Source organism: Ditibartonella apis, assembly GCF_001952075.1.
Classification (GTDB): domain Bacteria; phylum Pseudomonadota; class Alphaproteobacteria; order Rhizobiales; family Rhizobiaceae; genus Bartonella; species Bartonella apis.
The window spans coordinates 1-57,671 of the sequence record NZ_LXYU01000003.1 but is presented as its reverse complement, the minus strand read 5'-3'; the positions used below and the strand labels follow the sequence as shown (position 1 = coordinate 57,671).

The 57,671-nt window shown below is 44.6% G+C and carries 26 protein-coding genes and 1 tRNA gene; 4 read left to right on the top strand and 23 right to left on the bottom strand.

Annotated features, from left to right (window positions below):
* Positions 1-311 precede the first annotated feature (311 nt).
* A complete protein-coding gene (locus tag PEB0122_RS11735) occupies positions 312-4,634 on the top strand; it encodes an autotransporter outer membrane beta-barrel domain-containing protein (RefSeq protein WP_158025424.1) in 4,323 nt (1,440 codons plus the stop codon).
* 574 nt (positions 4,635-5,208) lie between these two features.
* On the opposite strand, the gene PEB0122_RS07145 is transcribed toward PEB0122_RS11735, so the two are convergent.
* Positions 5,209-5,841 (bottom strand): hypothetical protein, encoded by a 633-nt coding sequence (locus PEB0122_RS07145; protein WP_075916402.1) that lies wholly within the window; start codon positions 5,839-5,841, stop codon positions 5,209-5,211.
* Between the two features lie 708 nt (positions 5,842-6,549).
* On the opposite strand from PEB0122_RS07145, the gene dapB reads away from it, so the two are divergent.
* From dapB to PEB0122_RS07130, 3 genes are all read left to right on the top strand, one after another.
* Positions 6,550-7,356, top strand: coding sequence for a 4-hydroxy-tetrahydrodipicolinate reductase (gene dapB / locus PEB0122_RS07140; protein WP_075916400.1), 807 nt, complete (start codon positions 6,550-6,552; stop codon positions 7,354-7,356).
* A gap of 34 nt (positions 7,357-7,390) precedes the next feature.
* A complete protein-coding gene (locus PEB0122_RS07135; RefSeq protein WP_075914011.1) occupies positions 7,391-8,008 on the top strand; it encodes a 2,3-bisphosphoglycerate-dependent phosphoglycerate mutase in 618 nt (205 codons plus the stop codon).
* A 577-nt stretch (positions 8,009-8,585) separates the two neighbouring features.
* Positions 8,586-8,670: transfer RNA gene (locus PEB0122_RS07130), tRNA-Leu, on the top strand.
* 99 nt (positions 8,671-8,769) lie between these two features.
* On the opposite strand, the gene PEB0122_RS07125 is transcribed toward PEB0122_RS07130, so the two are convergent.
* From PEB0122_RS07125 to PEB0122_RS07020, 22 genes are all read right to left on the bottom strand, one after another.
* A complete protein-coding gene (locus PEB0122_RS07125) occupies positions 8,770-13,647 on the bottom strand; it encodes a DEAD/DEAH box helicase (RefSeq protein ID WP_075916398.1) in 4,878 nt (1,625 codons plus the stop codon).
* Positions 13,648-14,294: 647 nt separating this feature from the next.
* The gene (locus PEB0122_RS07120; protein ID WP_075916396.1) at positions 14,295-14,885 is read right to left on the bottom strand and encodes a hypothetical protein; all 591 of its coding nucleotides are present in this window, start codon (positions 14,883-14,885) and stop codon (positions 14,295-14,297) included.
* A gap of 3 nt (positions 14,886-14,888) precedes the next feature.
* Complete coding sequence (locus PEB0122_RS07115) at positions 14,889-16,415, bottom strand: YfjI family protein (RefSeq protein WP_075916394.1); 1,527 nt, start codon at positions 16,413-16,415, stop codon at positions 14,889-14,891.
* The gene (locus tag PEB0122_RS07110; protein WP_075916392.1) at positions 16,412-17,347 is read right to left on the bottom strand and encodes a DUF7146 domain-containing protein; all 936 of its coding nucleotides are present in this window, start codon (positions 17,345-17,347) and stop codon (positions 16,412-16,414) included. The genes PEB0122_RS07115 and PEB0122_RS07110 overlap by 4 nt, the downstream gene beginning before the upstream one ends.
* A gap of 102 nt (positions 17,348-17,449) precedes the next feature.
* Complete coding sequence (locus tag PEB0122_RS07105; RefSeq protein ID WP_075916390.1) at positions 17,450-17,650, bottom strand: helix-turn-helix transcriptional regulator; 201 nt, start codon at positions 17,648-17,650, stop codon at positions 17,450-17,452.
* 297 nt (positions 17,651-17,947) lie between these two features.
* Entirely contained in the window at positions 17,948-19,150 is a 1,203-nt protein-coding gene (locus tag PEB0122_RS07100) for a tyrosine-type recombinase/integrase (protein ID WP_075916388.1), read from the bottom strand.
* A gap of 706 nt (positions 19,151-19,856) precedes the next feature.
* Positions 19,857-22,040, bottom strand: coding sequence for a DEAD/DEAH box helicase (locus PEB0122_RS07095; protein ID WP_075916386.1), 2,184 nt, complete (start codon positions 22,038-22,040; stop codon positions 19,857-19,859).
* A gap of 2 nt (positions 22,041-22,042) precedes the next feature.
* Entirely contained in the window at positions 22,043-23,662 is a 1,620-nt protein-coding gene (locus tag PEB0122_RS07090) for a HamA C-terminal domain-containing protein (protein ID WP_075916384.1), read from the bottom strand.
* A 460-nt stretch (positions 23,663-24,122) separates the two neighbouring features.
* Positions 24,123-26,900 (bottom strand): type ISP restriction/modification enzyme, encoded by a 2,778-nt coding sequence (locus PEB0122_RS07085; protein ID WP_075916382.1) that lies wholly within the window; start codon positions 26,898-26,900, stop codon positions 24,123-24,125.
* A 361-nt stretch (positions 26,901-27,261) separates the two neighbouring features.
* Positions 27,262-28,212 carry an MrcB family domain-containing protein gene (locus PEB0122_RS07080; RefSeq protein ID WP_075916380.1) on the bottom strand — a complete coding sequence of 317 codons (951 nt, stop codon included), beginning with the start codon at positions 28,210-28,212 and terminating at the stop codon, positions 27,262-27,264.
* Positions 28,213-28,727: 515 nt separating this feature from the next.
* On the bottom strand, positions 28,728-31,010 hold the full coding sequence (locus PEB0122_RS07075; protein ID WP_075916378.1) for an ATP-binding cassette domain-containing protein: 2,283 nt from the start codon (positions 31,008-31,010) through the stop codon (positions 28,728-28,730).
* A gap of 63 nt (positions 31,011-31,073) precedes the next feature.
* Positions 31,074-38,183: a calcium-binding protein gene (locus tag PEB0122_RS07070; protein ID WP_075916376.1), complete on the bottom strand. Its 7,110-nt coding sequence runs from the start codon at positions 38,181-38,183 to the stop codon at positions 31,074-31,076.
* 115 nt (positions 38,184-38,298) lie between these two features.
* Positions 38,299-39,588 carry an HlyD family type I secretion periplasmic adaptor subunit gene (locus PEB0122_RS07065; RefSeq protein ID WP_075916374.1) on the bottom strand — a complete coding sequence of 430 codons (1,290 nt, stop codon included), beginning with the start codon at positions 39,586-39,588 and terminating at the stop codon, positions 38,299-38,301.
* The gene (locus PEB0122_RS07060; protein WP_075916372.1) at positions 39,563-40,234 is read right to left on the bottom strand and encodes a hypothetical protein; all 672 of its coding nucleotides are present in this window, start codon (positions 40,232-40,234) and stop codon (positions 39,563-39,565) included. Before PEB0122_RS07060 ends, PEB0122_RS07065 begins: the two co-directional genes overlap by 26 nt.
* A gap of 2 nt (positions 40,235-40,236) precedes the next feature.
* Positions 40,237-41,709 (bottom strand): TolC family protein, encoded by a 1,473-nt coding sequence (locus PEB0122_RS07055; RefSeq protein WP_075916370.1) that lies wholly within the window; start codon positions 41,707-41,709, stop codon positions 40,237-40,239.
* Positions 41,710-41,712: 3 nt separating this feature from the next.
* Positions 41,713-43,230, bottom strand: coding sequence for a methyl-accepting chemotaxis protein (locus PEB0122_RS07050; protein WP_075916368.1), 1,518 nt, complete (start codon positions 43,228-43,230; stop codon positions 41,713-41,715).
* A 1,016-nt stretch (positions 43,231-44,246) separates the two neighbouring features.
* Positions 44,247-47,819: a hypothetical protein gene (locus PEB0122_RS07045; RefSeq protein ID WP_075916366.1), complete on the bottom strand. Its 3,573-nt coding sequence runs from the start codon at positions 47,817-47,819 to the stop codon at positions 44,247-44,249.
* Between the two features lie 266 nt (positions 47,820-48,085).
* Entirely contained in the window at positions 48,086-49,255 is a 1,170-nt protein-coding gene (locus PEB0122_RS07040; RefSeq protein ID WP_075914287.1) for a beta-barrel domain-containing protein, read from the bottom strand.
* A 2-nt stretch (positions 49,256-49,257) separates the two neighbouring features.
* Complete coding sequence (locus tag PEB0122_RS07035; protein WP_143238812.1) at positions 49,258-51,654, bottom strand: type I secretion system permease/ATPase; 2,397 nt, start codon at positions 51,652-51,654, stop codon at positions 49,258-49,260.
* Positions 51,655-51,664: 10 nt separating this feature from the next.
* Positions 51,665-53,233 carry a TolC family protein gene (locus PEB0122_RS07030; protein ID WP_225867822.1) on the bottom strand — a complete coding sequence of 523 codons (1,569 nt, stop codon included), beginning with the start codon at positions 53,231-53,233 and terminating at the stop codon, positions 51,665-51,667.
* Positions 53,217-54,899, bottom strand: a complete 1,683-nt coding sequence (locus tag PEB0122_RS07025; protein WP_075916362.1) for a tryptophan 7-halogenase — start codon at positions 54,897-54,899, stop codon at positions 53,217-53,219. The genes PEB0122_RS07030 and PEB0122_RS07025 overlap by 17 nt, the downstream gene beginning before the upstream one ends.
* 100 nt (positions 54,900-54,999) lie before the next feature.
* The coding region (locus tag PEB0122_RS07020; protein ID WP_143238811.1) for an FG-GAP-like repeat-containing protein at positions 55,000-57,671 on the bottom strand (2,672 nt) is incomplete at its 5' end.

Below are 57,671 nucleotides of genomic sequence, written 5' to 3'. Positions count from 1 at the left end.
AATTACTAAGTCTGGTAATTCAATAAAATTATAATACTGTTTTTTAATATTAAAATATAAAAATATAAATATTCTTATTATTAATATATTCTGTTATTTAAAAATAAGATTTCAAATACAACTTTTTTTATTTTATGAATTAAAATTTTTTTGTTTTATTTTCTATTTAATATTTATTAAATTATTTTGTATTTTTCTCCTTTTAAATTTCATTAGATCAAGATAGACTATATCCGATTCATGCGCCGCTAATTGATCAGCTATCTGCCGATAAAGAGCGCTTTGTATTTTTTGCGACTCCGGCCTTGTCCATGAAAGAGAGAGGAGATCTTATGCGCCTGTCTTCTAATCAGAGCTGCCTGTCAAAGGTCTTGTTAAACACTGCCTCGTGCATTGTTCTTTCAACTGTGGCTCTTTCGGGTATGACAATGCAAGCGGTGATAGCTGAAGAGCTTACCTATGACGGCACTGACCCTAGCGTTTTAACCGCGGATCCGACCGATATAAACGCTTCCCGCATGAGCCTTCTCCCGCGCACGGGTGATGAAACCAATACAATGACCGTTAAAGGGGCCGTCGCAGGGCAAAGAACGCATTGGGAAAACACTGTTGCTCCCTATAATGTCTACGGCTTTGCTTCTGTGCAAGATAATGTCACAGGCAATAATGGCATTGACGGCACCTCTAACACAGGGGCGATCGTGTCGGTCAAAGATGTTGAATATGACTGGAGCGGTGCCGGAAACCAAGCAACAAATGCCGAACAAGCCGGTCGACTTGGTGGCATGGGAGGCGGCTCGGTTTTTGGTGGCCTCAGTGCAGGCGCCCCGGGGAGTACCGCCTATGATGGTACGAATGTGGCCTTGGGAGGAAATGGCGGTTACATCAAGGGCGTTCATGTTACCCTTGATAATGTCGCCATTCATGGAGCCGATGCCGGTGACGGAAATAGTTCACTTGGTGACAACCATCGTGGAAGCACTGTTGGCGGCATGGGGGGTGGTTCGGTTTTTGGCGCTATCAGTATCGGTGGTGCCGGAGCCTGGTCAACACGTTCAACCGTCGATGGTTCAAATGGTGGCAGCGGAGGCGACATAAGCGGCAATTATGTTACTTTGAACAAAACCGACCTTTATGGTGGCAAAGGCGGCAATGGTGGTGCGAAAGCCGGTGGAAGTGCCGCGGGCTTTGGCGGTGCAAGTGTGTTGGGCGGTGTTTCTATCGGTGGTGCCGGCGGCATCAGTTATAGCGGAACCCAACATAATAGTCAGGGTGGATCAACGGGTGTCATCTCCGATAACCACGTTATTTTAACGGATGTAACTTTGACCGGTGCCGATGGCGGTAATGGCGGCTCGACCACTAGCGATAACGGGAGTGGCGGAACGGCTGGTTTCGGCGGCGGTATAATCGGAGGCGGCCTGGCAATTGCCGGCGGGGGTGGTTTTGCCGGAAATAGCGGCGCCTCGAATGCTGATGGCGGTAATAGTGGCGCCATCCATGACAACGAGCTCACCCTGACCCACGTAAACATCAAAGGCGGAAATGCCGGTAAAGGCGGTGACGGCGCACCCAATAGCGGCGGTGGCGTTGGTGGCATGGGCGGTGGTCTGATTTTTGGCGGCATGACCATCGGTGGTGCCGGTGGCTCCGGCTATGTGGCTGATACGTCGAGCGGTAATGGAGGTATCGCCGATTATGTAAAATCCAATAGCGTTACATTGGTCGAAGTCACGATCGACGGAGGCGCTGGCGGCGCTGGTGGCTCGAGCACAACAAGTGGTGGTGGTGCCGGTGGCGCTGGCGGCGGTACGATCTTTGGCGGTCTTTCCATGGGCGGTGCCGGTGGTGCGGGTGACGCAAAATCAAACACGCAAAATAGCGAGAGTAGAGGCGGTAATGGCGGCAGTAGCGGAGTTGTCAGCAACAATATTATTTCTCTCGATCACACAACACTGAATGGTGGTATTGGCGGCACAGGCGGCCAGGGTGGTGGCATTGGCGGCATAGGCGGCGGCAGTGTTATCGGCGGTTTGAGTACCGGCGGCGGCGGTGGCAACGGTTCGAATTCAAAAAAATATAATGGCAATGGCGGCGATAGCGGTGATGTTACCGATAACCGGATAAAGATTGTCGATTCCACATTGAATGGCAATGCTGGCGGCACCGGTGGGGCAATTTCCCATACGATTACAATCCAGGACGAAGAAGGCGGCAAGAGCGTTAGTATGGGTGGCAGCGGCGGCGGCGGCGCTGGCGGCGGCAGCGTTTTTGGCGGGATCAGCCTTGGTGGTGCCGGTGGCTATGGTTCGCAAGGGGGATTGAAAAATGGCACTGGTGGCAATGCCGGCACTGTCAGTGGCAATATCATTATACTTGAACGGGTAGAACTTCACGGTGGTGCTGGCGGCGCTGCCGGAAATATCAACGGCGAAAACAATGGCAATGAAGGGTCCGGTATTCGCGGTACGGATGGCGGAAGCATCTATGGGGGTGCAAGTGTCGGTGGTGCTGGCGGAATAGGATATGACGCGACACAAACCAATGGTAATGGCGGCAAAGGTGGCAATGTCACCAATAACCGTATCAGTTTGACCGACGTGACACTTTATGGCACGCAAACGAGCGGAAATGGCGATCATAAATACGGGGTTTATGGCGGCGTCAGCATTGGCGGAGACGGTGGCTTTGGCGACATTAGCAACAGCATTAACAAAAACGGCGGCAAGGGTGGTGATGCCGGCGATGTCAGTGGCAATACAATTGAAATTTCCGGAAAATCCGCAATCAATAAAGATATTTATGGCGGTCTTTCACAAGGTGGAAAAGCCGGCACTCACTTTAATGACAAAAATCAGCTCATCAACAGCGAGGTCGGTTTTGGCGGTAATGCCAACCACAATACCGTAACTCTTAACGGCGACCAGATCGTCATTGGCGAACGCGATGAGGAAGGAAATGTAACACAATACGGCTCGATCTGGGGTGGTCGCAGCCTTAGTGGTGATGGTCAAGACTGCCTTACAGCCGATGTTTTTTCCGGCAATACTCTCAATCTCAACGGTTACCGCGGAACCGTTTCCGGTATCTATAATTTTGAAAATTATAACTGGACTTTGCCGGCGGGTGTAAAAAATGGCGATACGGTGATAAAAATTGCCGAAGGCGGTACACCGGTTGATTTAACCAATACGAAACACACTATTGCCGGTCTTGACCCGAATGGTCCGCAATTTATGGCGGGCGATATGGTGACCATGATCGATAAATCCGGCGGCAACTGGACACCGACAACCTATACACTCAAACAAGGGCAATTTATCTTTTACGATACAACCCTCGAGCAAAAGCAGGCTGGCGATAACACCGCTTTCGTTCTGCAATTTAGCCAGAAAACCGATAATACTCCCGGTCATGATCATACCGGTGATAACACTGGTGGTGGAGATAATACCGGCGGGGGTGACCACAATGGTGGCAATACCGGTGGCGGCGGCGACAACACCGGTGGTGGCGATCATAACGGTGGCAGCAATAATACCGGAGGCAATGGCACCGATAGTAATGGCGGAAATAATCAAGGCACAGGAAACAACAATCCGGGACAATCAGCGGCACAATTGAACCCGCAGTCGAAAACTTATTCGGAAGGGCGTGCAGCAAGCCTCGCCTTTGTTTCGCAAGGCTCCGATGTTATTGCCAACAGCATGGGCACAATCGCAGGCCTCGCAGCAAGGACGGATGCCCGCTTCAATCATCCGGTCTATGTTCCCTTTATCATCACCGGCGGTTCTTCATCCCGTTATCAAACCGGAAGCTATGTCAGCGTTGACGGTTTCAATATGATTGCCGGCCTTGCTTTCGGCTTTAACCTTGAAAGTGGTCATAAAGTCACAACCGGCGCATTTTTTGAATATGGCCGCGGCACTTATGACACCTATAACAGCTTCGACCGTTTCGCTTCTGTCCATGGTGATGGCGATAGCGATTATAAGGGCGGTGGCATTCTCGCCCGTGTCGAATTTGCGGGCACCGGCCTTGGCCGGGTTAAAGATTTGAAACCCGACGAAACTGACGGGCTTTATCTTGATGCATCCTTGCGTTTCGGCCAGTTGGATGGAAAGTTCAGTGCCGGTCGCAACTTCAGCATTGACGGAGAGGACGATTATCACGGTTCTTATGACAGCACGGTCAATTATTTCGGTGGCCATGTCACAGGCGGTTATGTGTTCAACTTTGATGATAAACGTGCCCTTGATGTCTATGGCCGCTATTTATGGACACGCATGGAAAGCGACACGGTCAAGATCGACGCTGAACAATTGCATTTTGACAGGTCCATTAGTTCGCGCATGGAGCTTGGCTCCCGTTACTCTTATCAATATAATGACTGGTTCAAGCCTTATATCGGTGCAACCTATGATTACGAGTTTGATGGTGATATCGGTGCCAAAGCTTATGAATTCGATTTGAACAAACCGTCACTTGAAGGCTCGACCGGTATTTTTGAAGCAGGCTTCAAGATGAACCCGTTGAGAGACAACAAGGCCTTGACAATCAATGTTGATGGTCAGGGTTATGTCGGCGCCCGCCAAGGTGGCGGTGGCGGCGTTAAACTCAAATACGAGTTCTAATAAAACACGCTTTGGCAGAGCCGTGCATTCTGCTTTGAATGCGCTTCAATCTCAAAAAGACAGGCTTTGCCAAATTGATTTTAACAGACAGCAAATTCTTGTCTTATAGATTTTGACCGGTAACGAATTAAGGCCTTACGAAAAAACACTCCGCAAGGCCTTTTATGTTTGAAACAAAATCAACACAAACGGCGGCAAACGTGGAAAACACGAAAACCGATGGATGCATAAAGCTTTGAGCTATTCAAAGCCTATGCTAGACCAATGAAGCTTCTGTCGGATTGCATCTTAAAACTCGGAACGTAAAACCGTTCCGTTCAATTATCCGGACAAAGTCGCATCTATGAAATGATAATATAGGATTGTTTCAGTCAATTTCCGAACAGGATTACATCTCTAAATTGCCAAAGGAAACCGCGCCTGTGAACCGCCACAGTTTTGCACACATCCTGACTTCCGATTGATTGCTTGATAACATCCCGCCTCTACCCGACAATTAAACCGGAAAATACACAACAGAGCATGAGACAATCAAAACAATTACAACTTCTGCTAATGAAGACATGAAACCGGCTCACACGGTAAATTTGAAGCCGGTTCTGTTTTCCGCATAAAAATCCGATTTTATCTTTTTATATTCCGGATCACCGTAAAGATCAGGCATTTCCCGACCAGCGAGAAAAGCAATAGAACTTTCGTTAGACATGCGAATATAGAAAGCTTTCAACTTTTTATAGAGACTGTTTCCGATGTCATAATCCTTGGCAATAACACCATCGCTTCGAGCATAGTTCTCGTAAATGACAACCGCATTCGCGCGCCTTTTTGCCCATTGAAACGTCTGCTTTTCTAAAGGACCAGCTTGATCTTCAAACTTTATCAACGCCTCGAAACCAGCTCTATGACTACCAGTCGCCTGATAGACCCTCGTATATTCATCCATGCCCATCTCATAAATGAAGAACTCTGCTGTATCCTGCTGGTCTTCTGTATAGAGGCCATCTTTATTGGCCATGATTTCAGCAAGTTGATTGCGCGAAAGCCCTTTAAAACTTTCAGCATCATCTGTCACGTTGATACGGGCAGGTTTCAACTTTTCGGCCGTAACCGAGTTTGTTGCATCTGTTCCCTTACCTGTGGACGTTGTCGTCGTATTCTGATTGGAAAATTGATTAATGCCATAAGCGGAATAGGATGTGTTTATCATTTTACTCACCTCTTATGCACCACCCCACCTGATGCATAAATAAAGGGGGAAATGACAGCCATCATGTCTGCCTTTATGGACCCGATTGACATTATTCATTAATGCCATTTTGAAATATATTATATTTCACATATAAATTCAAATAATAAAAAAATATCGTTATGTTATCATATATATTATTGATGATATTATCTCTTTAAAACTGTAAATCTCTATAACCCGATTGTGATATTACTAGCATAAATGTTCAACAAATTCGTCAATTTTATTCGTCTGATTGAACGGTTTACGCTTTCGAAAGCCTAATACATTTTTTTATTATTTACAGAAACAGAAATATTATTTCTGATTGAACTAAACGATCTTTCGCACATAGCTAAAAAATTTCCGCACGATTGCTCATGAATAAAAAACCGGCAAGCCGTGCTTGCAAGCTTTACAAAAACACTATTCTGCCAAGTTTTCCTAATCCCCGAACGCCACTTCCTAAAAAACAGAAAGTGAGAAAACCGGAATTGAAAGCACTATAGATGCACGTAACGGAAAGACATAGAAGACAGAATTCGTCATCAGAAATTTGCAGCAGGCTATTTTTTAAAAAGCGTGATGCCGCTTTATTCACCGGTTAAAGCTCTTCTCATTTTCCTGCCGATCAGATAAAACATTAGAAAATGATTTCCCGATGATAATGTTTGACAGGAGAAAACGATGCGTTTGGCTGTGGTTGGTGCCGATGGTAGAATGGGAAGAGAGCTTCTTTCCGCAATCGGGCGGATTGACGGTGTCGAGCTTCAAGGTGCCATTGTCAAATCGGGTTCTCCGTTTATTGGAAAGGATGCAGGCCTTCTTATCGGTCAGGCAAATCTTGGCGTCACCATTACCGATGATCCTTTGCCGGTTTTTGCAAAAGTCGAAGGTGTGCTTGATTTTACCAGTCCGGTCGCAAGTGTGCTTTATGCAGGCTATGCCGCGCAGGCACGCATTGTCCATGTTATCGGCACAACCGGTTTTTCCGAAGATGATGAAAAGAAAATCAAAGCGGCTGCCGCCCATGCAACAATTGTCAAATCGGGCAATATGAGCCTTGGCGTAAACCTGCTCGCAGGTCTGGTCAAAAGAGCCGCCAAGGCCTTGGATATGGAAGATTACGATATTGAAATTGCCGAAATGCACCACCGCAAAAAGGTTGATGCCCCTTCCGGTACAGCGCTGCTTTTAGGCAAGGCAGCCGCAGAGGCCCGCAATCAGAATTTGGCAGAAGTGAGTGTGCGCGGGCGTGACGGGCATACTGGCGAAAGAAAAACCGGTACAATCGGTTTTTCGTCGCTACGCGGTGGCACTGTGGTCGGCGACCATTCGGTGATTTTTGCCGGCGATAACGAGCGCATTGTTCTTTCGCATCTTGCACAGGACCGTTCGATTTTCGCCGATGGTGCAGTGAAAGCTGCGCTCTGGGCGCACAAACAAAAGCATGGACTTTATTCCATGGCCGATGTTTTGGGCCTTAATGATTAATTGACTTGAGTAAACCCCTATCAAGGAGGAAAGAATGTCGCGAATATTGGTTTTGGTTCGACACGGACAAAGCGAGTGGAACCTGAAAAATCTCTTTACCGGATGGAAAGATCCCGATCTTTCTGAAAAAGGATTGGAAGAAGCAATCTCTGCCGGAAAAAAATTGAAGGCAGCAGGATTGAAGTTCGACATTGCCTTCACATCCGCTCTGCAACGTGCACAACATACCTGCCAGCACATTCTGGATGAAATGGGGCAGCCAAAGCTTGAAACAATCAAAAATCAGGCTTTGAACGAACGTGACTATGGCGACCTTTCCGGCCTCAACAAAGATGACGCCCGCAAGAAATGGGGCGAAGAGCAGGTTCACATCTGGCGCCGCTCTTACGATGTTCCACCTCCGGGTGGCGAAAGCTTGCGCGATACAGGTGCACGCGTTTGGCCCTATTACCTTCACAACATCCAGCCGCATGTATTGCGTGAAGAAACTGTGCTCGTTGCAGCCCACGGCAATTCATTGCGCGCACTCATCATGGCATTGGAAGGCTTGAGCGGCGAAGAAATCGTCAAGCGTGAGCTCGCAACAGGTGTCCCAATGATTTACGAACTCAATGCCGATTCAACCATCGCTTCCAAAAAAGTGCTGGAATAGATCGACCTCAATTTAAACTTAAGCCATGCCGGAACAAATCTGCTCCGGCATTTTTTATGATTACTGCTTTCTATCAGTCAGCACCATGAAAATTGATAGGTAACACCTAAAGCCATAAATTCTGAAGCTGAGGCACGCAAAAATGCAACGCGCACAATATTAAAGGCGGGATTAAAGGCGGGGGCGGCGTTGAAAAGGTCAAGACAGCACCACCCGACATCACACTGCCTTACATTACCTTGCTCAAGACTTCATACTACTCGACATTCCACCGTCTGACATGACTTTGCGTGATATTGCACCGTCGGCATTACTTCGCCTGACTCACCCTGCCCGACATCACTCTATTCGACAATTACTTTTCATGGCGTTACATTGCCTGAAATCACACTACCCGACATTTTTTCGACGACATTATACTACCTTGCATTGCTGGTAGAAAAATTACGTTATTTCCGTTTCGGCTGAATTTTCATCAATCGGCGAAATTGTCTTCGAGATAAATGTCATGTTGGCTTGTGGGCTAACCAAAATTCGGGTTGACAGTTAAAGATTGCCAGCTTAGATGAAACGCAATGCCCAGATGGCGGAATTGGTAGACGCGCAGGTTTCAGGTATCTGTGCTGCAAGGCGTGGAGGTTCGAGTCCTCTTCTGGGCACCAAAATATTCCTAAAAATACAATAAAAACAATAAGTTAAGAAATTTTATTTCCTTTCAGTCCACCCCACAGCCCACCTTTCGGCGGGCGCTTGCGATGCTGTTAAATATCCAGTTTCGGCAGATTGCGAACAATTTTCATCGTTTCCAGTGAAACTGTGATAACTCTTAATAAGAGTTCCAGCGGATAGGCAGGGTTATGCATGGTCTCTATTGCCCAGTCATTGGCATCATTAACAATACCGCTGGCTTTATCTGTCTTGACTCCCTGACGCTCCACCACCCAATCAATGGCAGATTTGCCATTGACGATATAGTCATAAGCTTCCAACGGAATATCTTTGATGGTGATCTTGTCATTATAGATAATTGTTGAAAGATCTTTATCCTTACCATTGCGACCATATTTCATTTTTTGAACATAATAGTCAGAATCTTGCAATTTTTTATTTTTGGTAATGATATTGGCTGGGTATTTCGCCACTGTTTCATAATTCAAATGCAAATTGGCCAAGGCGCGGCCCGCCTGTGAAAATGCCTTGAAGTCATCAAGCTTTTTAACGGCTGGTATACGCGGCAATTCTTTCATCAGATTATCAGCAAAACGGGTGCGATAATCTTCCGAATGTAGCAGCCCATAAATATAATAAAAAAGGTCTTCCTTGCTGATGGTATTGTCTTGATAGGCCTTCTGGAAATGTTGCAAGCCCGCATCTGTTATCGCATCGCGACGCTTTAATTTTGGCTTATCATCACTGGCAAACAAGCCTTCTCCCGCCTGCTCCTGATCATAAAGATAAAGTGGAAAACATTGACTGTCACCATTACAATGCAAGTCAGCAATATAATTGCTTATAAGTGCAAGGTTACTATCACCATTATAGTTTTCGTTTATTTGTATAACAGTATTTTCTGCTTCTGCATTAGGAAAAATAATAGGAATTTTGTATATACTGTTATTAAACAATTTATCAAAATATAAAAATTCTTTAGTAAATGGCCTATACAGACTAGATTTAATGTTATCTACTGAATAAATTCCCTTAAATTGTTTCCTAAATGCATCTTTTAAATCACCTGACCAGCTTATTTTTGTTGTGTCGAGATTAATAAAATCATCTATTTTCAATTCTTTAATATTTGAATTATTGAAACGGTTAATTTCAGAATTATAAAAATCAATCATGCTTTGCATGTTATTTGACAGTTTGCTTTTAGAAAAATTATAAGCCCAAGCATCTCGGTTCGTTTTCACACCGGAAGAATAATTATCAAAAATGGCTAAACTATTTTTTTCCTTTTTATCTCCTATGCTAATAAATTCATTAAAACTATCATCACGTTGGTTAAGCCAATCATTATGGACATCAGGAGTGATGATTTGCCATTGATCTTTTAAACCTGAGATGGATGTAAGATCGGCGAGTTTTTCAAGCTTTTGCTCGGTGGTGAGATAGTCGCCAATATCATGAAAGAAAATCTGCCCATGCTGCTTGGCCGCAGGGTTTTTCACAAATATCGAAATGGCAATTGGCGCGCGGGAACCTGAACCAAAGATTTTCCCACCTTCTTTGCGGGAACGCTCACCGGACGTACGCTGGTTACCACGTAAATGGAAAATATAAATATTGGAAAACTCTTCTGCCAAACATTTTCGCAAGCCGTCTGCCGATGAAGATTCGATATAACCAGCATTGGTGACAAAACCGATGACACCGGCCTCGCCAATCCGGTCTGAAGCCCAACGAATTGCACGAATATAGCTGTCATATAACGACGTTCTTAATTTAGCATTTGAAAATTTCTCATAAGTGTCGGCAATGCGCTGATCTAATTTCAAATATGATAAGTTTTGATTATTATCATTTTCACTTTTTTGCCCAACCGAATAAGGCGGGTTGCCGACAATAACTTTGATATCCAAGGCCATCTGGTCTTTGCGACGCTGGCTATTATCAACCAGAATGTTGTCAATCAAGTCGCCCTTTTCGCTCATCTGGAATGTGTCGGTGAGCAAAATACCGGAGAAAGGCTCATAGTCTCCCCCGACAAGGGCATGGTAGGCCGATTCAATATTGACGGCGGCAATATAATAAGCAAGCAGCACCAGTTCATTGGCATGAAGTTGGTGTTTATAAACGCGCGGCAAATCTTGCTTGGCTATTAAGCCACTTTGCATCAGCCTTGTAATAAAGGTGCCTGTGCCAGTGAAAGGGTCCAGAATATGCACGCCCTCGCTACCCAAGCTCTGGTTGAATTCAGCTTTTAGCACATCATTGACGCTGTGCAGGATAAAGTCCACCACCTCGACCGGTGTATAGACAATACCCAGTCGCTCGGTCATTTTTGGGAATGCGTTACGGAAAAACTTGTCATAAAGTTCGACAACCAATTTCTGGCGGCCCTCTGCCGAGTTGATACCCCCGGCACGCATGGCAACCTTGTGATAAAATTCATCCAGGCTTGTCGATTCTTTATTAATGTTGAATTCACTTAGCACATCCAAAACTTTCTGGATCGCTTGCGACATCGGGTTATGAGCTGCAAAGCTATAGTCCGAAAACAAAGCATCAAAAACCGGCTTGGTGATGAGATGTTGTGCCAACATCTCGATGATTTCGTCGTCGGTGAGAGCATCATTCAAATCATCTTTCAATTCGGCGGAAAATTCCTTGAATGTTGCAATGGCCTTAGTGTTTTTAGGGTTTTCCAAAATGGCCTTGATGCGGTCAATATGAGTACGGGCTGTCTTGGCAATCTCATCGGTGAACTCTTCCCATTGGCGTCGATTGCCGACCTTTTCAACTACTTTGGCTATGATAGCCCTTTCAAACTCTGTTACCTCAAAAACAAATTCGCCTTGATGTTCTTCTGCCGCACCTGAAGAGGGTTGGGCTTTACCTAAATTATATTGACGCTTTGCAAGACCTGTTGCTTCTTTCATTACTTTTTTACGTCTCTTACCAATATCGGTAACAGCAATGACTTCCATTTTTTGCGGATCAACACCATTTAAAGCTATTTTATTGATCATCGCATCGAATTGATCGTCATGCGAACGTAGTGCCTGCAAAACCTGCCAGACGACCTTGTAGGTCTTGTTATCATTCAGGGCTTCATGCGGCTCTACACCCGAAGGGATAACCACCGGCAGGACGATATAACCACGGGTTTTACCTGGCGCATTGCGCATAACACGCCCGACCGATTGCACCACATCAACCTGACTATTGCGTGCAGTTAAAAACAAAACCGCATCCAGGGCTGGCACATCCACGCCTTCAGACAGACAGCGCACATTTGACAAAATGCGGCACGTGTCTTTGGGAGCCGGTGATCTAAGCCACTGGATTTTTTCTTCCTTTTCACTGGCATTCATGCCGCCATCAACATGGCGCGCCTCGCAATGCAGCTTAACGGACGTTTCTTCCTCATCAGTTGCGGTGCGCTGGTATTCTTCCACCACCGCCTGAAACATGCTCGCAATCTGGAGGGATCCAACCTTATTGCTTTTTTTCCGGTCAATCACCTGACAAAAGGCAACAGCGCGTTGCATCGGGCTGACATCACCTTGAAGACTTTCACACGAATCCTGCTTCGACAGCGCCTTCCAACAACCGATAATCTTGGTCGCATCATCCACCCGCAATTCGTTATTCTCGTCTTTGAGAAGATTTTGCAAACGGCGGTTGATCAGGCGTTCTTCAATTGACAACAAAATCACCTTGTAGTCAACTAAAAGGCCGCGCTCTACCGCTTCCGAAAAAGTCAAAACATATAGGTCTTTGCCATAAAAGTCCGGATCATTCATAGAATAGACCTTAAGATTACGATCCTCGGCTTTAAGTTTGTCACCATCCCGATAGATGCGCGGCGTGGCTGTCATATAAAGACGTTTTGCTGCTTTAATAAAATCGTTAAAATGAACGCGAACAAAAGCACTTTCTTCCTCACCTCCATAGGTTTGGCCAGTTGTGCGGTGCGCCTCGTCACAGATGACAAGATCAAAAGCAGGCAAGTCATAATTTTTTTGCGCTTGCGAAATGACATCAATAGATTGATAGGTCGAGAAAATAACACTCATGGCGTTTTCTTCGTGCCAAGCAATCATCTCCTCGGCCAGTCTCTTGGCATCGGTCGTGGCAGGATATTGCAGCTCGTGCACAAAGGTCTGCACACTGTCATCGTCTTTTCTATCGCGTTTTTTACCGACCTCTGCATCCGAACAAACAGCGAAGCTATGCAATTTGGTTTCGCTCTGTTGCGTCCATTCCGTCAGTGTCTGGCTTAATAAGGCAAGACTTGGCACAAGAAACAAGACCCGTTTGCCTTTGCCGGCCTGTGCCTCTGCAATTTTAAGACTGGTGAAAGTTTTACCTGTACCACAAGCCATAAAAAGCTTACCACGATCGGCCGTCTCAAAACCTTTGAGCACATTTTTTACAGCTGTTTCTTGATGCGGCCTTAACTTTTTCTTGTCGTGAATGACAAGTGCTTTATCCCGTGCATATTTTTCCCAATCGATAACACTTTGTTCAAGAGCTGCGAGATCAATTTTGCTGACGGGAATTTGCTGGTTTTCCAGCATCGCCTCGGCATTATTACCCCAATGATTGGTTGTGCAGATGATAAAGCGGTTTACAAAAGGTCTTTGACCGGATGCCGCCAAAAAGCTGTCTATATCTCTTTTTTCAATTTTATGGTCCGGTGCATAAAATTTGCACTGTATAGCATGAAGTTCACCCTTCTTGGTTTGGGCTACAAGATCAATCCCCTTGTCTTTGCCATCTTTGCCATGTGACACCGCCCAATCTCTAAACGTCCATACGTGTGAATAAAGATCAGCATAAAAAGGTTCATGTTTCAGATAAGCAACGATCAACTTTTCAAAATAGGTACCTTTTTCACGCTCGGACGCCGCAGCATTGCGAAAACGGTTCAAGACTTTTTCAAGGGATGTCTGTTCTAGTACCTCGCTCATGCTATTGCCTCCGCTAAAATGTACGCAGCCTTTGACTGATTTATGTACAAAAGTCATACCTTAATCATCTAAAATGAAAAGACATTTTCATTAAAATGATGTTTTTTTGTGTGCGAAAGTCATGCAGCGATCATCAAATTAAAATTTTTGCGGTATTGCTCCCTACCCGTTTTAACTGATAAAAAGTCAGTGCCTTTGGCACGCTACCGACAGAAGACAGATAGAAAATCAAAATAATCAAACACCAATAAAAAAGATACGCATGCGCCCCATGCCGGTTTAGGCTTCCATAAGGTTCACGACTTTAGCTCTCCCCCCACAACTCTTTATTTTTTACCGGCTTTTGAAAAAATAATCATCAAAACCAAAACCGTACATATGACCATTTGTTAATAAATGGCTGCTTGCGGGCTACCTGTCCCAACAGGTTTCGGCTTCAGGTTTTTGAGATTCTTGCCCTCATGTATTTTTAAGAAACTTAACGTTACTTAACAGGCTTTTTTGTCAAGTTAATTCGTGAAAAAGATTGCAAAACCAGCGCACTGGTCGTTATAACTTTACTAACTATAAAAAGGCGCGGGATGTATACTTTCGCCTGTTTATTTGAATACCGTAAAAATCAAACACAAATTAAAAAACTTCTCATGCTACAGCTCTTTGCCACTGGCATCACTACTTACCACCACCGCCCTACCATGCTTGCTATATGCAATGCGTCCCGATTTACGCAATCGATCTTCTGCTTTGGCTGCACGAGTACCACCCCAGCCCAACACACGCATAGCCATCCCATATGACATGGCACCATGAAGCTGAAGAGCTTTGAGATAGGTCTCATCGTCATCCGGCTTGGCAATACCGTCATAAAGAGTTTCAAGATAAGGCTGTGGTTGTTTAGGTCTGTTGAAGGTCTCGACATTCTTCAATCGAGTAACGCTCATTGCATCGTTAAAAATGTTAACATTTGTCAACATAGATGCGCTGGTTTTTATCCCCGCAATTCGTTCAGCCTCATCTCGAAGATAGCCTCCATCATACTCAAGAACCGCTGCCCGTTCCTCTATCTGATGGGTCTGGTCATCATCATAAAAGTGACTAGCATTATTTTTTTCCTGTTTTTGCTCATATTCGGAACCCTCAAAATCATCAAAAATACATTTTTTCGAATTTTGAGGATTTTGAGTGTTTGGAAGTTTCTTGTTTTTGATATTTTTTAAAACAGATAACCACTTGCCCATCGGTCACCCCCTACCGTCCAGCACGGGATTCCATTCATATTGAACCGTCGGCCGTCCCCTTGAGCGGTCCGGGCTCGCTTCTACCTCACGGCAGTAATTCGCATCAGTCAGAATTTCTATTGCAGACAATACTGCTTCACGATCTGTGAGCCTTGCCCATCGCTTTTGATGAATATCCCTAACCGTAAACAAGTCAGGTAATTCGTGGCGGCGCTCTATGATGAGTTTAGCCCCATCCTCGGCCATTGTCTGGCCTGCCGAATATAATCGCTTTGCATGACTTACCAAATATTCAGCCCAGACCAAGGCTGTCGCCGTTGCCAAGTCACCAATCTCGAAGCGTCCACCTTCGACAAGTTCAAAAATCAAGGCCAGTGATGCTACCGTCTTTGGCATTTTCAGCATATGAGATTCCATAACACTGGAAACCTTGCCGCTTCTGGCTTCTGCCTGTATGTCTTCCATCCATTCCCGAAACATCAATTGAGCGGATGATGAAAAATGCATCACCAGTGGATTTTCTGGCGTGCCCAACGGATTATCATGAAGGTTTCTAAACACAGCTTCATACGCCCGCCTTGCTTCTTTATCAGGAAGTCTGTCAGTCCATTGCCAATCGTGCACGTCATCCGGCCAGACAGCCAATTGCAAACGCTGCACCAAGCCATCATCACCTTTTCCGGTCATTGCATTGTTAACAATCGGGGCAATTCGTGACGGTTGTATGCCACCGATCATGGAAATAGTGGCATTCTGGATATGCACAGTACCGCGCCCAATGCGATCATAGGTAAATTGGCCATCTCCATTGAAGGCCTCCAAATAGAACGCTCTATCAGACTGATAATCATCCCCTTCCATCTTGACCAGAAAGCCTGCCAATTCATCGCGTATCAGTAAAAGGCCGCGCTGGTTTTCATTTAACAGCTCTCCTAATTTTTCTACTGTCGCGTCATTAACCACAAGGCGCGGGCATGGGATTTTATCGTCATCATCTACAACACTGTCAGCCAATAGCGCGCGGGCAGCTTCCCTATCTCCTCCCTTGAATGCCTGTACTGCTTTTTTCTTTTTATCCTTTTCATCCAAAGCTTTGAGAACATCATCAATGGAAGCTTGTTTTTGGCTTTCCTGCCATTTCTTACGCATATCATCCTGAATAGCGAAAATAGGCGCAAGCGCTGATTGCATGGCTGGTGACTTCATAGCAGAAGGTCGCCCTATAACTGCACCCCATAAATTCGGCACGATCAGCCAATCATCATGCTGTTTTGGTGACACTCTTACACCATTGCCGACCACCGCAGCTAATCCACATAGACAAGAAACAGCGACAAAATCCGCTGGCGATTGCTGCCGATCTGCAACGTCATAAACATAACTACTTAAAGCATCCGGCAGCATAATTTCCTTGAAAGGTTCGACAGCTGGTAAACTAGAGGCAATCGGCTTTATCTTTTGCCATTCACGGTTTGAATTATCATGAAAAGGCAGTTCTTTAATTTTGGGTATTGTGATGCTCTCGCTCATGCTGCACCACCTTTTCGATATTCAACCAATAGATCATTAAAGTCATATCCGTCCGGCGGCTGTGATACCTTGACGGTCCAACCATGTGCCTTGGCATTCCTTGCCAATGCCGCGCCTGCTATTTGCCCGGCACGATCACCATCAAACGCTACCGTCAACTGTCCTATCTGTTTTGGTAATTTCAATGCTTTCATGCCACTTGTAGATAACGCCGCCCATATGTTTGCAGGTTCAAGCAATAGACCACACGCAAGCGAAAGCCCTGTTTCAATGCCTTCACAAATGACCAGCCGGTTACCACGCCACTTTGCAAGTCGAACGGCACCACCTGCAACACGCCCCAGCATAGCCTTGGCTGGCACGACATTAGCTTTTCTGCCATCTGGTGAAAGATAGGTTCTATGGACTGCAAAGGCGTCACAACCATCAACACGGGCAATCATAGCCGGATAATAAGAACCGGACGGATGACGGCAATTGCAATGAAAGCGCAAACTATCAGGCAGGGCACAATCAATGCCACGACCGTGAAGGTAACGGGCAGCAAGGGTGCCATCTATCGGCAGTGCTTCATTCCAAAGTTTCCTTGCGGCTTCTGTTTTACGTGCGCTGGTTTCATCTTCCAAGCCTAAGGTTTTCATAGCCTGCTTGCTGATGCTATGTCCTTTTAGACCTTCAGGCTCTATCACGTTCCGGTCATAGTGAAGACCAGCGCCATCTATAAGTCCAATACAACGCAACTCATGAATAATATCATCGAAGCTACATCCGGCATGACAACATGCCAATAAACGTCCATCCTTGCCATCTGATAGCGATAAGCTCGGCCTATTGTCATTATGGACCGGGCAGCGCGCCAAGCCGTAGCTTCCAAACCATTGCCCGTGAAGTGCGGCGGTGATTTCTCGTGCTCTGTTTTTATTGAATGACATTGTTTCTTGTCTCCATGACATTGCGCCATGTGACGGGTTCTGCTATTCTTTAGATCTAAATTGAGAAAGCTTTGCCCCGTCCCACAATGGCGGGGTTTTTCTTTAATGGGCATCGACATTGCGTTGCGCCTTGGCTTTTTCAATTACCTCTAATATTTCCGATTGCGGCCAGCGCGATAGATTACCAATCTTAACAGCTGGGGGTATCGTTCCATCAGCAACACGCCTCCAAAAAGTAGGGGCGCTGATTTGAAGAATTTTTGCACTTTCTTTTGCGTTTAAAAGTGTATCGATATTCGTCATGCTTTTTACCTCATAAGTTTAGGCTTATGAAGCATGAGGGTTTTAAGTTAACCCTAGCCCCATACGCCGCGTTGATATGAGATGATTATAATTTTTTGACATAGAGAATAAAAGGAGAACATTGAGATTATAATTTAATTATTTCAATAGCTTAAAAAATTCATTCACTAAACGACACGCCATGCATCTTGGTGCATCTTTATGTATCTAGGTGCACAATAGAGCACTCCCTTTTCAGTACAGATAACTCGTGCATAACTTGAGCACCACTCCATAGGAAAGGTTAGATAGCAGGGGTTAGGCTTGTTTTTTAGGCGTTTCAAATTGGATTACTTGGCTGTTATTACCTGTTACATGCTGCGCCCATCGTTCCATTAATGCCCTGCGCTGGTCTATAAAATCAGTACGTCTATAAGCGCGTTCAACACTGCCTCCCACAACATGCCCTAAAATCGTCTCCGCTACATCATGGGGTGCGTCTGTTGCCTCTGCCAGCCAATCCCTTAAACTTGATCTAAAACCATGTGGACGGGCTTTCAATCCAGCCCGTTCCATATGCTTGGCCATCGCCATATCAGAAATAACGCCACGACGGGCACCGACGAATAAAAAGCCGTCCCTGGATATCCGTCGCGCCTCATCAATCACTTTTAAAGCTTCTTTGGATAATGGCACTCGAAAATCACTGGTTGCATCCTTGCGTCCTTTCATGGCCTCAGCTGGTATCGTCCACACATCACCATCAATTTGATCTTCATGGATATGCCTTAAGGGATTAGAACGCACACCGGTCAGAATTAAAAGCTTCAAAGCCAGATGCGTTGCGCTCCCATCATCAAGGCTTGAATAGAAAGCAGGCACATCTTTCCAATTCATTGCAGGGATATTCTGGGGCTTGTGTCTACTTTTACCCAATAATGCACGCGCTTTCATTGTGGCTTGCAAATCTACATCAAGCCCTAAAGCCGCAGCATGCTTCAAACAGATATTCAGGCGGTTCATGGCTTTGCGCGCCGTATCGGCTTTATCATGCCAGATAGGGGCTAATGTATCCCGTATATCCGTTTGATCTATATCAGACACTGGCACATTGCCCAACCTTGGCAAAACGTGAAGTTCAAGAGGTGTAAACCAGCGCCCCGCCTTGCCATCGCCTTTTAATTCGGCTTTGCGACTTTCGAAGGCATCACGTGCAATATCTTTTAACAAATGAAGATTGCCGGCGGCCTCTCGCTTTTCTTTTTCGCGCTGTTTGATAGGATCATTGCCATTCCGCAATTCCGCACGCCAACGCTCGGCTGTCTGTCTTACCTCTTTCAGTGATACAGACCGGATAGTGCCAAGCCCCATTTCTCGCCGCCTTCCGTGTACAGTATAACGCATGACCCACTTGCCACTTTCAGCATCGGATTTGATAAGCCATAGACCAGCTCCATCATTATATTTACCAGCTCCCAGTGCAGATACCGCTTTTGCACTTAAACGATTTATCGCTCGCATGTCCCAGTCCACCTTTAAAGATGTTTTTTCAGTCCACCCTACAGTCCCCCTTTCGGCGTGCGCTAGGATGAAATTCAATGATAAATCGTGATAGTGAACGAAACAAGAACATAAAGCAATATCAATTTGTTTGATATAAACAGATAATCATTGATTTATCCTGAAATATCAATGGGTTGCCTCTTCTGGGCACCATTCCCAAAAACATAACTCGTTGTTTCCGAATGGTTTTGCAACTTGCTTTCGTTCAAGCATACGGAAATCAGCCGGAATTTAAAGGCTCCGCCAAATATGGATACTAGGCTGAACTGTAAACCAGCAGTTAGAGGTTCACCGGAATACAGTTTCAATGCAAGCTCGTAAAACTGCAATTAGGAGCTCACTTCAGACCTGTTATCCTTGAAATATAATATCAGTAAATGAAGATTGATTGCTTGTTTTAAGAGCCAAACCGACAGGCAAAAAAGAAAACAGAACCTGTTTTGACTGTTGATGAAGACTGGTAAAGGGTTACACGCTGCTGCAGATAAGGTTTAGTAGCAGGATACATATTTTGTGGCTACGGCTGAGCTTTGTTGCAAAATATTAGCTGGTCTTCGCGCGAAAAGCATTTGAAGACAAACGGGCAAGCACTCCACACTGGAATTTACTTTGATCTTCTTTTCTATATTACACAAAAATTCTCGAATTTGAATTACTATGCCTTTTAGTTTTCCTCAACATTAGCTCTATAGAAGGCACGCAAAGGTAGGGACTTTTGAGCATTCTCTAATATTTCTCTTTCAAAAGGATCGAGATTTTTTTGCTCAAGGTTTACATTAGCCAAGAACTTAAGGCCTTGATCAACAGTCTCAATTGAATTGTCATTTTTCATGATCTTTCGAGCAATTTCAAACGGAACACCATACTCATCCAAGGCAAAGATTCCTGCTGGCATAAACAGAGAATCGGCATGAGCTGCAAACAAAGAGTAATCACCCGGGTCAACTTTCTTATGATGCAAAAGCACATCCGCTTGAATTCTGCTCAAAGCCATTAGTTGACGGCCGAACTTATATCCCACATAGTTTCGAAGAAATGACAAAGCTCCTTCCACGGCTTCACTGATCGTATCATCTTCTCTACGGTCTTCGACACACTGATTAATAAAGTCTTTAAAAGATTGCGCAGCCATAAGCTTTGTAAGTACAGCCTGAAGTTGATTCCCTGCAAATATCTGATGTTTGCGCAATGAATTTCCATGATCAATATAATCGTAAATGAAATTACACGCGGCAAGTAATTGCTCTGAACTTGGCATACCCTTCCACTGTATATGTTCTGGATTGGTATCATAATACGTTGAAACCGCCTTAAATAATTTATTTTGATCATCTATCGGAACATATCTATTTTGACGAATTGTCTCTTCACTGAGTTCTGACAATTCAAAAACCTTTGATATCCGTTCTTGTGATTGGGAGGTTAAACTCTCTTTAGGTAGATCAAGAATTAGTGACAACGGGGTTGTTTCATTCTGATTTCCTATAGGCAACTTAACAATATGCTCCCCCTCCACTACAGCTTCTTCTAAAACAAATACCTTCCCTATGAAATAGCGGTTCATTCGACCTGCTCTTCCAGCAATATTTTTAAATGTAAAATCATCTATAGTTCTGTTATTCATTCGACGATCAAAGATTATGACGTTTTCGGCAACCGTATTTACTCCCTCAATGATCGTTGATGTACAAACAAGTGTTCTTATTAGACCTTCCTCGAAAGCTCTTACCATGTATTGCTGGATCGCTCTTGGAACGTTACCATGATGAATGCCTATTCCATACTTCAGAGCTTGTATAACTTCCCATTCCATGGGATAGTACTGCGTCAGCCAATCAACGGCATGCTTCGTAGCCTCACTGATAGGAAGCTTTGAAGTGTTATATATCGTTCTCGCTGCATCACGAGCACTACGGGGTGACTGACAATACACGAGTGTGGGGCTCTTGAGAGTTTCACACAACTCAACCAATTTTAGGTTCCGCTCTTCGCCAATCCGTTTTAAGTCAAAATATTCAATATCCAAGGCTACTGTAGAAAAATCAGACGGTATAAATACATGTTTGTATTTTGATGCAAGCCCGTTAACACTCGTAATGTTCGGGCCAATAAGATAAAATTGAGCACCTGTTTCTGCTAATCGATGAAAACAAATATTTAAATCAATCGCTCTTTCATCGTGTTCATTACGAATATCCAATTTATAAAATTCATCAATCACAAAAAAATCGGTATCGTCAAGGTCAGTACGGCCTAGCGCTCTCTCTTGAGTAAGAATGTAGACAGTAGGCCGACCATCACCAAGACCAGTCTGGCTCGGATGTGTAATAATATCGTGAGTTCCACCCAACGTTTCTGTTATACGTCGTCTCGTTTCATCGATAAGTGCAATCGTTGGGACAATAATAACCACTTTTTTGTGCATCCGAGTAGCAAGGACGGCATCGATAATAAGGCTTTTTCCAACACTGGTAGGTGCGCTCAAAACGACATTTCTTTTATTCATTATTTCATGAAAAACCGCTAGCTGGAGGCTATGAAAGAACTTTTCCTCCCCGATACCATGCACTCTATGAGCTTCAAAGAGCATTTGCTCTTCAATTCCAGTATTTTTCAGCTGGTTGGCATAAGGAAATAGGCCAACTTCCCGCACCAATGCCTCAAGTAGATCATCATATCCATCAGTTAGAAGTTCCTTGTGCGGCAATAACCGAATAACTAGCTCTCGGGCGATAGCACTTGTTTGCTCCCTGTTTGCAAGACGAGTAACCTCCTGGAAGATAGGAAAACGAGCTTCCATCAGTTTATCCGGATTAGCGATGCACGCTCGAATATCATCAAGTTCCATCGTCACTTCCTCAGCTCTTTCTCAAAATCTTTAGCAAGCGTATCGGCACAAAGCACCGGAATAAGAAATATTGAAATTTTTACAGTTGTTAAATCGTCAACTAATAAGGCTTTAATCCTGGAATATTCCTTTTCAACCTCTTCTTTTAACTTTGCTAGATAGTCGACAGTAAAACCGGAGCCAAGTATGGTGCTATCATAAGCTACCAAAATAGGAAAATGCAGGATTTTTAAAAATTCTGATGTTTTTCCTGTCTCGCTCAATATTGAGCCGAGTTTGTCATCTCTTAAATGTTGCGGTTCACGTAGCTGTATGATGATATCTCGTTCCTCATTCAAAACATCATTTGTCAAAGAAGTTCGCATTTCTGAAATAACTTCATTAACTACAGCTTCATGCGTAGACGCTGTAACCAATCGCGAACGGCCTAACCAAATCTCTTCCCCTGTAGGCAAGTGAACAATATGGGCACTACTCGCCCGCATCTTTCCTTTAACTAAGAAAAAAATACGACATGCAATTGGCTCTGCTTTGAAATGATATCGAAGTATGGCATTTAACATAAGTGAAGCTATGAGCTGTTGCATGTCAGTAAAACTGCGGCGATCCAACTGTTTCAATGCGTCGCTGATTATTTTCTTCGCTTCGAGATAATTGAAATTTGCTAGGGTTTTCGGCTCAAGCGCAATTTCAGGGAGCCATTTTAACAAATGAACAATGAGTTCACTCTTTCGCCAAATGTCACCGTCAAACTCAACATCATATGCGTACAAGGCCCGCTTGATATCCTCTTCATTAATCGAGCATATTTCTGAGAAGAACTTTGGAAGATTGCGTATCTGATAAACTTTGATTGCCCCAGTCCCAGTTTTTTGCATTTTATCAAGTTGGGATTCCCACCACTTCAAACAATCTTCTCGTTTCCAAACCTTTTGGTCATTATCCACTGATGGCTTATCACCCATCGATCTAACTTTATCAGTAAGTAAGCTATAGACACCTTTGATGACTTTGTAATCTGGATAAATGCCACGCTTATTTGAAAGTTTAAGGAGCGTTGAAGTGTTACGTTCACTCAATGTTTCCTCATTCCCGTCAACCTCCCAGAGCATGTTTTGAGCCCAGTCATACACGGTGCGCCCCGAATCCGACTGTACTGTTGATAACTCTCTTAAAAAGCTATTAGCCAGTTTTTCCAGATCCGAACAATTTGTCCGCTTAGAACGATTTTTTTGAAACGGTTTTAGTTGTTTTGCTATTGCCCGCGTAGATACAAAACGAAACCAAGCAATTTCGCCATGTTTATCGCACAGAAGCGATTTTTCACAAATTGAATTACCTATTTTTCCTTTAACACGTCTAGTAAGCTCACTTTTTGTCCATTTTGAATCTTTTTCAGTTGTTTTGACTTGAATGTATTCGATAACTGCCTTTCCATTTTCTTTACGACGTAAAACAATATCATCTGCAGTCTCACACTCCACTTGTAATATGTTGGGATCGTCTAACATCTCGATCGTTAAACGGGCTGCAACATGATCCTGAAATCGAAACCCATTACGAGCCGCAATACCACCAGCATCTGATGATGCAGAAATACTTTTTAAATCGTCGATACTCAATTGCTCTCCTGACGAAAACAACGCATTTTATAGATTCTTATAATTGTCTATCTTCAAATAATTTAAGAATATTTTCATTTTAAAACAAGAAAACGAAATTTCTGTTTTAATTTTGTAATTATGATTTTCTTTTGTGATAAATCAATCGTCGATTTTCGTTATTCTGAAATTGATTACGCTAGACTTCGTCCCTAAAAGGGCAGCGCTTTTATAGCTAAGGAAAACAAGTGATCATTTACCTTGGACAATTCACCAATTCCCTATTGTACCACAGGGAAAATATTGCAAGATATTTTGTATCATAATAACAGTTAGAAAGGAGTGAAAAATATCAGCAAAACCTGCTTCTTATGGGTATTATTTCATTCATAATAAATAAAGCAATTACAATAATTTAAGAAAGTATATTTTCTTTTTGTCCAGCTTGCCGCCCACCTTTCGGCGGACGCTAGCGATGGTGCTAAATATCCAGTTTTGACAAGTTTCGGATAATTTTGACCGTTTTAACAGAAACACTTATCACTCTTTGCAAGAGGTTCAGCGGATAGGCAGGATTATGCATTGTCTCGCGTGCAAAATCATTAGCGTCATTGATAATTCCACTAGTTTTATCAATGCGTATACTTTGCCTTTCCATCACCCAGTCAATCGCCGTTTTATTGTTGACGATGTAGTCATAAGCGGCAAGAGGAATTCCGGTAATAGTAATTTTGTCATTGTAGTGGATGACCGAGCGGTCTTTGTTTTTGCCCCTCCCGCCATAGCGCATTTTGGTTACATAAAAATCGGCCGCGCCAAGTTTCTTCTTTTTTGTTACCAGTTTGACCGGATATTTTTCAACGCTTTCATAGTTCACATGCAAATGCCCCAATGCGCGACCGGCGTTTGTAAAAGCCTTGAAGTCTTCAAATCTTTTGACAGCCGGAATATGGGGCAATTCTTTAACGAGATTGTCGGAAAAACGGGCTCGATAGTCCGGTGAATGCAAAATCCCGTAAATGTAATAAAACAGATCTTCTTTACTGATGTGATTATCTGAATAGGCGTTCTGATAATATTTTAACGCCTCGTCGGTGATGGCATGAGAACGCTTGAAGCCGCTCTGTTTGGCGCAGTCCTTTCCCTTGTCACCCGCATCGCTTTTTTCATAAAAATAAAGCGGGAAACATTGGCCATTATCTTCGAACTGGAAATCTGTAATCCTGTTTGACATGATGACTGAAAAACCGCCGCGCTTGCCATTTCCGGACACACAAATAGCAAGGTTTTCCGAAGCCTCCGTCGGAAATATTTCTTTCATTGAATAGGAGCTGTGATTGAACCGTGTTGCTCTATAATGCCATGATTTTGTAAACGGCCGGACATTGGATATTTCGGTCAAATCTTCCGAAAATGTTTCTTTGATCTGTTTTTTAAAACTGGCCTGCCAGTTACCACCGCCCCAACTGAATTTTTTTACGTCTTTTTTGACGAAATCTCTCACATTGACAGCTTTGTTAGGGAAACGCTGCCTGTAGCGGGAATATCGGTCAATTTCCTGATTATAAAACTCTGTCATCCGCTGGACATTTTGCAAGAGCTTCGTTTTCGAAGCGTTATAGACCCAGGCATCCCGCCCAGAAACAATGCCGCTCGAATAGAGTTTGAAAATGGTAAGGCGCTGTTTATTCTTTTTGTTGCCCATTGCAGGAAAATTCCTGAAACACCCGTCGCGTTGATTAAGCCAATCGTGATAACTGTCGGGAACAATTTTTTTCCATTTATCTTTTAGACCGGCAATGCTTTTGAGCTTTTTGATTTTTTCAAGCTTTTGAGTAATGTCGAGATAATCGCCAATATCGTAGAAAAAAATCTGCCCTGATTGTTTGGCTAAAGGATTTTTGACAAGAAGCGAAATGGCAACAGGTGCGCGTGAGCCAACGCCGAATATGTTGCCTCCCTCTTTTTGTCGCAATGTGCCGGATGTGCGCGCATTGCCGCGCAAATGAAAAATGTAGATATTGGAAAATTCGTCGGCAAGACATTTGCGCATGCCATCGGCTGAGGCGGATTGAATAAAGCCGGCATTGGTTACAAAGCCGATAATGCCACAATTGCCGATATGATCGGAAGCCCAACGAATAGCACGGATGTAGCTATCATAAGAAGAACGCTTGCCACCTTTTGTCAATGTCGAAGCAAGATAGGTTTCGGCAATCCTCCGGTCAATTTCCGGATATTTCTGATTGGCCGCATCATCATTGGCGCTCTCCTGCCCCGTTGAATAAGGCGGATTGCCGATAATAATCCGGACATCCGGCAGATCACGCGCGTTCTCAAAATTCAGCTGCTTAGGGCTCTGTTGGCGATCGTGGCTGTTGGCAGAGTCCACCAATCGTGATTTGTCTTTTTCACCGGTCACGAATGTATCGCAAAAATGGACACCGGAAAAAGCCCGATAGGGCGTGCCGTTTTTCACTTGATAGGCTGTTTCGATATTGAGCTTGGCGATAAAATAAGCAAGTAAAACGACCTCATTGGCGCGAAGCTCGTTTTTATAAACGCGTTCTAAATCTTCTTCTTTGATCAACCCGCATTCGATCAGACGGGCAATAAAAATGCCGGTTCCAGTGAAAGGGTCAAGGATTTGCACGCCGTGACTTCCAAACGAGCAATTAAACTCCGTTCGTAAAATGTCATCGACGCTATGAAGGATGAAATCCACCACTTCGACTGGCGTATAGACAATTCCCAAACGGTCGGTCATCTTCGGAAATGCTTTACTAAAAAACCGGTCATAAAGCCCGGCAATAAATTTCTGGCGTGCCTCGGTTTTCCCATCCAATTCCGAAGCGCGCTGTGCCAACACTTGATAAAACTGGTCAAGCTTTTTCGTGTTATGAGCCTCGGCAACTTCTTTGAAAGCATTGAACGCTTTGTCAAGCGCTTTGGACAAAGGATCACTGTCGATTAAACTGGAACTTTCAAACAAAATATCGAAAACCGGTTTTGTTACGAGATATTGTGCCAGCATTTCGATAATGTCGTTATCATCAAGCGGACCATTCACGTCATTTTCGAGTGCGGCAGAAAATTCATCAAAAACAGCATGAAGAGTTGTATTTTCTGCATTTCCAAGATTTTTTGTAAGTTGCCTGATAGAGCATTGAAAAAGCCGCGCAATATCACGTGCCCATTCCTGCCACTGGCGAGCACTTATATGCTTTGCAACCGGCATTGTTGTTTCGAGAAATTGCAACCTTATCAGACCCCGTATTTTTGATGTTGTAAAGCTTTTGATCGTTGAAAACCGGCATAAATGAACCGGAAGGCTATTTCAGGCGCCACGCTTTCCGAATACTTCAAGCTACCATCACTTTATATCATACCGGCAGATAGTATCCAATTTAACAAATTGAAATTGAATGGAGTGAGAAGGAGACATCCATTTATGCATTTCAATTCTGAAAACTGATATACGAATTAAAAACCACAATACGCGTATCATCTAACCGGCAGGAATATTACCGAATGAAACAAAAAATCATATGAGAGGAAAATATTGGCGGCCGCAGAATGCAGAATGTTCACGGAAATAAATGCGACTTTCGACAATCTTGTTAAACAGTAACCTTAAGCCGTTTCCTCAACGCATCTATGTCAGAGGGGTCGCTCTGCCTATGGATCATCCTATGACAATTAGAACAAAGAACCGCAAAATCTTTGTGCGAATCGTATTCTCTGCATTCTCCTAGTTTTAATGATGACAAAGGTATTAAATGATGAACTTCAATAAATCCCTTACCAATCTCTCCATATCGTTCTTCAAAATTTAAACCGCAGCATTCACATCTTAGTCCATGAATCTTTTTTACTTTTTTTGCAGATGAATTGCGTTCAATGCTCCTGTGCAAACAATATATTTTTCTCTCTTCAATCGTTTTATACTTTGAAGCTATCAATTCCGCTTCATCTTGATCAAGTGGCTTAATTTCATAGTCAGACAATGAACTATATGCGTTTAAAACCTCATTTAAATCGGCCACCAACTTACCATCTGAAGGCAAATTCATGGCATCATATTCAATACCAATGATATGACCGGCTGAGTAACCGTCGGCTTTTCTACCTCTAAAATTAACGATATTATCGAGAGGAAGCTGTTTTTTATATTTACTTAACTTACTTTTGTAAAGTGAAGCTCTAAGTTTGAGAATATTGATATATTCCTTTTCACCATATTCTTCGTTTAACGAATCCGTCCCCTGATTCAGACTTAGATAAATCTTATTATATTTACTGTTAAATAAGTATACTACATAAATACCTCTTTTTGGTGTTGTTGTAACTCTAAAATTGAGCAAGCAACACCATGGTACTTGCGCCCAATTCCCGGTTCCTACCCCACCTTTTACCTTTAATCCGCTCCATTTGGCTCCTAGCAAATCAACGATTTTTCCTGGAATTTCTTTTATTATTGTTTGATACATAGGATTTGCTTTAGAAAACAACTCACTCCTTGCTTTTTCGTAATTTTCGATGACAACTTTAAAGGCCTCATTCAAGTTCATTTTTTTATTTTTCCTTTATTTCGTATCGACTTTATTATTGCTGGCGCCATAAGAACCATTCTATTTATTTTGATTAAAGTCAGAAAACCCCAAGACATAAAAACGACTATTTTCAATATATATCTTTTTTAAATATGAACGTTCGACAGTTTTATACTCTTAACGATCTATTTTTCAAGAATTCTTGATAAAGGCAGTTTAAAAGCCGCTTTATGTGCGCATTTTTCATCAATGGGACAGTTTTTTTCGTTCGGACCTGCCGTTATTCGTGGTTTCATTGATTTTGAAATCAACGAACTAAATGCACGACGCCATTGAAGAGAATGGAGATCTACTAAATGGATTTTATTAGCGGCTATTTGTTTTAATGAAGTCAGAATAACTGGAAATTTCCAACTTCGTTCACATGATTTTTACGAAGCAATATCAGTAAAAAAATCCGGATTCCCGGCTGGATAATTCGCATCAACCGGCCAGATGTTCCGGCCAGTTTGATATGCTCTTCCGGTTCGCTGTTAGCTATTTTGCGGGTGGTTGGAACGGCGCAGGAATTCGCGTGTTGGCCCGTCAAACTGGATATGCCCCTGATCGAGAACAATAACGCGTTCTGTCAAACTCAGAATATCAAAACGGTCTGTCGACACGACCATTGTTGTATCAGGCTGCAATATGTTTTTAAGCACATTGGCAACGCGTGACTCCTGTTTTTGTGACAGTTGCGAGGTCGGCTCGTCGAGAAGCAAAATCTTGCGTTTTGTTAGCGCAAGGCGTGCCGAGGCAAGCATCTGCCGATGTGCAGGATTGGGATAAAAACCGGCATCGCGCCATGTCACTTCCAGCTTGTCGGCGATTTGCATTTCGCCACTCACCAGATCAAGCTGATGAAGAATGTTTTCACATTCTTCGCGCGTCAAGCGGCCTTCCAGACAAAGAAATTCATATACCGAGCTTGTCAACATCACATGCTCTTGCCAGGCATAATGAATGAGATGTTTGATCGATTCATCACCGGCATGGAGCGGACGTTTTGAAAACGAGAGCGTGCCTTTTTCAAGTGAAAGATATCCGGCCAGCAATTTTAACAAAGTGCTTTTGCCGCTCCCGTTGCGCCCGAACAGTGCGACTTTCTGTCCCTTCGGTATAACAAGATCAAGATCATCGAGAATAACCTTTTCATTGTTATAGGCAAAAGTTCCGTGTTCAATCATCCATAATGGCGATTTGAGATTTTCGTATTTTTCAAGATGGATCGGTTGATCCTGATTGTCGGAACTTTCGGTAATGAGTTTTTTCAACCGCTTGTAGGAGCGGTGCGCTCCATAAGCCTCATAGACAATACTTGACGTGCTGAAAAGTGGCATAAGCATACGACCGGCAAGCAGGATAACCGCAAAAATCGCTCCCTGATTGAGCGAGCCGGCGAGAACCAGATAATAGGCCATAATGACAATGAGCACGAGCTGAACGCCATTGATAGCGTAATTTAAACGCTGGAAAGCGGCACTGCGTTGATAACGCTTTTTCCAGGCTTCAATATCGGTCTCGGAGTCGGACATATAGCGATCGCTGACAACATCCGGCCGCCCGATAATGGAGGCGACCATCATATCGACCGGTGTCGGAGGGTCGCGATGAAGTGGCCTTTCGTTAAACTGCAACTCTGCCTGCCGCCAATAGTAATACATGACGCAAAAAATAACGCCGATGATGAATATCGGAACAACGACAATCCATTGCCCGAGTATGGCAATGACCAAAAGAAAGAGCAGAATGAAGGGAACATCCACAACATTGAGATTCAATGCCAGAAACGCGAAATTACGCACCATTTTCCAATCATCCAGCGCGCGGAACTGGGCAGCGCCCCATTCATTCGACTGGCTGGCATTGACGCGCAAAAGCCGCCTCACAATATTGGGTTCAATTGTTGTGTGAATGCGCTGGACGAGCGAAATATTGAGCTTCTGTCGGTCACGACGAAGTAGATATTCGGCAAGCAGCGCCAATGCGACACCGACTGAAAAGGCCCATAACGAGGCTGACGCATAAGCAGGCAAAATACGGCTATAAATTGCATTCAGATAAAGCGGTGTGACCACAATCATCAGATTGATAAAAATCGAGCCGAAAAGCAATTTCCAGAGGATAGAAACCGCCACCGGATCTGAAGAAATAAGACGGCGCAAATCGAAATTATCGAGAAGGCTTGCTTTAAAAACCTGATATTGCGGAATACATTGATCGGTAAATTTTTGCGCTTTTTCCCGAGCTGTCCCTTGAGCAGTTTTCGAGCCACTGGTTTCGGTGTTGCCGGCTTGCGTGATCTCACGCTTGTCATCCGTTTTTGCGAGTGCATCAAGTTTCACAACCTCGGCCGGATGCACAGCTTTTTTTAAGGCTTGCGGCGTTACGTGAGCCCCGGAAGGATGTTTCTCCAGTTCAAGAGAAGGTTCGATTTTGCTTTCGACAGTTGCCACGACAGTAGCGGGGCGGATGTCATCAGCTTCGGCTTTCCGGCTTTGCTCTTTGTCTTCATCAAGAAAAACGAATGTCCCGTCATTTGCCACTTCCACCGCGCGGTAATTACCCGCAGGGGTTATGACAATATAGACACCGCCAATTTGCAAGGCCGATTGTTTGTTGACACGAATGATATGAACGCCGAGCTGGCGCTCGACGAGCTTGATCAAAGTTTCGTCGCCCGACATCGGCAAAGTACGCAGACGCTGCCAGTGAAAAGGAAGAGAACCGCGTATTTTGTTACACGCGGTTTCCAGAGCGTCGATCAAAGGAGTCATTCGGTTCTTTCCAAAACGGGCATTAGGTTTTAAAGGCACTCTGCCTTGAATTCAACGTTGCAGTTACGGAATTGAAGGGTGAGAATCCTGCAGGTGATTATCGCCCTGTCTTCCTCTTGTAACTTCGATTGTATCGCCCGTATTGACATCATTTTCAAATGCACTCCAGGTTTCGTTACCATGACCGTCATCTGCGGTCTTATGCCAGCTCCAACCGCCGTCTTTATCAACCCCGTTAAAGATGTCGGCATTTGGGTCACCGCTATTGGGATCTCCATTCAAGAAGAACTTCGCATGATAATGACCATCACTATCGGCAGTGCCTGTTTTGAAATCCTTGAAGAAAGCGTCAAGGTCGACATTCAATGTATCTTTATATGAATCAATAAAGCTGAAACCTTGAACATTTTTAAAGCCGCCGCCAATGTTATAAATCTGGTCATGAATGCTACCGATAGTATCCTGCCTTTTTGTCATATAGTTGACACCGCCACCACCGTCAAAACCAATAAAAGCCGATTCAGAAAGTTGTTTATTGGTTGTGAAATGGATGAGATCATCACCGGGCGTACCGATAATGGAATTAACATTACTTATTTTATCCGCTTCGTTTCCGCCGCCACGAGTAATCAGACCATGTTGGTCATCGCTCATTAAGATATCCAGAAACTCTCTTTTGGTAAGCTTGCTATAGTCAAGGATAGCACCGTTGGCATATTGGCTCGCCACCCCGCCATGACTGATAAACCTGTCATTACCAGAAACACCGTCAAAAGAATGGCCACCAGCATTACTTCCCTCGAATGTATCGTCACCTTTTGTACCAAAAATGGTTCCGATACTTTTGAAGATATCCTTGCCTTGGGTACCTTGGGCAACATTCTGTGCATCAAAACCAGTGAAGCCCTTTACTGTTGTTCCCGAATAGGACGCATCTGTATCCATTTTTACGTAGACACCATGGATATACTCACCATGATCGTTTACATAGTCATAACGCAAGATATCGCTTGTCAGTAAAGTTCCGCCCTTCGGCCCTCGTACGGTACGAGTATCATTACCATCAAAATAACTAATGCCGTCCTTGCTCGAATTTTGAACAGAATAAAAAGTATCCCCTTTATAACCGCCCACAAACCTGCCGTCTGTCCCCCATCTGCCGGTGATGTCGTTTCTATAGAATAAAGCACCGTAGGCATTTTCAAAATCATGCAATGTATCCTGAGACTGGACATTATTTTCATCTTTCCACAAAGTTTTTGCATATCCGTGGTCAAGATCAATAATAACTTTATCTCTGGTAACAATAAGATTTGACGGATCTGCCCATGCCGCCATTTGTGCATAATCAGCTGCTGCATCGTCAGGCGTGCCATCCGGTTTCAGGAACAACCCATCAATACGTCCCCCAATGTCGGGAGCACCGACATAATATGTATCCGAACCACCGCCGCCGTAATATTCATCATTACCCTGGGTTGCCAGAAAATAATTGTCTTTGTCATTGCCGTAAATCAGATCCTTCAATTTACTGCCAATAACATTCTCAACATTGGTTACATGACCTTTATCGGCGCCATCAGCAAGTACTGCACCATTACTGTCATGACTGATAACAGAGCTATAGTCAGCGTAACCTTTTTCACTTGCACCAAGATTGATATAAACGCCGTCAGTGCGCGCATTCGGATCTACTTTATTAGTGACCGGATTACCGTTGGCATCTATGCTTTCCAGAACATCCTGAAACGAAATCCAGTCGTTTTCCTTGCCGCCATCGGTTCGTGTGCCACCATCATATACAAGATACCCCTTACCAACATAAAGAATATCCGTACCGGTTCCGCCATTGACAATAAATTTACCGGTAGAACCACCGAGGTAATATTTATCCATGCCACCTTTATTGGTGATTGTTGCATCGCCGGTCGAATATTGGAAATAATAGTTGCCATCGGAATTACCATCATCAGTGCCTAATCCCGAATCATCGCCAGCAAAAATACCATCCTGTATATTCACCTTTGCCGAAGAATATCTGAAATTGAATTCATCGGCTGCTTGAGCACTAAAACTGTCTGTTGTCGTAGGAACATTGACGGAACCGTCGTCGGTTTCTGTTTGGGTGTATTTGATGTGGCCGTTATCATCATACTGGATACGCCTTTGCGTCGTCTTGAGGTTGTTGCCACCGTCAATAATATTGACCACGCCTTTGCTGTGGTCAAATGTATAGACATCCGTGCTGTCGCCATCAATAATCTTGACAGTCGACGATGCCGTCACATTTTCACCGTCCTTATTAACAAATCCGGCATTCGTAAACGTGTATTTGCTTTGGCCTGTTGTATCCTTGATGATCGTTTCTTTGTTTGCCGAACCGGTAAAATCATAACTATCAGTTCCTGCTACTCCATTACTTGTAGTATTATCGCCATTATCGTTAATGGTTACTTTGTCGATTGTCGAATTCGTAAAGTTATAAGTATCGGAACCTCTCGCTTCGGTAATATCAACAGTTTTCAAATGACTATTGGAAAATAGGTACTTGTCATCAACAGAATAACTAGTAACGGTCCCGTTATCGACAATGGTCACTGCGCCCCGTTGACCATCTGCCTGACCGGCATCCGAATATTGGAACGAATAGGTGTCGGCCTCGCCGTTATCGGTGATATTGACCACAGTGTTTGTTATACGGTTTTCAAATGTTCCATCACCAAAGTTATATTTATCGCCGGAACCATTATCAAAACTGGTGTCAACAATTGTCACAATAGAATCGTGAACTTTGGTAAAGTTATATGAATCGTCATAACGCCCCGCGTCATAAATATAGACTTTCGAGTGGGCAGAAGTAAAATCATAAGAGTTCCGCCCTGCTCCAGCATTCGTTATACTAATATTGTAGTTGTCCCCACTAGCAAAATTGGTCGAATCCGTTCCACTAAAATAATAACTATTAAAACCAGAGTTGTCACGTATTGTAATTGTATTCGAATCGCTCGTTAGCGAATTCTGAAAAGAATAGCTGTCATCACCCGTCTGATCGGTAATATCGACTTTTGTTTTTACCTTTTGGAAGTAATATCTAGTGGCTCCGCTACCTTCCGTTATCGTCACACTACCGCCCTTGGCGTTATTGAAGTTGAAATTATCAGGGGTGTTATTATAATTTGAAGTGCTGCCACCGTCACTAATTGTGACTGTAGAATTATTGATATTGTTGAAATAATAATTATCATTCCAAGTAGAATTGTCGATAATCGTGATTGTTGAACTGTCTGTCCGGTTGAACAAATAATTGTCCCGTCCATCCTCATCCTGAATATTGACAGTGACATTCGAAATATGGTCGGTAGCCGTATCATTATTGGTAGCAAAATCGTAAGTATCGTCTACGGAAGTCCCTTGATATTCATGAATATCGACTTTCGCGTTCACCGCATTGTGGAACAGGTACGTATCTTGATAGTTGCCTCTGTCTTCGATTTTTACTGTCGAGACAACCGAACTGTTGGCATCGCCAAAATTGTTAAAATTATAGTTGTCCGAACCCCACTGATCAGAAATAGTAATATGAGCCGCACCGGAAGCAGCGGCAGCTGTCGCTTTCACATCATTGAAGTAATAGTTGTCATTTCCCGAATTACTGCCACCCTGATCGTTGATAGTAACAGTGTTAGTCTGATCAACCAATATACGGTTGAAGTAATAGTTATCATAACCACCACCATCGGTTATTGAAACCTTTGTATGGGAGTCATTGAAGAAGTAACTATCCCTATCATTGGAATAATTATTGTTGAATGCAGAATCCACAATTGTGACCGCGCCACCTTGCGTGCGTTCAAAATAATACTGGTCTTGACCGCTTTCGTCGGTGATATTGACAGTTGTATTGGTGATATGATCGGTCGGGTTACCCGTTGCATCATGGGTAGCAAAATCATAAGTATTGTTGAGATATTGTGCTGTGTTACGATTATCGAAGTAATCGTGAATGGTAATATCCGAGTCGGTTGCCTCATGGAACGTATAATTGTCGTTACCCGCTCCATGATCGTCAATCTTCACCTTACTGGTGATGTTATTGAAATGATAGTTGTCTAAGCCACCCGCGTCATAAATAACAACATTGGCATCCGCTCCCGAGACAAGCTCTGTTGCTTTGGTTCCGTTGAAATTATAATCGTCCGTATAATTGCTATCGCTGTTATCGGTAATTTTAATTGTATTATCAGCTGATGTTGTAGAATCGCTGAAATCATATTTATCAGCACCATCCTGATCGGTAATATCGACTTTCGTCGCGACTTTGGAAAAATGATACTCGTCAGCCGCCAGTGTTCTGTCGCTTGAACTTCCAGCACCGGTATCCTTGATGGTTACAGAACCGCCGGTCGTACGATCGAAATTGTAGGTATCATTGCCGTTTTCATCGGCGATAGCAACGGTCGTATCTTCAATATGATCAGTGGCGGATTCATTATTATCCTTTAGCGTTGCAAAGTCATAAATGTCGTTGCCACCGAGATAAATGCCATCGTTTTTATTGTTAATGGTAACATCGGATTTCTTGGCGTCGTGGAAAGTATAATAGTTGTCGCCCGAGCCAATGTCATCAATGTGGACTTTACTTTGAACCCTGTCAAAGTGATATTCGTCCTTGCCGCCATCATCCGTGATCGAAATATTCGCGGCATCGCCTTCTGCCATGCTAGCCGATGTTACATCATTGAAATTATAAATATCATTGGCGGTACCATAATCCTTGATCTTGATTGTGTTATCCGCACTCGTCTTTGCATGATCAAAGGAATATTTATCAGCACCATCCTTATCGGTAATATCGATTTTTGTGTCAGCGCCTGAAAAATGGTACTCATCCTGAGCTTGATCTTTTGCGCTGATCACGCCTTCGTCATCAATCGTAACAGAACCGCCTTTTGTGCGGTCAAATTGATATTTATCGCTGCCATTTTCATCAAGAATAGTAACAATGGAATTCTCGACATGATCTGTTGCTGTGCTATCAACTGAAGCCAAAGTAGCAAAATCATAGACATCGCTTCCGCTTAAACTGTCACCATCATTAAGATCATTGATCGTAACATGATTGTCTTTGATATTATGAAACTGATAATGATCATTACCGGCTGCGGAATCAATGATCTCTACGCGATTGATAGCCTTGTTGAAGTGGTAGAAATCACTCCCGCCTGAATCTGCAATCTTATTCACGCCTGTCGAGGATTCAAAATTATAGCTATCGTTCGAGTCTCCTTTACCACTATCGACAATAGTGTTATTGCCCGAAGAATTATCGAGATTATAGATGTCTTCTCCTGCACCGGCATATAACCGGTTATTACCGCTCGAGCCTGTAGTGACACCGGTGTTCGGATCGGTCATCTGCATATTGAAGATGTTATTGCCATCGCGCCCGTCAAAATAATAAGAGGTCGCTACATCACCGATCAAAAACTTGTCATCACCTTTGGTGCCGACAATCTCGGTAAAATTGTGCATTTCGGCAACATCATTATTGCCGTTATCGGTAACTTTGTTATTGGCAATATCGAATGTCAGACCAGGCAATACATTTGATCCCTGCTGTGCGGTAACAGGATAATCATCGCCATAGATCAGGCGGTTTGTGCCACCCTCGCCATCATATTTGATATGGTTATTGAACTGTGAAGCATAAATCGTGTCGTTTCCGCTGCCACCATAGATTTCGCGGGCATTCGGCGTTTGCGGCAAAACAATCGCGTGATTTCCATTGATAACAGTATCCGGATGATCACCCACATACTGGTTGGTAAATTCGGACTTTGCTCTGGTTTCCTTACCCTGGTCATCAACCCAGGTGATGTTGACGTTATTGCCGTTATAATCGACATTGCCCTTATAGCTGACGAATATTTCGTTATCTTTAAGTTCGATACCGTATTTGGCAACAAAATCCGCGTAATCAGGGCTTCCCTTCCAGATAATGGTCATACCATCCGGAATTTGGCTGACATCCTTGATATGCTTGCCGGCAACAGATTCCCCGCCGACCAGCTGGTCGAAAGACACAATACGTCCCAAACGACGATCCAGATTGTTCGGATTGTTTTCTGTATTGACCTGACCATATTTGAAAGCACCATTATCGGCATGGACAACAAATCCGTTTTCCTGACCGGCCTCATGGCGCAAATCAAGAATAGCAGGTTCGCCATATTGGACACCAAGATCAGGATTCGTACGTGCAGCAGGCGAACCGCCACCCAGATGCCAGACGGTCGATTGTGTTCCATCCTCATTCTGGACAGTCGTTCTGGTGCTGTTTACCTGATAAAGATTGGCCTTGTCGACAAAAGCCAATCCCGCATTACCGGTGTTATCGCCATCACCACCGGTATGATCATTGTTGTTATCGTTATTACCACCGTTGTGATCATTATTGTTATCGTTATTACCACCATTGTGATCATTATTGTTATCGTTATTATTTCCGCCATTCCCTTCGTTATGGTTATGGCTACCACCACCATTATCAGGATTTACCGGCGTGGACGGTTCAGATGGCGTGGACGGTTCCGAGGGAGTTGGCGGCAACATAGGATTGGGCATCGGTTCCGAAGGAGACTGATTGGACAACGGAGCCCCGCCGCCGGCCGAGGTCGACGGAACAAAGCTTACTGTGTCATCAAGTATCGAAGGCGGTGTGCCTAAAAAGTCGGCAACTGAAAGACGATCATCGCCTCTTCCGCCACTTTGTCCACCGACAACATCTTCATCGGCATTAAGATCGGTTGTTTCGCTTACCGGAGCATTCTGGACAACAGCAACGAGCGGATCAGCACTGGCATCGACCTTTGCGTTCTTTTCGCGAATTTCACTTAATTCCGGACCCGGTTCGATGAGATCGGCACGCTGGAACAATTCGTTCGATGAAACAACTGTGCCATCCATAAACCTCAGGTTGAACAAATTTTCGTGCATGGACGACATTTGCGCAGCCTGAACCAGCGTCAGTTCAGAGCCATCCTGCATACGAATGACAACATCACTTCCGCGAATAATGATTTCAACCTGGGAAATCGCTAGCGGTACATCGTTATCCGAATACGTATCAACAAGAACAGATACTCCGTCCTTCTGTGGAAAAGGTAGTTTCATCTCGATATAACCCCTATAGACTCCAAAGCCCCGAAATCAGTATAAACTCCACCCGACTAAAATATAGTTATAGCCTGCTTCTTTAACAAGCTCAATTGCGACACAGTGCCCCGTCTCATTCGCTGAAGACCACCGACATTCCATCGAGGAACGGTTTGAACAAATATTGAAGAAATGTCCTCTGCCCCGCCAATGCAAAAGTCTCCACAGTCATTCCGGGAAATATTTTCAATTTCTTGTGTTGGTCTGCATCCATTGTGACGGTAACTTCATAATAGCGCCCCCCTTTATCCTCTTCCCCGACAGCGTCGGCACTGATCACAGAAACTTTACCTTTCAGTGTCGGACTATTGTAGTTGGATATCGCCAGTACACGAACGCGCACATCCTGCCCCACCCACAAACGGTCGCGGTCTTGCGGGTTAACCTTCACATCCGCAACCAGTGGCACCTCGCTTGGCGCAATTTCGAACATTTTTTCACCGGCTCTAAGCACCGCCCCGACGTGGGGCATGACAACCTGTTGGATAACGCCATCCACCGGCGAGACAATTTCCGAATTCTTTGCCCGCTGGCGGCTTGCTTCCCACTGCGCTTTGGCAGTTTCGAGCTTTACCTGAACCTCGGCAAGCTGTTTATTGGCATCCTCGTTGAATTCGGTTTTATACATCGAAATTTTAAGCTTGGCCTCATCACGCGCTGCTGTCATTCCGGGAACCTTTGAACGAGCATCGGCAAGTGTGCTTAAAACCTTTTGATATTCAAGACGCCGCTGGACAAGTGTTGCTTCCGGTGCTGCGCCCCTTGCCACCAACGGTTCGAGCAGCTTGATGTGCTCGTTCGAAAGCTGCATTTCGGCGCCGAGATTTTCAATTGCTATTGCATTCGACGCGAGTTGGGCTTCTTTTTGCTCGTACTGGGTTTTGGCAATTGCAACCGATTCATCCAACGCACGCCGGCGCGCATTATATAAATCCGTTTCGTTTTGATAAATTTCGGCAAGTTTCGGGTTATTGGGCTTCGGCGGATTGAAATCGTTGCCGGTAAGTTCCGCACGCAACCGTTGTTCGCGCAATTCATAGGCACGAAGGGCAATAAAATTGCTTTCATTATCTTCGGCAACTGTCAGGTTTTCAACATTGGCAAGAACCTGCCCGGCTTTGACAGTTTCACCATTGGTTACGAGCAGTTGCTTCAACACTCCGCCTTCCGGATGTTGTATTTCAATATTGTGGCCTTCGACACGGATAATTCCGTGTCCGCGAACCAAAACATCGAAAGGCCAGAAAGCAGCCCATAAAAACGCAGCAAGCACACAAAGGGCAAGCAGCCATTTTCCCAACGAAATAGCCTTAAGCCCGTCGATGATTTTTCCCCACTTACTGCGTTTTACTGTTATTTGCATTGCTATCTTCAGTACGTAGTATGATATAGTCTTCGGTATTATCCGGCACAATCAGATTATCAAATCTGATGTTTTTAATAATGGCGCCTTCTTTCTGCAGAACCGCCATTGTCGCAACAGCGCGGTTGACCTGCATCAGCAAGGTGTCACCGGTTGAAACATTCACACTCCGCCCGACCGAATAAATCCTCAATTTTTCTGTTGTAAGCGCAGCCTTGTTTCTCAAGGCCCAGGCACGGACTTCATTTTGCTGGATAGATGTCAAATAGGTTCTATTCAGTTCGACATTGAGACGCAAGTCACCATCGCGCGGTTTCAAAGCCCCTGTATCAACCATGACAAGTGGTAGATTGGCAGCAACCTGTTCACTGCTACCCGTTGTATCGTCAATACCGCCATTCTTATTCGGCTTGTTTTCATTGGCCATCGAAAATTTCGACTTATCGTCGATAACTGTCGGCGCCTTCTTCGACTGCTGTTCACTTTCGGCGTTCTGGTTTCCTGCCTGATCTTCCGGGCCGGCAATTTTCGATGTTGCAACAATAACCTGAAACAACATAGCCAGCAAAAGAAAAACCATCAGAAGAACGGTCAGCATATCTGCGTAAGCAATCCAGATATTTTCACCACCACGTTTTTCTGCCATTATTAACGCTCCACCAGCTGAAGAGCCTGAAGTCCTTCACGAGGCTTCCCAGCCAGGTAATAAATACTGAACACTGCACGCATAAAACCATAACGGGCATCAATCGCATCTGTGCGCGAGGTAAAATACTCGGTTTCCGCAGTAATAAGATCAGACAATTTACGGTCGCCCAAACGGAATTCTTCCAGATAAAGGCCACGGGTCTTATCCGCTTCCTTGCTTGCCTCTTCACTGATTGTCCACTGCTGAGATGTGATATCGATATCACCGAGAAGCGCACGGACTTCATCATTCACCGTTGAACGCTCTTTACCCAATTGTGCTTCATTGACATTGACCTGCGCATAAGCTTCGCGAATCTTCGCCTTCTTGGAAAGATCAAAAATGTCGAACGTCAATTTGAGCTGGACACCGCCATCTGTATCAGACACATTGTAAAGATTATCAACGTTTTCCAAAGTACGCTTATAGTCAATCGTAAGATCAAGCCGCGGCTTCAGACTTGCTTTTGCACCAACCACGCTCTTACGGCTACCTTCAAGAGCTGCACCTCTGGCAAGAACCGCCGGGTTCTGATCGGCTGCATTGACTGCAACGCTATCAAGGTCTCCGATATGCGGTAATGCCATACGTTTGGCAGGCAAAACTTCAACGTCTATACCGACCAGAGCATTCAATTTCTGATGGGCACGTGATAATTTGAGTTCGATATCCTTGCGCCGGTTGATCGCATTGCTCAAGGCCAGACGCCCGCGAACGGCATCCGACTGCGGTGAAATACCACCGGTCACACTTTCACCGATGGTTTTGTTCAAAGCGGTAATTTTGTCGACATAGCCGATAGCCGATTGTAACTGCTCGGTATAAGCCTGAACCGCCATATAGGCGTTGGCCGTATCGAACAGAACAGTCAAATCCTGAGCATGTTTGGCATGTCCACTGGCCCGCAAGTTGTAACTTGCTGCTTCCTTGTCGGCATCCCGTCGGCCGAAATCATAAATACTATAACGAACATCGAGGCCGGCAAAAGCGGTATCGTCGAAATCACGGTCACGGCTTGTGATACCACCGTCATAGCGAAGGTTCGGAGCCGTTATTTCCGCACCGACCGTGGGATAATATTTGGCTTTTGCCTGATCAAGACGACTCTCGGCAATATCAAGCTGGCTCTTTGCAACTTTAATCGTCCACGAATAATCGGCAGCTTTCTTCAACGCTTCGTCAAGCGTCAATCTCTGTTTTTCGCGCTTTAGAGCTTCCTTGGCTCTTGCCGTTGCCGGATTGTTAGTATTCGCAACTCTGGGATCCTTGCTGATCGCAGGCTGATGATTTTCGTTAACAGCCTGAGTTGTCATTGTATCAACATCTGCACGAGCAGCAGGGTTTCTATTCGACGCACATCCTGTCGAAACAATACTGCAGCTCACCAATAGGATCGACACCACACGTTTGATATTTTCTGAGCAATTCATCATGAATTAGCCTTTCGTGGGTGGAACGTCGCTAACCTTTTGGACAGCACGTATTGCTGACACAATCGAAACGCGGGCTTCGGTCAAATCCCGCATCCCTTCCATAATTGCTTTTTGCTGAACCTGCATAACCTGATTTGCGTTTTGTAATGCTTCCGCCTGATTGACACTGTAGCCCAGCAATTGATTGGTTGATTGTTGAATGGAACCGGCACTTGCCTGAAGTTCTTTAAGATTACCGGAAATCGCCTCTAACGCACCGGTATTCGCCTGAACTCCCTTGAGGTCATTGGAAATTGCCTCTAACGCACTGGTATTGGCATGAACCCCTTTAAGTTCATCCGAGATTGCTTCAAGAGCACCGGTATTGTCCTGAATTCCTTTAAGCTTGTTCGAAATTGTATCAAGACTACCCATAAATTCTATGCGCATCTGGTTCAAACCGGCAATAGCCTGACCGATTGTCTGGCTGTTGCTTTCCTGTGCTTCGATGCTGCGAGCGATATAAGCGCTATTCGATTTTACAATATCACCAAGCCCTGCCAATACAACCGAACTATTCTGAAGAATCTCGACAATTTGCCTCGTTGCCTCTCCATTGGCCGTAACTGTGTTCAGGATAGTTTCAATCGACTGTTTATTATTTTCTGATTGTTCGGAAATAACAGTCAACATTTTATCCATCGTTTCCTGTTGTATCGCCTGTCCTTGAACAAAATTGCCAGAGATATCCAGAAATTTGCCGGTGTCTTCATGCGAAAACTCGACATGGCGGGATAAAACTGCTGCCAGACGGTTAATCGCGCGTGTCGTTGCGTCGATCGTGCCGGTCTCGCCCGCCACTTTCGATGCTTCTTCACCACTTGCAACGAAAGACCATTTTTCAATGTCATAGACCCAGCCTTCTGTCGCACGCCCCATAAAGTGCGCAACGAGACCGGTACAAATGGACGAGCCCAAACCGAACATGGAAGATGAGAACGCCGTCGCCATACCACCAAGAGGGGCGGCCAACGAATTGATAAGGGATTTCGCCTGGATTTCATCGGCAGAGGAAAGAACGTCAATCGAACCGCGAATACCTTCCATGGTAAACGTCAAACCGAAGAAGGTGCCGAGCAAGCCCATAGAGATAACCGCACCAGCTGCATAAAACAGAAAGTCGACACGCCAATCGAGTGCCTTTGCCACCAGCGCAACTGCCGAGTTTCTTTCATCTTCGTTAAAACTGATAAGATCGTGAAGACGACCGCGAAGCAACCGCATGCCACCTTTAAGCTTCGGTTCTTCGTCGCGCGGAAAATGACGCTTGAACTGTTCCCATTGTGTAATGCCGCGTCCGACAAAAAAGTTCGCGTAGAGAGCATAGAGCAAAACGATTACATCAAAACAGGCAATAATCGAGTTGAAAACAATATTGTGCGCTACAAAATCGCCATGAAAAACCAGGGTGTAGAACAAGGCAAACAGCGACAGCACTGTTAACAGCAATGACAAATAGAGCACAGAACGTGTAGATCTCATACGACCCCCTTATGTATAAAAAAAAGCATGGCCCAACTTCTGCCTTATCTTCACTGCGGCAACTTGCCGACAATCCCTTTTGCCCGAAACCGGCCTAGACAGTTAATTTTTACTGCCCCGACGCACCCGCCAGTTAAGAATCAGTATAGTCTTTTAACGGTTTGGCAAATCTTTTCAAGGTATGGTTAATTTTTGGTTAACGAACTTTATGAAATCACCATGGCGTAAGTGCATCACATTGATTCCAAATCAAATATATCCCGAAACCGAAATATCCATAGACAACCCCGGTTACCACGGCGATTAACACTGTTTAACAAATAGATAATAAACCCTTGGTTGGCAATTCGTCATCTAATCATTTGCGATAGAGAGTTCATTTTTAAAAAAATTTTTTTTGATATCCGTAAGACTATTTTATAATCGTAATTTACGAAAAGAAAAACGTTATAATTTTCATCTCATGTGTCATATTTTTTAATGAAAAAATTATATATTTTATAATTTTCAAATTCAAAATTTTTTAAAATAAATATATTTAATTGAATTTAAAATTATTATTTTTATTTTAATTATATCTACTGTAATTTATTTTTTTAAAATATGCATGATAAAAAATTATAATTCGATTGAATTATTTTATTCAAATTTAAATCAAATAAAAATTTGTGGATAACGTTGAAGCCTTTTCCCTGCCGAACGAGTTTATATAAGCACCTCAATAACTCTTCAAAAATCGGTAAATCCTACTTATGATTGCCCATTTCAATTTCAATTGACTGTATTTCCGCGCACTCCGCACCAATCTCGGCTATTGAACTATTCCGCTATGGGCGATCATTTCTGCATTCGCCGGCAAAATCGATAAAACATGGTCGTTTGATAATTCGGTAAACTCTGCTCGTCAAAAAATATAAGCCGACTTATTTTCGTGACATTTTGTCGCATTAAACGCTTCAATAAAACAGAACTTTACAATTCTGCGTTTTTTTAAAGTCTCCCGCCTCAAAAAGGGCTTAATGCGTTGTCGGATCATTAAACTTATCAAAGAGTTGATTTTCAGCTGCGCCTTTGTTCAACATAAACAAAGCAGTTTTCCCATCGGTAAAAACGGTCTGGAAACCGATAACAGCTGAGCGAGTTAGAAAATTTCTGTTGTTTTCTTTGTTGTCTTTATCATCACGCAATGAAGCCACAAAATTATTTTCATAAAGGTCTGCGACAATTGTCGAAGCCTGCTTGTTCAAGACATTGATTTTGTCGCCGTAATAAACTCCCTTAACATCAACAACGACTCCACTATCGAAGCCGTCTGCTTGCGAAAACGAAAGGTCGATCAAATGAGTTGCACCGAGATTGTCGCGATAATTTTTGCGGATGCTCATGCGCGCACCGAGTTTACCATCATCGGTTTTAAAATTGGCAACCAAGGCTGTTTCATCCAAAGGGTTTTCAGGTGAATGCGGTGGCTTTAGCGACCATGTAACAGTCGATTGCAATTTCACTTGTTTGCCTTTTTTATCATTGATAAGCAAGAGACTGGCCTCCGGTTTTTCAACACCCGCACCTTGTTTGTCTTGGGACAAATTTTCCGTATCATTCTTGATGTTATCTGTGGGTTCATTATCACTATTTTTGTTTGGCATCTCCTCTACAACTGGCCGCGTCACTGATATCGGAATGGATGCAAGTTTTTCAGGCTGTTTTTTATCAATCACCGATGACGCGTCATTCGAACTTTTTATATCATCAGATTCTGTCGGCTTGACTTCGTCTTTCTCACCGGATTTTAGAGGTTCATCAGCTTTTTCCTCTGTGATTTTTTTACCAAAATTGTTTTGGTCGTTTTTTTGATTCTTCGAAGCAATGTAATTTTCGCGTAGCAATTTTTCCGCATTGTCATTTGACCCCTTGTCATTGATGGCAGCGGTTTGTGCCGGATCCGGATTATTGCGTACATCCTGATCTCGCATTGTAATATTTTGGGGATGTTGTTCGGTAAGTGGTATTGACGGACCTGAACGACTGAGGAAATAAGCACCAAAAGCGAGCACAAAAACAAAAAATGCACCAGCTGCAACCGAACGACCAGTCAATATTTTTGCAAAGTTACTTGACCGTTGCCCACGCGATAGCGAACGATTAACGGTTTTTCCTCTGTCTTTTTGATCGAAAGAACTTACAGTCGGGAAGAGATCCTGTTCCAGCCGATCGTTACGTGCGTTATCAAGACGGTCGAAAAACTCAGTTCTCTTCTGGTCGAATTTTTCGGCGATGTCGAGCGTACTCTCTTTTTCTTCCTTTTCTCCTGATACACCAGCAGGAATTTCTTCCTCCACCTTTCTGTCTTTTCCCGGAATCTCGTGGCCAGAAAAAGCCAGAACCTTGCTTTCTTCATCAATTGAAGTCGTGCCGTCATTGTTGGAAATAATTGTGCGTTTTTCCGAAATAACTTCAGTTTTTCCATATGTACTAGCCTGTCCCCTTGGAAAAGATGGACCGCCATCTGGTTTTGCCCGTTCTTCGCCGGAATTATTTTTAACTGGAACAGGGGATTCAACTAAAAAAGCCTTCTCCGACAAACGATTTAACTGCGCCTGTGGTTTTGTATCCGCATTATTTTGTTCAATCGATTTTCCATTCGCATCGTTAGAAAATCGTTTTGATAAACCACCCAAGCGATTATCGTCATCGGAGCAGTTTTTGGTGGGTGAAACGCTACGATCATTTTGAGCAGGATTTCGACCGACTTTCAAAAAGCTGTCGGCAGTTTTATCTTGCTTGGAGTTCAGTTTCTCTACATCTGTTTGGTTGCTTGAATTATCGTGCACGATTCCTTGCGAAATAGGCGCCGAAATTTTGGCAGCAGAGGTTTCCGCAGACATAACACGGTTTACAACACCTTTGTCCGCATTATACGCCGACATATTAACGGGATTTGCTTTGGTTGCAATTTCTGGTGTTTGCAATTCATTTGTACCCGCTTGCCCATTCGCTTTGCGAGAGAAAATCTCAGCTTTATCAGCGTCCTTGGAAATCGGCGTTGTTGACGCCATAACGACTGTTTCTGTTTTAAAGCCTGGTATTTGATGATTATTACCGCTATCGGCTTTATTGTTGGCAGTCTCTCTATTGAACGTGCCAAAGGGCTGCCTTTCCATGCTAGCCGTCTGTCCACCAATCGTACCAAAAGCGTCCTTGCCAAAAAATCCTCCTGCTGACGCTGGATAGGATGGCGTATCAATATAGAGGGGATAATCATCAACAGCCGAGCGACGGGGAAAACCACGCCTGGATTTGGAAAAGCCAAAGACGCTAGTCGCTTCTTTCGGAGTTCCTGACTTTGCGTCCATGTTTTTCCTATCAATGTCTTTCCCGTCAATATCTTTCCCACCAGCGCCGACCTCACCAATGTCTTCTATGTGTTGAGCATTAATGCTTGTCGCGGCAAAGCTATCTTGCTTTAAAGACGATGTTTCTGATTGACCGGCATTGACTGACTTCGTTTCCAATCTATTTTCAGGCATTTCAGTAAAAGCCGGTTCCGGTTTCTTCGCGTAATCGTTTTCAACTCTTGTCTCATTTTTTAAAGTGTTCGAAAAAGCGCTTTGTCCTACCATCGGGTCAATGCGACCTATCGGTTCTTGCGCTACTTCCTCAGCCCGTCTGTTTTCCAAACGAGTTTCACTTGCTGTTCTATCGTTCAGATCTAAATTGTCGCGCGGTTGGCTTTGTGAACTGTCATCGGCTTTTTCACGTAGATTGATACTATGCGGCTCGGCCTCGATCACGTGCTCCGGCTGTGCATCACTTTTAACAAAATGACTGTCGTCGTTTGCCGACTTTTTGTCTTCTACAACGGGGCGAGGTTGAAATATCTTCTCCTCTCCTTTGCCGTTTTGATCCTCACGTTCTTTTTCAAGAGTTTCATCAGCAATATTTTTTGAAAGTTCATTGAATTCCTCTTCAAGGCCTTCAATCAGCGGTTCGATATGTCCGTCATCCAAATCAGAACCGGATGGCTCAAACTTATCACCACGCTCTCCATTGAAACCTGTTAATTCAGAGTTCTGATTATCATTTCGCTGCTGATCGGCAATGTTGAGGTCAACGGGGTAAGCCTCATCGGGCAAGACTTGCGAACTTTTCTCTTTTCCTGAATGTAAAGTAAAAACTTGATGTTCCCTATCAGGCTGAAGTGCCTGTTTGTCTTCGTCGATTTTTTCAATCTTCATCAATTGCGCTGGTTCGCCGGATAAAGGGCGCAATTTCATCGGGTCGACGACAACATCACGACGCGTACCAAAATAATCCGGAAGATAAGCATTGTAAGCAAAATGGCAGGTCGCATTGTCTTCCCTGAGTTCGAAAAATTCAGGTTCCAGAACGTAAAAAGCCTCGACTTCACAGATTGCTGCTTCAAGCTGGAGCATATAGGAACGTCGCACAAGTTCCGGAGCGTCCATTTCGGAGAGTTTGGATTTGATTGCAGAACGTGCCTTTTCATAGATGTGCTGGCGCACTTCCGATGTCGGCTTCATTTTCTGCTTTTCTATCGACTTCTTGAGCAGTTCGGCAATATTAACCATTGTATAGTCTCAAGTCCTCTAAACTCGGTCCGATCCAATTTTATCTATTTCTATAAATATTGTTTATTGATAAATATTTTATTATTATTTCAATAATTATTTAATTTTATTATATTTTTCACTTTGAAAACTATTTCTTCAAAACAATTGTTTCTAATACAAAAAAGTAGATGGCCCACTCTTCTATTGTTGGGGACTAAAGAGCGGGCCCGAGATAAAACGGGTGAAAGAAGGGTTAGTCTATCACCGTTGATTTATCCCGTTTTCTAACGTTCGCGTAGCGCCTCCTTCGCCCGATTGAGCGGTTTGATAAGATAATCAAGTACAGTTTTTTCACCGGTGCTAATTTCGGCGGTTGCCACCATTCCTGGAATAATCTGGTGCTTTTTACCGTCTTTGGTTTCAAGATAGCTATGGTCTGTCAGGATATAGGCGCGATAATAATAGACACGTTTGTCGACATCGTCTTCAATCGAATCCGGCGAAACCATTTGCACATGCCCTGGCAAAGAACCGTAAATTGCTGAATCATAAGCGGTGATTTTCACATTCGCGTTCTGGTCTTTATGGATAAAGGCAATGTCACGCGGATTTAATTTGGCTTCAATAAGAAGTTGATCACCCAACGGTACAATTTCCATGAGCGTGCCACCCGGTGCAACAACACCGCCAATAGTGGTGACACGGATATCTTTGACAATACCGTTTGTAGGGGCACGAATAACTGTACGGGTCAACTGATCAGCCAATCCTTCCCGTGCTTTTAACAGCGGTTCAAGGTCAGCCATGGTTTTGGTAAAATCACCACGCAAAGCGACATAATATTCGTTTTTTGTAGCGGCAAGACGCGAAGAAAGTTCGGCAGCATTCTGCTGAAGTTTCAAGACTTCGACTTCGCTTGCTGCTCCAGTCTTAAGCAGCGGTTTGGCAATTTCCACTTCGTTTTGAGCAAGTTTCAACTGCTCTGTGAGGTTGAGAACATTTTCTTTGAAAGCTTGTCTATTGGTATAAAAAAGCTCGGTCTCGCGATCAATGACTTCCTTCTGGTCGCGTATATCCTGCGGATATTTGATTTTTTCCTGATTGTTCATTTCAGCGTCAAGACGTGCTGCACGCGCTTTAAGAGCAACAATTTTGGCAAGTGTCTCATCAACATTGGACTTGGCTTTTGCCGGGTCAAGAGAAGCAAGAATTTGCCCCTCTTTGACTTCGTCGCCTTCTCTCACCATCAGTTCGGCAAGAATTCCACCTTCGAGGTTCTGGATAATCTGGCCTTTTGAAGCAGGCATCACTTTGCCTTCACCAATAGCCACTTCGTTCAAAACCGCGAAATAGGACCAGACAATAAAAATGCAGATCATCGCAATGATGATCCACAAAATGACACGTGCACGCTGGTTGACGCCGTGAATTTTTACAAGTGAATCGACATTCATTGTCATACCCCCTGTTTCGACCGCGAGGATCTTTCAGGCGTTACGGTGTTGACCGGATGGATACCTAAAATCTCGTCTTTCGGTCCATCGCGCACAATCCGCCCATTGTCGACAACGATGATACGGTCAACGAGCTGCAAGACCGGATAACGATGGGTGGCAACAATAAATGTTCTATCACCGAGCCATGATTGCATCCTATCAAGTACCGCCACCTCGGTTGCTTCATCAAGAGATGCCGTCGGCTCATCAAGCAGAACAATGTGGGGGGAGCGTAAGAAAAGGCGCGCCAACATTAATGTTTGTTTTTGCCCGCCCGAAAGGCCAACACCGCTTTCACGAAGTTTCAGGTCAAGCCCATGTGGCTGATTGAGAAGGAGATGATCGGCCGAGGATAACCGCATTGCTTCCAGAAGTTGCTCATCGGTTGCCAAAGGATTGGCAGCTAGAAGATTATCACGCAATGTGCCGTAAAACAAACTTGATTCCTGGAACATTGCCCCGACATCACGACGAATATCTGCAATATCAATCATGCTGATCGGCGTGCCATCAAGCAAAACGCGCCCCTGAACCGGAGCCGAAAGGCCGGCAAACAAACGAAGCAAGGTCGATTTACCGGCACCGACACGGCCGAGGATCGCAATTTTTTCACCGGCACGGACATTAAGTTTAGGGATAATCAAAGCCGGTTTTTCTTGCGGGCCATAAAGATAAACGAGGTCTTGCATCTGGTACTGACCTTGCAAAACCGGCTTATGATAATAATCCTTATCGGTATCATGATCGACAGGCAAAGTCAGCAGTCCGTCAAGCCCTCTTTTCCCCACCCGTGCATTTTGTAATTTGCTTAAAATAGCCGGAATTTGCGCAAGCGGTGCAATAGTGCGGCTTGTAAGAATTGAACAAGCAAGAACAGCACCAAATGAAAGCTTAGCATCAAGGATGCCATAAACGCCAGCGATGACCACGCCGACATAGGCAATCTGCTGCATCGTTTGAGAAAAATTCATCAGCATTGAAGCAATTTCACGCTGCTTCAAACTGATCTTGCTGCTGACCTTGTTGACTTCATCCCACATACGGCGAAATCGGGGTTCGGCCTGCAACAATTTTATGTCTTCCGCCCGATAGATCGACTCCATCAAAATAGCATTGCGCATGGCTGACTCTTCAAGCCCCTCATTGGAAAGCTTGGCCAAGGGATATTGCGCAATAATACCGGGAAGAACAATGAAAGGAATGGCTGCAATAGGAACCAAAACAACTGGTCCACCGATAAGCCAGATGATAAACAGAAAAGAGACAACAAATGGCAAGTCGATCAAAACACCGAGTGTACTTGACGTCAACAATTCGCGCATCTGGTCAAGATCACGCAATTGCGAAATCAATGTTCCCGGTGACCTGGGCCTCGCATCATTGCGGATATTCAACACGCGGGCAAAAAACATGGCTGACAATTTGAGATCGGCCTGTTTACCAAAATGGTCAGTGACCGCAACGCGTGTGGTTTTCAACACAAATTCGAGAAGAAGAGCGAGTGCAACGCCGGAAGCGAGAACCCATAACGTATTCGTCGAACGTCCTGGCACCACCCGATCCCACACTTGCATAGCAAAAAGCGATGTGCCGATTGCCAGCATATTGCCTACAAGCGATCCCAATCCCAATTGCAGAAATATTGGCCAATTGGTGACAAAAAGCCCTTTGAACCACGATTTCGGCTTTTTTTGCAAATATTCGTCAAGCCGGTCATCGTGAACCGCAAGATGACGCTCAAGAAGAAGCAATTTGATTTTATCGGTTTTGACAATATCGGCAAACGGAATCCGCTTTTCAAAAGCGGTTTTGTTCGCCACAAAATGCACAATGGCTATGTTTTTGTCACGACCGGTCAAAAGCCCTAGCGTGCCATCAACCTGTATAACGGCGGGTAACATCACTGACGATATTTCGCTGGCGCTCACTTTGACAAAAGTTGCCGCAAGTCCGGATGCCAGTGCAACATCTATGATTGATTGCTCGGTGGCTTCTCTTCCACTCCATTTGGCAGCATTTCTCACGAGTTCGTCGGATATCGGAATATCAAGCTGGCGGGCTGCCAATAATAAAATATCCACCCATTTGGAAATCAATGAAGAAGCATCAATCTGTTCAAGCTGAACAGAAGCTTGTTCTGACACTTCGGGGCCTTTTTCCGGCTCACGCGGTGCTTTATTTTCGGGGGAGCGTCCAGTTTGCTTTATTGGCTTCTGTTCTGCCTCGGGCGAATTTTTTCCGGGCGCAGAAGCTCCTTCCGTCCGTTGGTTTTGCACCTGTGGCTCGGCATTTGTCTTCTTTGTTTTCTTCCTCAACGGGAAAGATAACCGATTGGAAATGGTTTGCGAACTAGACATTTTGGAACTTTCAATTGCGCTCACGCAAACGGGTGACCAATTGCCCCACCGCGTAATAGGCTTTTACTTTTGCATAAAGGCGATCGGATATTGCTGTGATCTGATCGCTTTCGGCCGAGAATGTATCCCGCTCGGCATTGATGACGTCAGTGAGCGGACGTTTGTTTAAAGTATATTGTTGCCAATATAGGTCACGCGACGATAACGACAAATCCATCAACTGTTTGGCATTATCCATACGGGCACTCGCGCCCTTTTCTTCTGTTTCGGCAGAACCTCTTGTGGTGCGCGAGACAAGTTGTTCATTGTCGCGCGCCTGCCTTGCGGCACGTAATTCTGCTTCGGCAGCCTCGATCTGGTATTTTTCGCGTTTCCCTGTCGAAAATTGTCCGCTCAATTGCAAACCGACAAATGTGCTGTCATTGGTTGCATTGCGCTGGCCGGTTGCTCCGGACTGACTAACGCCAAGACTGACAGAGGGGAAACGATCTGCTTTTGCAAGCCGCACCCTTTGTTGAGACGCTTTGACTTCGGCTTCTGCCGCAAGCACCGCCGGCGTTTTGTCAACATCGCCCTTCCCCTTGCTCAAACTATCCATAAAGCGCGTCGTCTCTGCAAGTGTTGCCACTTTTGTTGGACGAAAACCGCTAATTTGGGCAAATTTTCCTGCAGCTACATCAAAGCGTGTTGTTGCCTGCAATAAATCGGACTTTGCCCGTTGCATTGCCACTTCAGCCTGATTGAGATCGGAAGCGTCGGAAAGACCGGCTTTGACGCGCTGGGAAATTTTATCATGTGTGTCGCGCAACAAATTGGTTTCACGCTGGGCAGCACTGATGAGATCCTGAGCAGCCGAAAGTTCGATAAAAGTGTTGGCCATGTTCTGCGCAACATCTTCCATCGTACCGGCAAGCTGATGGAGCTGTTTTTCGTTGGTTGCCTGCGCTGCACCGATGCGGCTTGAGGTGCGACCAAAGTCATAAATAAGTTGCGAGGCTCCGACTGTGCCGCGCACATTTCCTGGGTCATTTTTGTTGTTGGAAGAGCTGTAATAGCGGTTATAACCGGGATTAACGCTATATTGAAGCGTCGGATACCAAGCCGATTTTTCGATAGCAATTTGTGCTTTGCCTTGGGCTACAACCGCATTGGCGCGCCCGATATCGGGGTGGCGGGCAAGCGCAACCCCGACTGCATCCTTAATACCGATGCCAGTCAAACCGATCGTTTTAATCGGACCATCTTTACCGCTTGCGCTTTGTAATTTTGCGATTGCATCATTGTCGGCATTTCCGGAAGATTTAGCGGCATCACCAGTTACCGTTTGTTGATTCAAACCTTCGCCATTTTCGCCTTTTGCAACGCTATTATTATGCTCGTCCGCAGCAGAAGCCATGGCGTCGGCCAACAGTCCAGGTTGACCGCTCTGGGCTCGTGGCTGGGCAGGATGATGGCGCACCACACGGGGGCTTTGCGATGTTGTTGTGGTACAACCGGCAAAACCCAAGCTGAATGCAATGATACCTGTTCCGAGCACAAACAGTTTTTGTAAAAGGCTTAAGTTAACGGTGTGTGGCACGTAAGCTCCCTTCCGCCTCTTGGAAATTGTCGGAATTGCCTGAAGCCTGCCGATTATTTTCCTGATCATAATAAGATGCACCAGCGGCAGGAAAATTCTGATAGGATGAGAAGCCCTGCCCGCCCCGTTGTTCTCTTGGCAGTGCTTCTCCCCATTGTGGTTGTGTCACTGATGCACGCATACGCATCAATTCTGCACCATATTGTTCCATTCTCTGGCGTATTTGCGGTGGCAGATAATTGAGTTCGCTCATGGCTGCCTCGGCACTGATAATGCCCAGAGGGGCTGCAACAAACATCCAGTTCATCAAATGATAAAGCGGGCGCCAGCCAGTACCATAACCGTCAATATCAATAATGCGTGGCAACCGTTCATAAAAACAGGCCTTCATGGCTTCCAAATTTGCCGATCGCTTTGCCTGACTGGCATCACGCCAGAAGCTACTGTCACGCCGACCACCGTCATAATGCATCCGCACAAAATCCGCTATCTCACTGAAACTTCTATCATTTGCATGGTTGAAAGCCTCAATCGTGTGGTCGCCGATAATCCCATGGCAATCGAGAAAAGTCCGCTCCAGTTCACCAAGTTGTTGAAGCAAATGTCCAAGAGACGTCGTCTCGATCGGGCTCACAAAACCGGATGCGACACCCAATGCAACAACATTATTTGTCCAGATTTTTCTGAAGTTTCCCGCTTCGAAAGTTGACACTTCACCCGGTGTAATTGCAAAGCCGAGATAGGATTGCAGCTCTTCTTTGGCTCGCGTCTCGGTTGTATATTTATCCGAAAAGACATATTGCGCCGAAACGTGATCAAGAAGCGGAACTTGCCATAAATAGCCTGCGCCAAGTGCAGCGGCTTCGCTCACAAAAGATGGATTTTTTCCTCCATTTGGCATTGAAAATGACAAAGTTTTGTTTTCAAGCAAGCTTGATGAAAAAGACTGCCATTCGGTTTTATATTTTTTGCCTGCGCTAATGCGCTCGAAACCGGAAGCATCAACAACAAAGTCCACTGCAACTTCATCACCGCTACCAAGCTTCAAAGCAGTCACATCGCCATTTGATGCAATAATGAGATCGGTTACCTTTTGTTCGCGGCTGGAAATTTGCTGTGAAACACCAACATCTTTCAAAAGCGTTACGAGTTTGCCAACAGAAAAATGAAATGTCGGTTGAATGCCGCTGCGGCGCAAATTGAAAACCGCATTCGCCTCAACTTGCGATGATCCTGCTTCAATCAGCGAAAAACCGGGGAAGAGAGTATGAAGCGGCGTTCTCGTTGCAATACGCGTGGCAAGATAAGGCCAGACTCCGCGATAGGAAAAATCGATTTCTTCAACATGATCATTGGGTGCAGGAAAAAGCTGGTAATAGATATCGTTCTGCCCACCTTCACGCCAACCACGATAGGCGTTCCCCATTTTGAATGTCGCGTCTGTTTTATGCACAAACTCGTCAATATCAATAGAAGCGCGTTGTAGATTGACGACGAAATTGCCAAGCCCACCTTCGCCGCCCGAATAATGCGGTCGCTTCGGATCTTCAAAAACCACAATTTCCACATTCGGGCTGAATACCCGACGCAGCATCAGTGCCGCAAACCAGCCGGCCAACCCGCCACCGACGACTGCTATTTTCTTTGCACGCCTAAGATCAAGCAATTTTTATCTCCACCTGCGATTTTAAAACTGCGATGGACAGGAACCCTACCTGCCCAAAGATAAAATTCTATGGCGGGAATTTCTCCCGCCATAGAGAAAATCATCCGATGATGATCTGATGGTTTGCCAACAATGTTTCCAAATCGGTTTGGACATTGTTCAAAGTCAGAAGGTCGGTCGACTGGAAGGCATTCCCCTTGCCATCACGGTCAATACTCAAAATCGTATTGCCGTTTTCAACGCGGGTTGAAAGGAAGTCCTTGATATTATCACCCCAGTCGATCTGGGCTTTGCCTTTGTCATCATAATGGGCAGCACCATCGGCATCGGCACGATAGCCTTGCAACAGATCCTTGACATCAATGCGGTCGGCATCGGCATCAATCTTGGTTTTGTCGGCATCAATATAGGTGCCAACTTTGAAGCCATAGACTGTGTCATGACCGTTACCACCGGTTGCATCATCCTGCTGGATCAGGCGATAAAGCAGAAGATCATGACCACCGGATTCAAGGTGATAGGTGTCGTCACCACCACGACCATCAAAGAAATTGTCGCCTTTACTACCTGTGAAGGTATCGTTGAATTTGCTTCCGTAAATACCTTCAATGTCAATAAACTTGGCGTTGTTGAAACCCGTCGATTGATAGCCGCTATTACTCAAATCGACAGTGACACCGGTGGTTGATTTGCCAAAGTCGACAATGTCTTCACCACCACTTGCCTGCCAGTATTTTTCACCGGCATCATTCCTCCAACCGCCACCACCCGAATAGCTCTGGCTACCGGCTTCAGCTGTAAAGAGGTCATTATAACCGGTGCCAACCAGCCCCGGACGATAACCTTGAGATGTTTTATCCTCGGCATTGCCAACGCCGGTTGTGACTGTTTCACCATCTTTATTGGCATTTAGGATATAGGCATGGTCTGCTTCTACAGCTTTAAGACCTGTCCAAGAGGTGTTGACATTTTCAATGTCGTTATCTTTACCATTGCCATTCCGGTCTGTCGTATGAGTATGGGCAATACCGCCAATATCATTCGACTGACCGTTGGTATTGCGCAAGACAACAACCGAATAGGTTTCATTTTCTTTCAAGCCATAGAAATGGACAAGGCCGGTATTATCGGAAACACCCATGCCACCTTGCGCATTGATAACCTGCACGGCAACCAGATTACCGGCAGAGTCAAAAAGCTGGACGGTATTGTTATAGAATACATTGGCACCATCCTTGTCGGTAATGCGAAGATGCAACGACGTTCCATAACCGACCTTGTTTTTGTTCGACAAAATGAGCGATGAATGCAAGTTGTCACGCTGCATGGTAACATCAAGCGCACCATCCCAGTCATAGTCGACAAGGCCAATACCATAAATATAGTTCTTACCACTGCCATCAATTGTCTTCGGGTCAACATCACCATTGGCACTAGCAAGACGGCCACCTTTGTCACCAAAGATATCCCAATTGTCCCATTTAACCGAGCCGTCAATAGCGTTATTGCCACCATTATGCCAAAGCTTCATATTGGCAGCACTAACACCATAGCCCGGAACCTCCAGGATATCCATTTTGCCATCATGATCCCAGTCGATAGCAACCGACCAGCGACCATCAACATTGTCATTCAATCGCACAGGATCATTTAACTGTCCGCTACCATCTCCCTTATTATAAAGAATCTGGCTGTCTTTATTACCGTTCCAACCTCTATGATTTTTGGCCATGAACAAATCCATATAGCCATCGCCATTATAATCGGCCCATGTCATGGAAACAGTGTTTTTGTAGGAATCATTGTCAATGCTATTATCCCTTATATCGCCCCTACTTGGCGAAACATCCGCAATGCTTTGTCCAAGCGACCAATTGCCGCCATAAACGCCATTCGGCGCTGTTTCGCCGCTATTTATTAGAGTAAGCAGTTGATAAAAGCCCGATTTATCTCCTCTCACTTTGCCATTCCCGGCAAAATCGATGGTACCATTGTTGTCAAGGTCAATTGCCGAGACATGGTGATCGGTATAGAAACTGGCTGTAAAAGATGATTGTCGGAGACCAAAACCGTCTCCCAATCCATAAAACTGGCCACCCCCCAAATTCGAAGATGTTTCACCTCTGTTCAAGAAAATGGAACCGGAGTCATTTCCAGAATCGCCCTGAATGACATCAAGATAGCCGTCACCATTCATGTCAAAGGTAGCAATGCCGCCGAGGTGATTTAAGATGCTAAGCCCATTGACCATGTCGCTATAATTGATGTCGACATAATTCCATTGATTATCACCCGTGCCGACATAAGCGGAGGTTGTACTCCCAGTATAGTATGCCTTAGTAGTCCAAATATCGATAAAACCATCGTGGTTATAATCGGCCATTGTATACGAACCGAAGAGCACGTTTTCATCGTTAGTCAACGCGTGATATCCGTTAACGTTTCCTCGAGCAACTCCAAGAGAGTAATCAAGATAATAACCGGTTGCTTTACCAGTACCATCGTTACGGAACACCCAGATATTCGAATTGGAAAGCACCTGCCATTCGCCATTATTGTTGAGTGCGACAGCTTGCGTATATGATGAATCTCCATCAGACCTCGACACTTGATTTTTGTTTGAAATCCCGTAATCGGGAACGTTAGCAGCACCTGTTGTATCAACGCGCACTTCGACGTCATGCGCTTCGCCGACATAGCCGGATTTCGATACAATTGCTGTTGTGAAGATATAGCTGTGGTGGTCGGCCAAGCTGCCATCAGGCAACTTGA

Bases quoted from the DNA above. Each gene is read 5' to 3' on its own strand.
- PEB0122_RS11735 (WP_158025424.1), top strand. From the start codon at position 312: ATGAAAGAGAGAGGAGATCTTATGCGCCTGTCTTCTAATCAGAGCTGC.
- PEB0122_RS07145 (WP_075916402.1), bottom strand. From the start codon at position 5,841: ATGATAAACACATCCTATTCCGCTTATGGCATTAATCAATTTTCCAAT.
- dapB (WP_075916400.1), top strand. From the start codon at position 6,550: ATGCGTTTGGCTGTGGTTGGTGCCGATGGTAGAATGGGAAGAGAGCTT.
- PEB0122_RS07135 (WP_075914011.1), top strand. From the start codon at position 7,391: ATGTCGCGAATATTGGTTTTGGTTCGACACGGACAAAGCGAGTGGAAC.
- PEB0122_RS07125 (WP_075916398.1), bottom strand. From the start codon at position 13,647: ATGAGCGAGGTACTAGAACAGACATCCCTTGAAAAAGTCTTGAACCGT.
- PEB0122_RS07120 (WP_075916396.1), bottom strand. From the start codon at position 14,885: ATGGGCAAGTGGTTATCTGTTTTAAAAAATATCAAAAACAAGAAACTT.
- PEB0122_RS07115 (WP_075916394.1), bottom strand. From the start codon at position 16,415: ATGAGCGAGAGCATCACAATACCCAAAATTAAAGAACTGCCTTTTCAT.
- PEB0122_RS07110 (WP_075916392.1), bottom strand. From the start codon at position 17,347: ATGTCATTCAATAAAAACAGAGCACGAGAAATCACCGCCGCACTTCAC.
- PEB0122_RS07105 (WP_075916390.1), bottom strand. From the start codon at position 17,650: ATGACGAATATCGATACACTTTTAAACGCAAAAGAAAGTGCAAAAATT.
- PEB0122_RS07100 (WP_075916388.1), bottom strand. From the start codon at position 19,150: ATGCGAGCGATAAATCGTTTAAGTGCAAAAGCGGTATCTGCACTGGGA.
- PEB0122_RS07095 (WP_075916386.1), bottom strand. From the start codon at position 22,040: ATGGAACTTGATGATATTCGAGCGTGCATCGCTAATCCGGATAAACTG.
- PEB0122_RS07080 (WP_075916380.1), bottom strand. From the start codon at position 28,212: ATGAACTTGAATGAGGCCTTTAAAGTTGTCATCGAAAATTACGAAAAA.
- PEB0122_RS07075 (WP_075916378.1), bottom strand. From the start codon at position 31,010: ATGACTCCTTTGATCGACGCTCTGGAAACCGCGTGTAACAAAATACGC.
- PEB0122_RS07070 (WP_075916376.1), bottom strand. From the start codon at position 38,183: ATGAAACTACCTTTTCCACAGAAGGACGGAGTATCTGTTCTTGTTGAT.
- PEB0122_RS07065 (WP_075916374.1), bottom strand. From the start codon at position 39,588: ATGCAAATAACAGTAAAACGCAGTAAGTGGGGAAAAATCATCGACGGG.
- PEB0122_RS07060 (WP_075916372.1), bottom strand. From the start codon at position 40,234: ATGGCAGAAAAACGTGGTGGTGAAAATATCTGGATTGCTTACGCAGAT.
- PEB0122_RS07055 (WP_075916370.1), bottom strand. From the start codon at position 41,709: ATGATGAATTGCTCAGAAAATATCAAACGTGTGGTGTCGATCCTATTG.
- PEB0122_RS07050 (WP_075916368.1), bottom strand. From the start codon at position 43,230: ATGAGATCTACACGTTCTGTGCTCTATTTGTCATTGCTGTTAACAGTG.
- PEB0122_RS07045 (WP_075916366.1), bottom strand. From the start codon at position 47,819: ATGGTTAATATTGCCGAACTGCTCAAGAAGTCGATAGAAAAGCAGAAA.
- PEB0122_RS07040 (WP_075914287.1), bottom strand. From the start codon at position 49,255: ATGAATGTCGATTCACTTGTAAAAATTCACGGCGTCAACCAGCGTGCA.
- PEB0122_RS07035 (WP_143238812.1), bottom strand. From the start codon at position 51,654: ATGTCTAGTTCGCAAACCATTTCCAATCGGTTATCTTTCCCGTTGAGG.